This window comes from Actinomycetospora endophytica (assembly GCF_021026375.1).
GTDB lineage: Bacteria > Actinomycetota > Actinomycetes > Mycobacteriales > Pseudonocardiaceae > Actinomycetospora > Actinomycetospora endophytica.
This window is the reverse complement of the sequence record NZ_JAJNDB010000007.1, coordinates 112,944-168,252: the sequence shown is the minus strand read 5'-3', so window position 1 is coordinate 168,252 and position 55,309 is coordinate 112,944. Positions and strand designations below refer to the sequence as shown.

57 protein-coding genes (1 of these 57 running past the window's edge) are annotated in these 55,309 nt (G+C 74.1%); 22 read left to right on the top strand and 35 right to left on the bottom strand.

Annotated elements, in window-relative coordinates; genetic code table 11:
* Window positions 1–729: the 5' portion of a CaiB/BaiF CoA transferase family protein gene (locus tag LQ327_RS27100; protein WP_230738934.1), read on the bottom strand. 408 nt of this gene lie to the left of the window's left edge; 729 of the gene's 1,137 nt are visible here — the first part of the coding sequence; its start codon is at window positions 727–729; its stop codon lies off the left edge, out of view.
* A gap of 156 nt (window positions 730–885) precedes the next feature.
* Here LQ327_RS27100 and LQ327_RS27095 point away from each other — a divergent pair, with 156 nt between their 5' ends.
* From LQ327_RS27095 to LQ327_RS27075, 5 genes are all read left to right on the top strand, one after another.
* Window positions 886–3,216: a class F sortase gene (locus LQ327_RS27095; protein WP_230738933.1), complete on the top strand. Its 2,331-nt coding sequence runs from the start codon at window positions 886–888 to the stop codon at window positions 3,214–3,216.
* 25 nt (window positions 3,217–3,241) lie between these two features.
* Window positions 3,242–3,733 (top strand): GNAT family N-acetyltransferase, encoded by a 492-nt coding sequence (locus tag LQ327_RS27090; protein WP_230738932.1) that lies wholly within the window; start codon window positions 3,242–3,244, stop codon window positions 3,731–3,733.
* Between the two features lie 66 nt (window positions 3,734–3,799).
* Window positions 3,800–4,558: an AIM24 family protein gene (locus LQ327_RS27085; RefSeq protein ID WP_230738931.1), complete on the top strand. Its 759-nt coding sequence runs from the start codon at window positions 3,800–3,802 to the stop codon at window positions 4,556–4,558.
* A gap of 43 nt (window positions 4,559–4,601) precedes the next feature.
* Window positions 4,602–5,327, top strand: a complete 726-nt coding sequence (locus LQ327_RS27080) for a thiamine pyrophosphate-binding protein (RefSeq protein ID WP_230738930.1) — start codon at window positions 4,602–4,604, stop codon at window positions 5,325–5,327.
* Window positions 5,327–6,259: a transketolase family protein gene (locus tag LQ327_RS27075; RefSeq protein ID WP_230738929.1), complete on the top strand. Its 933-nt coding sequence runs from the start codon at window positions 5,327–5,329 to the stop codon at window positions 6,257–6,259. The genes LQ327_RS27080 and LQ327_RS27075 overlap by 1 nt, the downstream gene beginning before the upstream one ends.
* Window positions 6,260–6,272: 13 nt before the next feature.
* Here LQ327_RS27075 and lysS read toward each other — a convergent pair whose 3' ends face one another.
* The 8 genes from lysS to LQ327_RS27035 form a co-directional block, all read right to left on the bottom strand.
* The gene (gene lysS / locus LQ327_RS27070; RefSeq protein ID WP_230738928.1) at window positions 6,273–8,033 is read right to left on the bottom strand and encodes a lysine--tRNA ligase; all 1,761 of its coding nucleotides are present in this window, start codon (window positions 8,031–8,033) and stop codon (window positions 6,273–6,275) included.
* Window positions 8,030–8,827 (bottom strand): fumarylacetoacetate hydrolase family protein, encoded by a 798-nt coding sequence (locus LQ327_RS27065; protein WP_230738927.1) that lies wholly within the window; start codon window positions 8,825–8,827, stop codon window positions 8,030–8,032. Before LQ327_RS27065 ends, lysS begins: the two co-directional genes overlap by 4 nt.
* A 25-nt stretch (window positions 8,828–8,852) precedes the next feature.
* A complete protein-coding gene (locus LQ327_RS27060; RefSeq protein ID WP_230738926.1) occupies window positions 8,853–9,812 on the bottom strand; it encodes a hypothetical protein in 960 nt (319 codons plus the stop codon).
* Between the two features lie 29 nt (window positions 9,813–9,841).
* On the bottom strand, window positions 9,842–10,888 hold the full coding sequence (locus LQ327_RS27055) for a 3-isopropylmalate dehydrogenase (RefSeq protein ID WP_230738925.1): 1,047 nt from the start codon (window positions 10,886–10,888) through the stop codon (window positions 9,842–9,844).
* A 142-nt stretch (window positions 10,889–11,030) separates the two neighbouring features.
* On the bottom strand, window positions 11,031–12,593 hold the full coding sequence (serA, locus tag LQ327_RS27050; protein ID WP_230739261.1) for a phosphoglycerate dehydrogenase: 1,563 nt from the start codon (window positions 12,591–12,593) through the stop codon (window positions 11,031–11,033).
* Between the two features lie 267 nt (window positions 12,594–12,860).
* Complete coding sequence (gene ilvC, locus LQ327_RS27045; RefSeq protein ID WP_230738924.1) at window positions 12,861–13,865, bottom strand: ketol-acid reductoisomerase; 1,005 nt, start codon at window positions 13,863–13,865, stop codon at window positions 12,861–12,863.
* 36 nt (window positions 13,866–13,901) lie between these two features.
* Window positions 13,902–14,402 (bottom strand): acetolactate synthase small subunit, encoded by a 501-nt coding sequence (gene ilvN / locus LQ327_RS27040; RefSeq protein ID WP_230738923.1) that lies wholly within the window; start codon window positions 14,400–14,402, stop codon window positions 13,902–13,904.
* Window positions 14,399–16,297 carry an acetolactate synthase large subunit gene (locus LQ327_RS27035; protein ID WP_230738922.1) on the bottom strand — a complete coding sequence of 633 codons (1,899 nt, stop codon included), beginning with the start codon at window positions 16,295–16,297 and terminating at the stop codon, window positions 14,399–14,401. The genes ilvN and LQ327_RS27035 overlap by 4 nt, the downstream gene beginning before the upstream one ends.
* Before the next feature lie 389 nt (window positions 16,298–16,686).
* On the opposite strand from LQ327_RS27035, the gene LQ327_RS27030 reads away from it, so the two are divergent.
* The gene (locus LQ327_RS27030) at window positions 16,687–17,331 is read left to right on the top strand and encodes a PH domain-containing protein (RefSeq protein WP_230738921.1); all 645 of its coding nucleotides are present in this window, start codon (window positions 16,687–16,689) and stop codon (window positions 17,329–17,331) included.
* Window positions 17,332–17,539: 208 nt separating this feature from the next.
* Window positions 17,540–19,381, top strand: coding sequence for a dihydroxy-acid dehydratase (ilvD, locus tag LQ327_RS27025; protein WP_230738920.1), 1,842 nt, complete (start codon window positions 17,540–17,542; stop codon window positions 19,379–19,381).
* Here ilvD and LQ327_RS27020 read toward each other — a convergent pair.
* Complete coding sequence (locus LQ327_RS27020) at window positions 19,378–20,016, bottom strand: DoxX family membrane protein (protein WP_230738919.1); 639 nt, start codon at window positions 20,014–20,016, stop codon at window positions 19,378–19,380. The genes ilvD and LQ327_RS27020 overlap by 4 nt on opposite strands.
* 106 nt (window positions 20,017–20,122) lie before the next feature.
* Complete coding sequence (locus tag LQ327_RS27015; RefSeq protein ID WP_230738918.1) at window positions 20,123–21,061, bottom strand: 2-hydroxyacid dehydrogenase; 939 nt, start codon at window positions 21,059–21,061, stop codon at window positions 20,123–20,125.
* Between the two features lie 83 nt (window positions 21,062–21,144).
* Between LQ327_RS27015 and LQ327_RS27010 the strand changes: the two genes are divergently transcribed.
* Complete coding sequence (locus LQ327_RS27010) at window positions 21,145–22,359, top strand: PQQ-dependent sugar dehydrogenase (RefSeq protein WP_230738917.1); 1,215 nt, start codon at window positions 21,145–21,147, stop codon at window positions 22,357–22,359.
* Window positions 22,360–22,533: 174 nt separating this feature from the next.
* Here LQ327_RS27010 and LQ327_RS27005 read toward each other — a convergent pair whose 3' ends face one another.
* From LQ327_RS27005 to gatC, 4 genes are all read right to left on the bottom strand, one after another.
* Window positions 22,534–23,157, bottom strand: a complete 624-nt coding sequence (locus LQ327_RS27005; protein ID WP_230738916.1) for a hypothetical protein — start codon at window positions 23,155–23,157, stop codon at window positions 22,534–22,536.
* 285 nt (window positions 23,158–23,442) lie between these two features.
* The gene (gene gatB / locus LQ327_RS27000) at window positions 23,443–24,960 is read right to left on the bottom strand and encodes an Asp-tRNA(Asn)/Glu-tRNA(Gln) amidotransferase subunit GatB (RefSeq protein ID WP_230738915.1); all 1,518 of its coding nucleotides are present in this window, start codon (window positions 24,958–24,960) and stop codon (window positions 23,443–23,445) included.
* Entirely contained in the window at window positions 24,957–26,540 is a 1,584-nt protein-coding gene (gatA, locus tag LQ327_RS26995; protein ID WP_230738914.1) for an Asp-tRNA(Asn)/Glu-tRNA(Gln) amidotransferase subunit GatA, read from the bottom strand. Before gatA ends, gatB begins: the two co-directional genes overlap by 4 nt.
* Complete coding sequence (gene gatC / locus LQ327_RS26990; protein WP_230738913.1) at window positions 26,537–26,833, bottom strand: Asp-tRNA(Asn)/Glu-tRNA(Gln) amidotransferase subunit GatC; 297 nt, start codon at window positions 26,831–26,833, stop codon at window positions 26,537–26,539. Before gatC ends, gatA begins: the two co-directional genes overlap by 4 nt.
* Window positions 26,834–27,155: 322 nt before the next feature.
* Between gatC and LQ327_RS26985 the strand changes: the two genes are divergently transcribed.
* Window positions 27,156–27,833 carry an ACT domain-containing protein gene (locus LQ327_RS26985; RefSeq protein ID WP_230738912.1) on the top strand — a complete coding sequence of 226 codons (678 nt, stop codon included), beginning with the start codon at window positions 27,156–27,158 and terminating at the stop codon, window positions 27,831–27,833.
* Window positions 27,834–27,849: 16 nt separating this feature from the next.
* Here the strand turns inward: LQ327_RS26985 and LQ327_RS26980 are convergent, their stop codons facing one another.
* The 3 genes from LQ327_RS26980 to LQ327_RS26970 form a co-directional block, all read right to left on the bottom strand.
* Entirely contained in the window at window positions 27,850–28,656 is an 807-nt protein-coding gene (locus LQ327_RS26980; RefSeq protein WP_230738911.1) for a 3-keto-5-aminohexanoate cleavage protein, read from the bottom strand.
* Window positions 28,657–28,861: 205 nt separating this feature from the next.
* A complete protein-coding gene (ligA, locus tag LQ327_RS26975) occupies window positions 28,862–30,994 on the bottom strand; it encodes an NAD-dependent DNA ligase LigA (protein ID WP_230738910.1) in 2,133 nt (710 codons plus the stop codon).
* Between the two features lie 65 nt (window positions 30,995–31,059).
* Window positions 31,060–32,178 (bottom strand): uroporphyrinogen decarboxylase/cobalamine-independent methonine synthase family protein, encoded by a 1,119-nt coding sequence (locus LQ327_RS26970; protein ID WP_230738909.1) that lies wholly within the window; start codon window positions 32,176–32,178, stop codon window positions 31,060–31,062.
* A 92-nt stretch (window positions 32,179–32,270) separates the two neighbouring features.
* On the opposite strand from LQ327_RS26970, the gene LQ327_RS26965 reads away from it, so the two are divergent.
* Window positions 32,271–33,080, top strand: a complete 810-nt coding sequence (locus LQ327_RS26965; protein ID WP_230738908.1) for a sulfite exporter TauE/SafE family protein — start codon at window positions 32,271–32,273, stop codon at window positions 33,078–33,080.
* Between the two features lie 25 nt (window positions 33,081–33,105).
* Complete coding sequence (locus LQ327_RS26960; RefSeq protein WP_230738907.1) at window positions 33,106–33,930, top strand: 3-methyladenine DNA glycosylase; 825 nt, start codon at window positions 33,106–33,108, stop codon at window positions 33,928–33,930.
* Here the strand turns inward: LQ327_RS26960 and LQ327_RS26955 are convergent.
* From LQ327_RS26955 to mrf, 3 genes are read right to left on the bottom strand one after another with little or no spacing between them, the layout of a single operon-like run.
* Window positions 33,927–34,898: an LLM class flavin-dependent oxidoreductase gene (locus LQ327_RS26955; protein WP_230738906.1), complete on the bottom strand. Its 972-nt coding sequence runs from the start codon at window positions 34,896–34,898 to the stop codon at window positions 33,927–33,929. The genes LQ327_RS26960 and LQ327_RS26955 overlap by 4 nt on opposite strands.
* A gap of 25 nt (window positions 34,899–34,923) precedes the next feature.
* A complete protein-coding gene (locus tag LQ327_RS26950) occupies window positions 34,924–35,292 on the bottom strand; it encodes a hypothetical protein (protein WP_230738905.1) in 369 nt (122 codons plus the stop codon).
* Complete coding sequence (mrf, locus tag LQ327_RS26945; RefSeq protein ID WP_230738904.1) at window positions 35,289–36,536, bottom strand: ribosome hibernation factor-recruiting GTPase MRF; 1,248 nt, start codon at window positions 36,534–36,536, stop codon at window positions 35,289–35,291. The genes LQ327_RS26950 and mrf overlap by 4 nt, the downstream gene beginning before the upstream one ends.
* Window positions 36,537–36,595: 59 nt before the next feature.
* On the opposite strand from mrf, the gene rpmG reads away from it, so the two are divergent.
* From rpmG to ykgO, 4 genes are read left to right on the top strand one after another with little or no spacing between them, the layout of a single operon-like run.
* Window positions 36,596–36,760: a 50S ribosomal protein L33 gene (rpmG, locus tag LQ327_RS26940; protein ID WP_230738903.1), complete on the top strand. Its 165-nt coding sequence runs from the start codon at window positions 36,596–36,598 to the stop codon at window positions 36,758–36,760.
* Complete coding sequence (gene rpmB / locus LQ327_RS26935; RefSeq protein ID WP_230738902.1) at window positions 36,760–36,999, top strand: 50S ribosomal protein L28; 240 nt, start codon at window positions 36,760–36,762, stop codon at window positions 36,997–36,999. Before rpmG ends, rpmB begins: the two co-directional genes overlap by 1 nt.
* Window position 37,000: 1 nt before the next feature.
* Window positions 37,001–37,306, top strand: coding sequence for a 30S ribosomal protein S14 (rpsN, locus tag LQ327_RS26930; protein ID WP_230738901.1), 306 nt, complete (start codon window positions 37,001–37,003; stop codon window positions 37,304–37,306).
* 11 nt (window positions 37,307–37,317) lie between these two features.
* Entirely contained in the window at window positions 37,318–37,440 is a 123-nt protein-coding gene (gene ykgO / locus LQ327_RS26925; RefSeq protein ID WP_230738900.1) for a type B 50S ribosomal protein L36, read from the top strand.
* A gap of 3 nt (window positions 37,441–37,443) precedes the next feature.
* Here ykgO and LQ327_RS26920 read toward each other — a convergent pair whose 3' ends face one another.
* From LQ327_RS26920 to LQ327_RS26895, 6 genes are all read right to left on the bottom strand, one after another.
* A complete protein-coding gene (locus LQ327_RS26920; RefSeq protein WP_230738899.1) occupies window positions 37,444–37,722 on the bottom strand; it encodes a hypothetical protein in 279 nt (92 codons plus the stop codon).
* 4 nt (window positions 37,723–37,726) lie between these two features.
* Window positions 37,727–38,080 carry a PRC-barrel domain-containing protein gene (locus LQ327_RS26915; RefSeq protein WP_230738898.1) on the bottom strand — a complete coding sequence of 118 codons (354 nt, stop codon included), beginning with the start codon at window positions 38,078–38,080 and terminating at the stop codon, window positions 37,727–37,729.
* A 50-nt stretch (window positions 38,081–38,130) separates the two neighbouring features.
* Window positions 38,131–39,189, bottom strand: a complete 1,059-nt coding sequence (gene mnmA / locus LQ327_RS26910) for a tRNA 2-thiouridine(34) synthase MnmA (protein ID WP_230738897.1) — start codon at window positions 39,187–39,189, stop codon at window positions 38,131–38,133.
* Window positions 39,186–40,379 carry a cysteine desulfurase family protein gene (locus LQ327_RS26905; protein WP_230738896.1) on the bottom strand — a complete coding sequence of 398 codons (1,194 nt, stop codon included), beginning with the start codon at window positions 40,377–40,379 and terminating at the stop codon, window positions 39,186–39,188. The genes mnmA and LQ327_RS26905 overlap by 4 nt, the downstream gene beginning before the upstream one ends.
* A 138-nt stretch (window positions 40,380–40,517) precedes the next feature.
* Complete coding sequence (locus LQ327_RS26900) at window positions 40,518–41,474, bottom strand: electron transfer flavoprotein subunit alpha/FixB family protein (protein ID WP_230738895.1); 957 nt, start codon at window positions 41,472–41,474, stop codon at window positions 40,518–40,520.
* Window positions 41,475–41,507: 33 nt separating this feature from the next.
* Window positions 41,508–42,290: an electron transfer flavoprotein subunit beta/FixA family protein gene (locus LQ327_RS26895; protein WP_230738894.1), complete on the bottom strand. Its 783-nt coding sequence runs from the start codon at window positions 42,288–42,290 to the stop codon at window positions 41,508–41,510.
* A gap of 238 nt (window positions 42,291–42,528) precedes the next feature.
* On the opposite strand from LQ327_RS26895, the gene LQ327_RS26890 reads away from it, so the two are divergent.
* Window positions 42,529–42,687 carry a hypothetical protein gene (locus LQ327_RS26890; protein WP_230738893.1) on the top strand — a complete coding sequence of 53 codons (159 nt, stop codon included), beginning with the start codon at window positions 42,529–42,531 and terminating at the stop codon, window positions 42,685–42,687.
* Between the two features lie 14 nt (window positions 42,688–42,701).
* Here LQ327_RS26890 and LQ327_RS26885 read toward each other — a convergent pair whose 3' ends face one another.
* Window positions 42,702–43,154, bottom strand: coding sequence for a hypothetical protein (locus LQ327_RS26885; RefSeq protein WP_230738892.1), 453 nt, complete (start codon window positions 43,152–43,154; stop codon window positions 42,702–42,704).
* Window positions 43,155–43,613: 459 nt separating this feature from the next.
* On the opposite strand from LQ327_RS26885, the gene LQ327_RS26880 reads away from it, so the two are divergent.
* A complete protein-coding gene (locus LQ327_RS26880; protein ID WP_230738891.1) occupies window positions 43,614–44,396 on the top strand; it encodes a class I SAM-dependent methyltransferase in 783 nt (260 codons plus the stop codon).
* On the opposite strand, the gene LQ327_RS26875 is transcribed toward LQ327_RS26880, so the two are convergent.
* Window positions 44,374–44,772 carry a type II toxin-antitoxin system VapC family toxin gene (locus tag LQ327_RS26875; RefSeq protein WP_230738890.1) on the bottom strand — a complete coding sequence of 133 codons (399 nt, stop codon included), beginning with the start codon at window positions 44,770–44,772 and terminating at the stop codon, window positions 44,374–44,376. The two genes, LQ327_RS26880 and LQ327_RS26875, sit on opposite strands and share 23 nt — an antisense overlap.
* Window positions 44,769–45,038 (bottom strand): type II toxin-antitoxin system VapB family antitoxin, encoded by a 270-nt coding sequence (locus LQ327_RS26870; RefSeq protein WP_230738889.1) that lies wholly within the window; start codon window positions 45,036–45,038, stop codon window positions 44,769–44,771. The genes LQ327_RS26875 and LQ327_RS26870 overlap by 4 nt, the downstream gene beginning before the upstream one ends.
* Before the next feature lie 109 nt (window positions 45,039–45,147).
* Here LQ327_RS26870 and LQ327_RS26865 point away from each other — a divergent pair, with 109 nt between their 5' ends.
* Together LQ327_RS26865 and LQ327_RS26860 are read left to right on the top strand one after the other, a co-directional pair.
* A complete protein-coding gene (locus LQ327_RS26865) occupies window positions 45,148–46,665 on the top strand; it encodes a 1,4-alpha-glucan branching protein domain-containing protein (RefSeq protein WP_230738888.1) in 1,518 nt (505 codons plus the stop codon).
* Window positions 46,662–47,942 (top strand): glycosyltransferase family 4 protein, encoded by a 1,281-nt coding sequence (locus tag LQ327_RS26860; RefSeq protein ID WP_230738887.1) that lies wholly within the window; start codon window positions 46,662–46,664, stop codon window positions 47,940–47,942. The genes LQ327_RS26865 and LQ327_RS26860 overlap by 4 nt, the downstream gene beginning before the upstream one ends.
* Window positions 47,943–47,945: 3 nt before the next feature.
* Here LQ327_RS26860 and LQ327_RS26855 read toward each other — a convergent pair whose 3' ends face one another.
* Window positions 47,946–48,671: an acyltransferase gene (locus LQ327_RS26855; RefSeq protein WP_230738886.1), complete on the bottom strand. Its 726-nt coding sequence runs from the start codon at window positions 48,669–48,671 to the stop codon at window positions 47,946–47,948.
* A gap of 49 nt (window positions 48,672–48,720) precedes the next feature.
* Between LQ327_RS26855 and LQ327_RS26850 the strand changes: the two genes are divergently transcribed.
* The 3 genes from LQ327_RS26850 (at window position 48,721) to LQ327_RS26840 (ending at window position 51,487) form a co-directional block, all read left to right on the top strand.
* The gene (locus LQ327_RS26850) at window positions 48,721–49,587 is read left to right on the top strand and encodes a ribokinase (protein ID WP_230738885.1); all 867 of its coding nucleotides are present in this window, start codon (window positions 48,721–48,723) and stop codon (window positions 49,585–49,587) included.
* Window positions 49,584–50,534 (top strand): nucleoside hydrolase, encoded by a 951-nt coding sequence (locus LQ327_RS26845; protein WP_230738884.1) that lies wholly within the window; start codon window positions 49,584–49,586, stop codon window positions 50,532–50,534. Before LQ327_RS26850 ends, LQ327_RS26845 begins: the two co-directional genes overlap by 4 nt.
* A gap of 68 nt (window positions 50,535–50,602) precedes the next feature.
* A complete protein-coding gene (locus LQ327_RS26840; RefSeq protein WP_230738883.1) occupies window positions 50,603–51,487 on the top strand; it encodes an NAD-dependent epimerase/dehydratase family protein in 885 nt (294 codons plus the stop codon).
* Here the strand turns inward: LQ327_RS26840 and LQ327_RS26835 are convergent.
* From LQ327_RS26835 to LQ327_RS26820, 4 genes are all read right to left on the bottom strand, one after another.
* Window positions 51,466–52,671: a THUMP-like domain-containing protein gene (locus LQ327_RS26835; RefSeq protein ID WP_230738882.1), complete on the bottom strand. Its 1,206-nt coding sequence runs from the start codon at window positions 52,669–52,671 to the stop codon at window positions 51,466–51,468. The genes LQ327_RS26840 and LQ327_RS26835 overlap by 22 nt on opposite strands.
* Entirely contained in the window at window positions 52,672–53,634 is a 963-nt protein-coding gene (locus tag LQ327_RS26830; protein WP_230738881.1) for a class I SAM-dependent methyltransferase, read from the bottom strand.
* Between the two features lie 2 nt (window positions 53,635–53,636).
* The gene (locus LQ327_RS26825; protein ID WP_230738880.1) at window positions 53,637–54,416 is read right to left on the bottom strand and encodes an enoyl-CoA hydratase/isomerase family protein; all 780 of its coding nucleotides are present in this window, start codon (window positions 54,414–54,416) and stop codon (window positions 53,637–53,639) included.
* 75 nt (window positions 54,417–54,491) lie between these two features.
* Window positions 54,492–55,259, bottom strand: coding sequence for an ABC transporter ATP-binding protein (locus tag LQ327_RS26820; protein ID WP_230739260.1), 768 nt, complete (start codon window positions 55,257–55,259; stop codon window positions 54,492–54,494).
* Window positions 55,260–55,309: the final 50 nt, after the last annotated feature.

Genomic DNA, 55,309 nt, shown 5'->3' with positions numbered 1-55,309 from the left:
GAACGCCCCGTACGGCGCGATGGCCGGATGGCTCGTCCCGGCCCGGACGGGGGCGTGGCCGCTGCCGGCCGCGTACTGCAGCGGGAAGCCCATCCACTCGGAGAGCGCGTCGAACAGGCTGACCTCGAAGGTGGTCCCCTCGCCGGTGCGCTCCCGGTCGTAGAGCGCGGCGAGGATGCCGGAGAACGCGTACATCCCGGCCCCGATGTCCGCGGCGGGGATCCCCGCCTTGGCCGGGTGGTCCTCGGTGCCGGTCACCGAGACCAGTCCGGCCTCGGCCTGGATCAGCAGGTCGTAGGCCTTGGCGTCGCGGTACGGGCCGGTCGAGCCGTAGCCGGAGATGCTGCAGTGGATCAGGCCCGGATGGTCCCGACGGAGGTCGTCCGCGCCGAGCCCGAGCCGCTCGGCCGCGCCCGGCGCGAAGTTCTGGACGAAGACGTCGGCCCCCGCGATCAGGTCGCGGACGCGGGCGAGCTGGTCCGGGTCCTTGAGGTCGGCGCTGACCGATTCCTTAGACCGGTTCAGCCAGACGAAGTGGCTGGAGAGGCCGTGCACGACGGTGTCGTAGTCGCGCGCGAAGTCGCCGCGGCCCGTTCGCTCGACCTTGATCACCCGAGCGCCCAGGTCGGCGAGGTGACGGGTGGCGAGCGGCGCGGCGACCGCCTGCTCGCAGGCCACGACGAGGACACCCTCCAACGGCAGCGCCCGCCCGGGCGTGGGGTCGGTCATGCCCCTGATCGTGCCTGCCACCCGGAGCGTGCGCTCTCCGTCACGCTGCGATACTCGGCCGAACGGCGTCACGCGGACGAGTGAACGTCGTTCCACCGGTGAGTGGTGGGTCCCCGCCGGAGGGATCGACCCCATGCGAACGGGAGCGGCACCCGGATGAGACGCAGTGCGCGGGCGGCGACGGCAGTGGTGATCACCTCGGCTCTCGGACTCGTCGTGGCGGGGACGTCGACACCGGGCGGACCGCCGACCGTGCTCGCCGCGGGCGGGCACCTCCTGCTGGCAGATCACGACGACGGGTCCGGGGATGGCTCGGGGTCGTCCGGGTCGCAGTCGGGGTCGGGCAGCCCGGCGCTCGATCTGGGTGGGGCGCTCTCGGGCTCGACGTCCGGCTCGTCGGAGTCGGGGTCGTCGAAGTCGGGGGCGTCGAAGTCGTCCGGTTCCGGATCGTCGACGGCGGCCGGCTCGAAGTCCGGCTCCGGCGTCCTGCCGAAGGTGCTCGACGGGGTCTCGGGGTCGCCTTCGAAGGTGTCCTCCGGGTCCTCGTCGTCGGCGTCGCACGACTCCGGGTCCGGCGCGGCCCAGGCCCCGGCCGTGTCGGTGCCGGCCGTGAAGCTCCCGGCGGTGCAGACGCCCCAGGTGCAGCTCCCCGAGGTGAAGACGCCCGCGGTGAACCTGCCCTCGGTGCAGACGCCTCAGGTGCAGCTGCCGTCGGCGCAGACCCCGGCGGTGCAACTCCCCGGGGCCTCGGTGCCGTCGGTGTCCGTGCCGTCGGTGTCCGTGCCCTCGGTATCGGTCCCACCGGTGTCCGTGCCCTCGGTGTCCGTGCCGTCGGTGTCGGTCCCGCCGGTGTCGTTCCCGGCCGTGGCGCTGCCCGTCGTCACCCCCTCGACGCCGCTCGCGGCCACCGCTCCCCTGATCGCGCCCGCCGACGTCCTCGCCGGCCTCATCGACACCCCTGCCCTCCCGGCGTCGCTGCAGCTCTTCGGCCCGCCGACCGGTGACCAGGGTGTGCTCCGGGTCGCGCACCTCTCGCCGTCGACGGGCGCGGTCGACATGTACGTCTCCGGGCCGGGGCTCCCCCTGACACGCGTCGCCTCCGACGTCACCTACCGGACCGTGAGCTCCTACCTGACCGGGTCACCCGGCGTGTACACGCTCGAGGCCCGGCCGGCCGGCGCCGCCCCGACGACCCCGGCCGCGCTCACCGCCTCCGTCGCCGTCGGTCCGCGCACGGCGCAGACGGCGGCCTTCGTCGACGTCGGCCCGAACTCGACGCCCCAGGCCGAGGTGCTCAACGACGGCACGACCGCGGCCCCGCCGGGGAAGGGCTTCGTCCGGGTCGTCTCGGCGGCCGACGGAGTCGGGCCCCTCGACGTCATCGCCCGCGGCGGCGGGACCCTCGCCCAGGGCCTGTTCTACGGCTCGGGCTCCTCGTACGCGGAGGTCGACGCCAAGACCTGGACGATGGACGTCCGCACGACGAACGGGGAGAGCGCCGTCGCGACGGTGCCGGTCGCGAGCACGGCGGTCGCCACCGTCGTCGTCGGGCGGGACGCCAAGGGCGCGCTCGCCGTCACCGCGGTCGCCGATGCCGCCTCGGCCTTCCCCGCGAGCCCCGCGCCCGCGAGCCCCGCGCCCGCGAGCCCCGCGCCCGCGTCGAGCGCGCCCGCCCAGCGCCCCAGCCCCACCCCGCGGTCGGGCAAGCAGCCCCGGGGCGGGGTCCCGGCGGGCTTCGGCGGGATGGCCGCCCAGGAGAGCCGGCTGGTCCCGGTCAACGTGCACGCGGCCTCCCCCGCGCCCGCCACCTCGCCCGCGGCCATCGCCGCCCCGAGCTCGGCGCTCGTGTCGCTGACCGAGCGCCTGACCCGATCGACCACGTCGCCCCTCGTCGCCCTCGCCGCCCGCCCGGCGACCGCGCCGGCCGCACCCGCCCCGGCCGCAACCACCCAGGCCGCCTCCTCCCCGCTGGTCCCCCTGAGCGTCCGCGCGCCCGCCCGCGCCGTCCGCGGCCCGGTCGCCCTCGCCCCGGCGGCGCCGATCGCCGCTCACCCGTCCGGCCTCGTCGTGCCCGCCGCGGGGATCGACGCCCGCGACGTCGGGTCGCTCGGCCTCGACAGGACGGGCGCGCTCCAGGCGCCGGCCACCTCCCATGACGTCGGGTGGTACGGCGAGGGCGCGACCCCCGGCGACCCCGGTACGGCCGTCATGGTCGGCCACGTCGACTCCTGGCAGGGGCCGGGCGTCTTCTACCACCTGCGCGACCTGAAGCCGGGCGACACGATCGACGTGCCGCGCAGCGACGGCACCGTCGCCCACTTCGCGGTCGACGCGATCGAGACCGTCGACAAGGACGCGTTCCCGGCCGACAAGGTCTACGCGCCGACGGTCGGCCCGTCGCTGCGGCTGATCACCTGCGGCGGGGCGTTCGACCGGGCGGCGCGGTCCTACGAGGACAACGTCGTCGTCTACGCGTCGGCGCGCTGAGCCCGGGCGGGGCATGCTGGACGGCGTGGAGATCCGGGCCGCCACGGAGGACGACGTCGAGGCCGCCGCGGCGATCGCCGCCGTCGTCGCCGAGGAGGGGACGATCGGGGCGCAGCCACCGGTCGACGTCGCGGCCCGCGCCGCGGGGCTGCGCACCCTGATCGACGGCGACGGCCGCGGCGGGGTATGGGTGCTGCGCGACGGGGAGCGGGTCGTCGGTGTGACCACCGCCCTCGAGCGGATCTCCGGAGTGCTCTCGATCGGGATGATGCTGCTGCCCGACGCCCGCGGCCGGGGCGGCGGGCGCGGGCTGCTCGACGCCGTGCTCGAGCACGCCCGGACGACCGGGGCGCACAAGGTCGACCTCGAGGTGTGGCCCGACAACGGCCGCGCGATCGCGCTCTACGCGGGCGCCGGGTTCACCGTCGAGGGGCTGCGCGACCGGCACTACCGGCGTCACGACGGGTCGCTGCGCTCCTCGCTGATCATGGCCCGCCGCGTCGTTGACTCTTCGTGATCGCGAGACGGATGATCTGGGGCACACTTCCCTGATCCGAGCACCGTGAGTCACTAGGAGGCCTCGATGCGCAGCCATCTGTTCGCCCCGGAGAACCAGGAGCAGGAGTCCGCCCAGCCGGGACTGCGCCTGCAGAACTCGAAGATGCTCAAGATCGAGCTCGACGGCGAGGTCCTCGCGCGCCAGGGCTCGATGGTCGCCTACCAGGGTGACGTCCAGTTCGAGGCGAAGGGCGCGGGCGGGATCGGCGGGTTCGTCAAACAGAAGATCACCGGCGAGGGCGTGCCCCTCATGCGGCTGTCGGGGCGCGGCGACGTCTTCCTCGCCGACGCGGCCGCCGACGTGCACATCATCGACCTCGAGGGTCCCGACGACGCCCTCACGATCAACGGGAAGAACGTCCTCGCGTTCGAGCCGAGCCTGTCCTACGACATCCAGATGGTCTCCGGAGCGGGCTCGATCGGCGGGGCGGGCCTGTTCAACTGCGTCTTCCGCGGCCGGGGTCGGCTCGCGATCACCGCGAAGGGCTCGCCGGTGGTGCTCACCGTCGACGCCCCGACCTACGCCGACCCGCAGGCCGCGATCGCGTGGTCGGCCGAGCTGCAGGTCGGTGTGCACCGGGTGGAGCAGTTCGGGATCGGGATGTTCATCGGCCGGACCACGGGCGAGTCGTTCACGATGGCGTTCGCGGGGCGCGGGTTCGTCGTCGTGCAGGCCTCCGAGGAGGTGCCGCTCAGCGCGATCTCCGGTACCGGCGGTGGTCAGCAGAGCGGCGTCGGAGGCGTCAACGGCGTGGGTGGCGTGCTCGGCAGCTTCCTGAGGTAATCACGCTTGACCTGAACCGCGCTCCAGGTTGCACGGTCGTCCCATGACCACCGTGCGACCCCCCGTCACCACCGACGAGCTGCGCCGGCTGATGGCGCTGATGACCGGCGACGAGAAGCACTCGGCCGCCGCCACCTCCACGCTGGACGTCCTGCACGTCCTCTACGGCCGCGTGCTGCGGGTCGATGCGGCGGACCCCGCCGACCCGGCGCGCGACCGCTTCCTGCTCTCCAAGGGCCACGGCCCGATGGCGTACTACGCGGTCCTCGCCGCGCACGGGTTCCTCGACCCCACCGAGCTCGTGGACTGGGCCGGTCCCGGCTCGCGCCTCGGCCTCCACCCCGACCGGACGCTGATCCCCGGCGTCGAGATCGGCAGCGGGTCGCTCGGTCACGGCCTGCCGCTCGCCGTCGGGACCGCGATCGGCCTGCGGGCGCGACGGATCACGAGGCCGGACGGCGAGCCCCGGGTCGTCGTCCTGGTCGGCGACGCCGAGCTCGACGAGGGCTCCAACCACGAGGCGATCGCCTACGCCGGGCGACGCGGCCTCGCGAACCTCACCGCGGTCGTCGTCGACAACTCCTCCGCGACCCACGGCTGGCCGGGCACGTGGAGCGAGACCGGCCTCGCCGAGCGCTTCCTGGCCGAGGGCTGGCGGGCGATCACCGTCGACGGCCGCGACCACGACGCGATCGAGATCGCCCTGGACGCCGCGCACGACGACCGGCCCCTCGCCGTTGTCGCGCGCGTCGAGCGGAAGGACTCCTGATGACCGCCACCCTCACCGTCCCGGCCACCATGCGCGAGGCGTTCCTGCACGCCGCGGCGGACGCCGTCGACGGGGACGAACGCGTCGCCCTGGTGCTCGCGGACATCTCCGCCGCGGCCGACCCGGTCCCCGCGCTCGCCGCGCGGCACCCCGACCGCGTGATCAACGTGGGTATCCGGGAACAGCTGATGGTCGGGGTCGGCGGCGGGCTCGCGCTCGCCGGGCTGCGTCCGGTGATCCACTCGTACGCCCCGTTCGCGGTCGAGCGCCCCTTCGAGCAGCTCAAGCTCGACCTCGGGCACCAGGACAGCGGGGCGGTGCTCGTCTCGATCGGCGCGTCCTACGACGTCGGCGGGGGCGGACGGACGCACGAGGCCCCCGAGGACGTCGCGCTGATCGACACCCTGCCGGGCTGGACGGTCCACGTGCCCGGGCATCCCGAGGAGGCCGACCGTCTGGTGCGCGACGCGATCGCCGCGCAGGGCCGGATCTACGTGCGACTCTCCGACGCGACGAACGCCGCCCCGCACCACGGGCCCGGACTGGTCACGATCCGGCAGGGCAGCGAGGGCGTGGTCGTCGCGGTCGGGCCGATGCTCGATACCGTACTGACGGCGGTGGCCCGGTCGGGACGGGACCTGAGCGTGCTCTACACGACGACGCCGCGTCCGTTCGACGCCGCCGGGCTCCGGGCCGCCGTCGATGCGCTCGCCCCGGAGCACGCGGCGGCGCCGACCGTGACGATGGTCGAGCCCTACCTGGCCGGGACCTCGGCGCGGGTGGTGGCCGAGGCGCTGGCGGATCGTCCGCACCGGCAGGTCATGCTCGGCACCCGCCGCGAGGAGCTGCACCGCTACGGGACCCGGGCCGACCACGACGCGGCCCAAGGCCTCGACGCCTCCGGCGTATGTGAACGAATTTGGTCGTCATGACGACCAAATTCGTTCACATGCGGAGCTGGCGACGCACCGCGTCCGGACCGGCCGCCAGCAGCAGCGTCGGGAGCCGGGGGCCGGTGTCCGACCCGACCAGCAGCCGGTAGAGCAGCACGAAGAAGCGTCGCTGCGAAGCCTTGAGCTCGTCCGTGGGCTTGGTGTCCATCGGCAGCCCGGCCTGGATCTTGGGCACCCCGTAGACGAGCGAGGTCAGGCCGTCGAGCGACCAGTCCTGCTCCAGCCCGTCGAGCAGCAGCCGCAGCGACTCGCGGTCGGTGTCGTCCAGCGACTCAACCAGGGCCGTGTCGGGCGCCGCCAGGAGGCGCGTGTGCGACTCCTCCGGCATGTAGTGCTCGACCCAGTGCTCGGCGCAGCCCAGCCGCGGCTGCAGGTCGTCGAGCGTGACCGGCTCCTCCGGGTCGCCCGGCACCAGACCCGACAGCAGCCGACCGAGCTGCTCGGGGTCGCCGGTGGTCACGTCGACGACGGAGGTCAGCGTCCGGAACGACACCGGCTGCGGCGTCGTCGGCAGGGTCCGCTCGGCCGTCGCGACCGACCGGGCGTGCCCGAGGGTCTCGATGGCACCCGTCGTCCCGGCAGCCACCTTGCGCGAGAGCGCGTCCCATTCGTCGTAGAGCCGGTGCAGCTCGGCGTCGAACGCGACCTTGATCGCCTGGTTGGGACGGCGACGGGCGTAGAGCCAGCGCAGCAGCGGCGCCTCGAAGACCTCGAGCGCCGACGACGGCGTCGGGACGCCGCCCTTCGACGACGACATCTTCGCCTGCCCCGAGATGCCGACGAAGGCGTACATCGGGCCGATCGGCTGCCGCCCGCCGAAGATCTCGGAGACCAGCAGCCCGCCGACCTCGTACGACGAGCCCGGCGACGAGTGGTCCACCCCGGAGGGCTCGAAGTCGACGCCCTCGTAGGCCCACCGCATCGGCCAGTCGACCTTCCAGACCAGCTTGCCGCGGGTGAACTCCCGCAGCAGCACCGTCTGCGACGACCCGCACGCGCAGGTGAACGTCATCTCGGTGGTGGCGTCGTCGTAGGCGACGATCGCGGTCTCGTCGGTGCCGCACGCGCCACAGTACGGCTTGTAGGGGAAGTACTCCCCCGACGCCGAGCCAGCCAGATCCTCGTCGAAGGGGGCCTCGTCGGGATCGACGCCGTCGTCACCCTCGCCGTCGTCGTCGGAGTCGGCCGTCTCGGCGTTCTTCCTCGTCCGGAACCGGCCGAGCACGCCGTCGATGCGGGAGCGCTCGCGCATCGCCAGCAGCGTCTGCTCGACGTAGGCGCCGGAGGTGTACATCTCGGTCTGGCTGATCCCGCGGTACGGCACGCCGAGCCGCTCGAGCGCGTCGATCATCGGGGCCTTGAAGTGCTCGGCCCAGTTCGCGTACTCGCTGCCCCGGGGCGGCGGCACGGACGTGAGCGGCTTGCCGACGTGCTCGGCCCACGAGTCGTCGACGCCCTCGACGCCCTTCGGCACGCGGCGGTAGCGGTCGAAGTCGTCCCAGGAGATGAGGTGCTCGCAGGCGATGCCGCGGCGGCGGATCTCGTCGGCGACGAGGTGCGGGGTGAGGACCTCGCGCAGGTTGCCGAGGTGGATCGGGCCCGACGGCGAGAGCCCCGAGGCGCACACGATGGCACGGGCCCCGTCGGGATCCTCCTTCTCGTGAGCGGCGATCACCTCGTCGGCGAGCGTGGCCACCCAGTCCTGCGAGGTCGACTCCTGCTCGGCCCCACCGCCGCCCCGGCGCCTGCTCATGGGCGGTCCTTCACCGGGTTGGTCAGCGTCCCGATGCCCTCCACCGTCACCGACACCGTCTGGCCGTCGACCATCGGGCCGACGCCGGCCGGGGTGCCGGTGAGGATCGTGTCGCCGGGCAGCAGCGTCATCACGCGGCTGATGTAGGCGATCTGCTTCTCGATCCCGTGGATCAGCATCGACGTCCGGGACTTCTGCACGGTGGCCTCGTCCAGCGTGGTCTCGATCGCGAGGTCGGACGGGTCGAGCGAGGTCTCGATCCACGGGCCGAGCGGACAGAAGGTGTCGTAGCCCTTCGCGCGGGTCCACTGGCCGTCGGCCGACTGGAGGTCGCGGGCGGTGACGTCGTTGGCGACGGTGTAGCCGAGGACGACGTCCTTCGCGCGCGCCTCGGGCACGTCGCGGCACGGCTGGCCGATGACGACGGCGAGCTCGCCCTCGTAGTCGACGCGCTGCGAGTCGGCGGGCCGCAGGATCGGCAGGCCCGGCCCGATCACGCTCGTCGAGGGCTTCATGAAGATCAGCGGGTTCGCCGGGGCGTCGCCGCCGCCCATCTCGGCGACGTGCTCGGCGTAGTTCTTACCGATGCAGACGACCTTCGACGGCAGGATCGGCGCGAGCAGCCGGACGTCGGCGAGCGGCCAGGTCCGGCCGGTGAAGGTCGGGTCGCCGAACGGATGCTCGGCGATCTCCGCGCAGACGTCGCCTGCGGTGGGTTCACCACCCCCGGTCGTCGGGGACTGCAGAGCGGCGAAGGAGACACCGTCGTGATGGGCGATCCGAGCGAGACGCACGGTGATCCAGCGTAGTCCCCGGCGGCTACGGGCCCGGTCGGTCCCCGGCGGCCACCGGCTCCTGCTCGTCCACCCAGCACCACGGGTCCGCGATCGCCCGTCCGAGCTCGGCGTCGAGCGCCTCCACCGAGGTGCCGCGCAGCGCCGCGAGCCACACCCCCTGGTCCGACCACGTCCACGCGAGCCGGGGCCATCCCGACGACGACGGCGGGGTCGCGGCCCGGAGCGCGCCGGCCACCGCGACGTGCAGCTCGGTGCTCAGGTACGTCGCGGCGCCGCGGTAGTCGAGGGTCCGCCGGTGCCGCGGGCCGCCGACCGGTCCGAGCTCCAGCCCCAGCCGCGTCCGGCCGCCCGCGGTGAGGTCGACGTCGACGAGGCGCACCGTGAACACGTCCCCGACCAGCCGGGCGAGGTCCTCGACCTGGCCGCGGAGGGTCTCGGCGAGCTGCTCGGTGTGGGAGGCGTGGAACGCCAGCGCCGCGAGGTGGTCCTCGGCCCGGAACCCGGGGCGCCAGAAGTCGGCCTCCTCGACCGCCGCCAGCACGACGTCGAGGGTGACCGGCTCGCCGCCGTCCGCCACCGCCTCCACCAGGTCGACCGGCGCCGGGGCGCGCGGTGCGAACAGTCCGGCGTGGTCCGCGATCCCGACGATGCGCGCCAGCTCGGCCTTGCCGCGGTCCGAGAGCTGCGGGGGTGCCGCGGGGTCCCGGCCCCCGGCGACCCGGCCGCCGTCGTCGGGAACCCGTCGTCCGACCCAGCCGCCGACGGGGCCGGAGGACCGCTCGGCCCGGGTCTCGCGGTCGCGCCGGTGGTGGCGCCAGGCCACCGTCGAGAACCCGACGAGCGCGACGACGGCGAGGACGACCAGCGGCACCGGTGAACCGAGGGCGGGCGGGCCGAGGGCGAGGTAGCAGAAGTACCCGGCGACGACGACGCCGCCGAGCGCCCAGAGCACCGCGAGGACGGCGTCGATCCTCCAGCGCACGCCGGCCTCGCGGGGTTCCGGGCGGAGACCTACGCCAGGCTGCGGGTGCCGGTCGCGGACGAGACGAGCGCCGCGAGCCGGTCGCCGACGGCGTGGGTGCCGCCCGGGTTCTGGTGGTCGCGGGTCGCGAGGTCGAACGCGACGGCGGCCTCGACGCGGCGCGCGAGCTCCGGCTCACCGAGGTGGTCGAGCAGCAGCGCGACGCTCAGCACGGCGGCAGTCGGGTCGGCGATGCCCTTGCCGGCGATGTCCGGGGCCGAGCCGTGGACCGGCTCGAACATCGACGGGTTGGCGCGGCTGACGTCGAGGTTGCCGGACGCCGCGAGCCCGATCCCGCCGGTCACGGCGGCCGCGAGGTCGGTGAGGATGTCGCCGAAGAGGTTGTCGGTGACGATCACGTCGTAGCGCGACGGGTCGGTGACCAGGTGGATCGTCGTCGAGTCCACGTGCTGGTAGTCGACGGAGACCTCGGGGTGCTCCAGCGAGACCTCCTCCACGACGCGCGACCACAGCGAGCCGGCGTGGGTGAGGACGTTCGTCTTGTGCACCAGGGTGAGCTTGCGGCGCTCCCGCTTCGAGGCGCGGTCGAACGCGTCGCGCACCACCCGCTCGACGCCGAACGCGGTATTGACGCTGACCTCGGTCGCGATCTCCTGCGGGGTGTCCTTGCGCAGCAGGCCGCCGGTGCCGGCGTACGGGCCCTCGGTGCCCTCGCGGACGACGACGAGGTCGATCTCCGGCTGGGCGGACAACGGGCCGCGGACCCCGGGGTAGAGGCGCGCCGGGCGCAGGTTGACGTGGTGGTCGAGCTCGAAGCGCAGGCGCAGCAGCAGGCCGCGCTCCAGGATCCCGCTGGGCACCGACGGGTCGCCGACCGCGCCGAGCAGGATCGCGTCGTGCTCGCGCAGTTCGGTGAGCACCGACTCCGGGAGCAGCTCGCCGGTCGAGTGCCAGCGCGCCGCTCCGAGATCGTAGTGCGTCGACTCGATCTGCGGCGCGACCTCACCGAGAACCTTCAGTGCCTCACCGACGACCTCGGGTCCGATGCCGTCACCGGGAACCACCGCGAGTCGCATGTCCAGACTTCCTCCCCCGACGGGCCGACCTCGATGGTGCGACCGGGCTCACCTCCGGTGGAGGCTACCGCGCGTGTCGGCCGGACTCCGCACCGGATCACCCGGCCGACTCATCCGCGGACCCTCCGTCACTCTTTCGATATCAGCCGAAGGGGATCGACCGGGTGGTCCGGGCACTCAACGCCTGCCCGATCGGGGCCAGGACCTCGTCCGATACGGCCTGGTCAACCCGCAACAGGATGATCGACGTGCCCCGGTCGCGGTTCTGCGACATCTGGGCGGCCTCGATGTTGACCCCGCCTTCCCCCAACAGGGTGCCGACGGTGCCCATGGCGCCCGGCCGGTCGGTGTACTCGAAGAGCAGCACGTGGCCCTCGGCGCGGATGTCGAAGGACCGACCGTTGATCTCCACGAGCTTCTCGACCTGGTCCTGGCCGGTCAGCGTGCCGGACACCGTGACCGCCTCGCCGCTGTCCGGGATCGCCCGGAGGGTCACGACGCTGCGGTGGTTCGGGCTCTCGCTCGCGGTCTCCACCTCGACGGTGACCCCGCGCTCCTCGGCCAGCGCGGGCGCGTTCACGAAGGTGACCGCCTCGTCGACGACCTCGCCGAACACCCCGCGCAGCGCCGCCAGCTCCAGCACCCCGACGTCCTCGTGCGCGAGCTCGCCCCGGACCTCGACGATGACGCTCGACGGCTGGCCGACCAGCGTCGAGAGCAGCGTCCCGAGCTTCTGGGTGATGCCCAGCCAGGGGCGGACCTCCTCGCCGACGGCGCCGCCCTGGACGTTGACGGCGTCCGGGACGAAGTCGCCCTGCAGGGCCTTGAGCACGGAGTGCGCGACGTCGGTGCCCGCGCGGTCCTGCGCCTCGGCGGTCGACGCCCCGAGGTGCGGGGTGGCCGTGACCTCCTCGAGCTCGAACAGGGGGCTCGAGGTGGTCGGCTCGGTGACGTAGACGTCGACGCCGGCGCCGCCGACCTGGCCGGAGCGGATCGCCTCGGCGAGGGCCTCCTCGTCGACGAGCCCGCCGCGGGCGGCGTTGATGATGATCACGCCCGGCTTGGTCTTGGCCAGCGCCTCCTTGCCGATGAGGCCCTGGGTCTCCGGGGTCTTCGGCAGGTGGATGGTCATCATGTCGGCGCGGGTCAGCAGCTCCTCGAGCGGGACGAGCTCGATGCCGAGCTGGGCGGCGCGGCTCTGCGGCAGGTACGGGTCGTAGGCGATGACGTGGGTGTCGAACGACCTGATGCGGTTCGCGAACAGCTGGCCGATCTTGCCGAGGCCGACCACGCCGACCGTCTTGCCCTGGATCTCGACGCCCGAGTACCTGCTGCGGGCCCACTCGCCGCGGCGCAGGCTCGCGTCGGCGGCGGGAATGTGGCGGGCGGTGGCCAGGAGCAGCGCGAGGGCGTGCTCGGCGGCGGAGACGATGTTCGACGTGGGGGCGTTCACGACCATGACGCCGGCCGCCGTCGCGGCGGGGACGTCGACGTTGTCGAGCCCGACGCCCGCGCGGCCGACGACGGTGAGGTTCCGCTGCGCCGCGAACACCTCGGCGTCGACCTGGGTGGCGCTGCGGACGAGCAGCGCGTCGGCGTCCGTCACCGCCTCCAGGAGCGCGGCACGGTCGGTGCCGTCGACCTGCCGGATCTCGACCTCGTCGCCGAACACCTCCAGCGTCGACGGCGCGAGCTTCTCGGCCATCAGGACGACGGGCCTGGCGTTGGCGGTGGTCACGGTACTGGCGCTCCCCGGGTCGGCGGCCTGGTCCACGCCGGCGTCCGGTGTCAGGTCACCCCTCGCACGCCGGTGTGCCGTGGGTCATCGTGCCCACTGGCTCGACACGATATCGCCGCGCTGTGAACCGGCTCACGTGCGGCCCCACCCCCCGGAACGACGACGACGGGCGCACCTCAGGGGTACGCCCGCCGTCGGGAACTCACGCCGCGCGTGAGTGGTTCGGTCCGCTCGTCAGAGCTTGTTCTTCGGGATGAACGGCATGAGGTCGCGGAGCTTCTGGCCGACCTGCTCGATCTGGTGGGCCTTGCCCTCCTCCTCGAGCTTGGTGAAGTTCGGGCGGCCGTTGTCGTCCTCGGCGATCCACTCGCGGGCGAAGGACCCGTCCTGGATCTCCGAGAGCACGCGACGCATCTCGTCCTTGACCGCCGGGCTGATGATGCGCGGCCCGCGGGTGAGGTCGCCGTACTCGGCGGTGTCAGAGCAGGAGTAGCGCTGCCCGTAGATGCCCTTCTCCCACATGAGGTCCACGATCAGCTTGAGCTCGTGGAGGCACTCGAAGTAGGCGATCTCGGGCTGGTAGCCGGCCTCGACCAGCGTCTCGAACCCGGCCTGGACCAGCGCCGAGGTGCCGCCGCAGAGCACGGCCTGCTCACCGAACAGGTCGGTCTCGGTCTCCTCGGTGAACGTCGTCCTGATGACGCCGGCCCGGCCGCCGCCGATCGCGGTGGCGTAGGAGAGCGCGAGCGCCTGGGCGTGCCCCGACGCGTCCTGCTCGACCGCGATCAGGCACGGCACGCCCTTGCCGTCGACGAACTGGCGGCGGACCAGGTGGCCCGGGCCCTTCGGCGCGACCATGGCGACGTCGACGTCCGACGGCGGCTGGATCAGGTCGTAGCGGATGTTGAAGCCGTGGCCGAAGAAGATCGCGTCACCGGAGCGCAGATTCGGCGCGATGTCGTCGGCGTAGATCTGACGCTGCTTGGTGTCGGGCGCCAGGATCATGATCAGGTCGGCCTCGGCGGACGCCTCGGCCGGCGTGACGACCCGCAGCCCCTCCTCCTCGGCCTTGGCCCGCGACTTCGAGCCCTCGGGCAGGCCGATCCGCACGTCGACGCCGGAGTCGCGCAGCGACAGCGAGTGGGCGTGGCCCTGGCTGCCGTAGCCGATCACGGCCACCTTGCGGCCCTGGATGATCGACAGATCGGCGTCCGCGTCGTAGAAGATCTCGACACTCATGGGGACTGCGGTTTCCTTCCTCGAAGTACGTACTTCTCAACGATTCGCGGCGATGGCGCGCGGCCCGCGGGACAGCGCGACCATGCCGGACTGCACGATCTCCCGGATGCCGTACGGCTCGAGCATCCGCCGCAGCGCCGACAGCTTGTCGGCGGTGCCGGTGGCCTCGACGGTGACGGCGTCGGGCGCGACGTCGACCACCTTGGCGCGGAACATCTGCGTCACCTCGAGCACCTGGGAGCGCACCGTCGCGTCGGCGCGCACCTTGAGCATCACGAGCTCGCGCTGGACCGAGGTCGTCGGCTCCAGCTCGACGATCTTGATGACGTTCACCAGCTTGTTGAGCTGCTTGGTCACCTGCTCCAGGGGGAACTCGTCGACGCTCACGCAGATGGTCATCCGCGAGATGCCGACCTCCTCGGTCGGTCCGACCGCGAGCGACTGGATGTTGTAGCCGCGCCGGGAGAACAGGCCCGAGATCCGGGCCAGCACGCCGGGCTTGTCCTCGACGAGGACCGACAGGGTGTGGGTGCTCACCGGTCCTCCTCGACGGTCGTGACGACCTCGTCGGCCCCGCCGGCCTCCGGGTCGTCGAACAGCGGCCGGATGTCCCGGGCCGCCATGATCTGGTCGTTGCCGGTCCCGGCGGCCACCATCGGCCACACCTGGGCGTCGGCGCCGACGGTGAAGTCGATGACGACGGGGCGGTCGTCGATCGCCATGGCCTCGTTGATCACGCGGTCGACGTCGTCCTTCGACTCGCAGCGCAGGCCCTCACAGCCCAGCGCCTCGGCGAGCAGGACGAAGTCGGGCACGCGGTGCTTGTGGGTGCCGAGCTCGGTGTTGGAGTACCGCTCGCCGTAGAACAGCGTCTGCCACTGGCGGACCATGCCGAGGTTGCCGTTGTTGATGACGGCGACCTTGATCGGGATGCCCTCGATCGCGCAGGTGGCGAGCTCCTGGTTGGTCATCTGGAAGCAGCCGTCGCCGTCGATGCACCACACCGTGGTGTCGGGCTTGCCGACCTTCGCGCCCATCGCCGCGGGCACGCCGTAGCCCATCGTCCCGGCGCCGCCGGAGTTGAGCCAGGTGCGCGGGTGCTCGTAGCCGATGAACTGCGCCGCCCACATCTGGTGCTGGCCGACGCCGGCGGCGTAGATCGCCTCCGGCCCGGCGAGCTTCCCGATGCGCTCGATGACGTACTCCGGCGAGAGCGTGCCGTCGGCCGGCTCGTCGTAGCCGAGCGGGAAGGTCTCGCGCCACGACTCGAGCTGGTTCCACCAGGGGGTGAGGTCGGGCGTCGCGGCGTCGGAGGCCCGCAGCGCCGCGGTGAGCTCGCCGATGACCTCGCGGGCGTCGCCGACGATCGGCACGTCCGCGACCCGGTTCTTGCCGATCTCCGCCGGGTCGATGTCGGCGTGCACGATCTTCGCCCCGGTCGCGAAGGTCGACAGGTCGCCGGTGACGCGGTCGTCGAACCGGGCTCCGAGCGCGACCAGCAGGTCGGCCTTCTGCATCGCCGCGACCGCCGCGACGGTGCCGTGCATCCCCGGCATGCCCAGGTTCTGCGGGTGCGAGTCGGGGAAGACGCCACGCGCCATGAGGGTGGTGACGACGGGGGCGCCGGTCTGGCGGGCGAGCTCCATCAGCTCGGCGGACGCCTCGGCCTTGACCACGCCGCCGCCGACGTAGAGGACCGGCCGCGACGCCTGCGCGACCAGCCGGGCCGCCTCGCGGATCTGCTTGCCGTGGGGCTTCGTCGTCGGGCGGTAGCCCGGCAGTTCCATCTCGGCGGGCCAGGAGAACGTGGTCTGCGCCTGCAGCACGTCCTTCGGCAGGTCGACGAGCACCGGCCCCGGGCGCCCGGTCGAGGCGATGTGGAAGGCCTCGGTGATCGCCCGGGGGATGTCCGCCGGGTCGGTGACCAGCATGTTGTGCTTGGTGATCGGCAGCGTGATGCCGCAGATGTCGGCTTCCTGGAACGCGTCCGTGCCGATCATCTTGCGCCCGACCTGTCCGGTGATCGCGACGATCGGGACCGAGTCCAGCATCGCGTCGGCCAGCGGCGTGACGAGGTTCGTCGCGCCCGGACCGGACGTCGCGATGCACACGCCGACCCGCCCGGTGGCCTGCGCGTAGCCGGTGGCGGCGTGCCCGGCGCCCTGCTCGTGGCGGACCAGGATGTGGCGCACGAGCGTGGAGTCGTAGAGCGGGTCGTATGCCGGGAGGATCGCGCCCCCCGGGATACCGAAGACGACGTCGCAGCCCACGGACTCGAGTGAGCGGACGAGGGCCTGGGCGCCGGTCGCCGGGGTGGGGTCGACACGGGCCGGACGGGTTGCGGCCGGACGCGGCGCGGGTTGCGCCTCCGCGTCCTGCTGCTCGGTCGGCGCGCCGGATCGCGGCGCTGGACGCGGTCTGGCTGTGGTCATCGGTGATCAGCCTCTGGTGGGTACCGGGTGGATGAGGTGGATGGGCCGGGCGGTGGACGACGGGTCGTCGGGCTGGGCCCGCCGTCGGGCCCCGAACACGAAAAAACCCTCGCCGCCGGTGGCGGAGAGGGCAGGCGCGTCAGGGTCTCGGGCAGCGAGCACGAAGCTCGTCAGACGCTGACGCGCCCGGCGAGTACGAGAATTCGCTGCATGCGGATCACGGTAGCACGAGCACCGTGGGCCGCGGCCAGACCCTGACCGGAGAGAACCGGCCGGGGTCTTCCGTGGCGGGCGGTACCGCAGCCCCCGGGGAAGGCAGGGCGGTGACGTACTTCGCGACGACGGCGCCGTCGACGCCGGCCCGCCGCCCGGCTGGCACCATCGCGGACGTGAGCGAGGAGCGGGGGACCACCGCGGTGACCACGGACGAGCCGGACGACGCGTCGACGGAGCGTGAGCGGACGGGCAGCACCGAGCCCCGACCCGCCGCGCGCCCGGCCACGTTCCGCGCCGTCCACACCGTCGCGCTGGTCGCCGTCGGGTTCCTCGCGCTGTGCCTCTCCCCGATCGCGTTCCAGGGCGGACCCTGGTTCCTGCTGTTCCTGATCCCGCTCGCGGTGGCGGTGTGGGTGGTGCGCTCGCGGACCCGGGTCGACGAGGCCGGGCTCCACGTGCGCGGCGTGGTCGGTACGCGGTCGATGCCGTGGTCGGAGGTCTCCGGGCTGCGCCTGCCCGAGAAGGGCTGGGTGCGGGCCGTCCAGACGGACGGGGCCGAGCTCGAGCTGCGCGGCGTGCGCATCCGGGACCTCGGCCGGGTCGGCGAGGCCAGCGGCGGGCGGATCAGCGCGCCGACGCCGGCCGAGGCCGAGGCGGCCGCCGAGCACGCGCGGGAGCTGGAGGCCGCGAAGATGCGGATCGCGAAGCTCCGGGCGGACGGGGTGGCCGAGGACGAACCGGCTGAGGAGCACGCCGACGCCGACGCCCCGAGCCCGGAGGACGAGGGCACCGACGTCCGCGGTACCGAGCGCTCCTGATCGCGCGCGGTGTGCGCCCACCGGCACCGACCCGGCGTCGGGAACATCGCTCCCCCGACGACGGGCACAGCACGCAGGCTCGCGCGCGGGCTCCCCTGAACTCACCTGCTCTTGATCATTGATGCGCCCAGGACCGCGCGGCCCGACCGCTGATCACCCCGGGCGTAATGTCCGACGGAGAGTCGCACTCGCCCGAGGAGGATCTTCCGTGCCGCCGCTCCGTTCCCGCGTCACCACCCAGGGCCGCAACGCCGCAGGCGCCCGCGCCCTGTGGCGGGCCACCGGCATGACCGACGACGACTTCGGCAAGCCCCTCGTCGCGATCGCGAACTCCTACACCCAGTTCGTGCCCGGCCACGTCCACCTCAAGGAGATGGGCGAGCTGGTGGCGGGCGCGGTGCGCGAGGCGGGCGGCGTGGCGCGCGAGTTCCACACCATCGCCGTCGACGACGGCATCGCCATGGGCCACGGCGGGATGCTCCACTCGCTGCCGAGCCGCGAGGTCATCTCCGACTCCGTCGAGCACATGGTCCAGGGCCACGCCGCCGACGCGCTGGTCTGCATCTCGAACTGCGACAAGATCACCCCGGGGATGCTCAACGCCGCGATGCGGCTCAACATCCCGACGGTGTTCGTCTCCGGCGGACCGATGGAGGCCGGGAAGGCCGTCGTCGTCGAGGGCGTCGCGCAGGCCCCGACCGACCTGATCACCGCCATCTCGGCGAGCGCCTCTCCCGACGTCGACGACGAGGGCCTCACCGAGGTCGAGCGCTCCGCCTGCCCGACCTGCGGCTCCTGCTCGGGCATGTTCACCGCCAACTCGATGAACTGCCTGACCGAGGCGCTGGGGCTCTCCCTCCCCGGCAACGGCTCCACCCTCGCCACCCACGCCGCCCGCAAGGCGCTGTTCGAGAACGCCGGCCGCACCGTGGTCGACCTCGCGCGCCGCTGGTACGAGGGCGACGACGACTCGGTGCTGCCGCGCAACGTCGCGAACAAGCACGCCTTCGAGAACGCGATGGCCCTCGACGTCGCGATGGGTGGCTCCACGAACACCGTGCTGCACATCCTCGCCGCCGCGCACGAGGCCGGGCTCGACTTCACCCTCGCCGACATCGACGCGGTCAGCCGCCGCGTGCCGTGCGTCTCCAAGGTCGCGCCGAACTCGAACTTCCACATGGAGGACGTCCACCGGGCCGGCGGCATCGCCGCGATCCTCGGGGAGCTGGACCGCGGCGGGATGCTGCACCGCGACGTCCACGCGGTGCACGCGCCGAGCCTCGAGGAGTGGCTGGGGCGCTGGGACATCCGCGCCGAGCGCCCGTCCGCCGAGGCGGTCGAGCTGTTCCACGCCGCGCCCGGCGGGGTCCGGACCACGGAGCCGTTCTCCACGACCAACCGCTGGTCCTCGCTCGACACCGACGCCGCGGGCGGCTGCGTCCGCGACGTCGCCCACGCCTACTCGGCCGACGGCGGACTCGCGGTGCTCACCGGCAACCTCTCGACCGACGGCGCCGTCATCAAGAGCGCGGGACTGCCCGACGACGGCCGGCACTTCCAGGGCCCGGCCCGCGTCGTCGACTCCCAGGAGGAGGCCGTCTCGGTCATCCTCAACCGCGAGGTGCAGCCGGGCGATGTGATGGTCGTGCGCTACGAGGGGCCCTCGGGCGGGCCGGGCATGCAGGAGATGCTGCACCCGACCGCGTTCCTCAAGGGCGCGGGCCTCGGCGCCAGGTGCGCGCTGATCACCGACGGGCGCTTCTCCGGCGGGACGTCGGGCATCAGCGTCGGGCACATCTCGCCGGAGGCCGCCGCCGGAGGCGCGATCGGGCTGGTCCAGAACGGCGACCAGATCCTCATCGACGTCGACTTCCGGTGCATCCAGCTGCTCGTCGACGACGACGTGCTCGCCGAGCGGCGCGCCAAGATGGACGCCTCGGAGCGCCCGTGGCAGCCCGCCGAGGAGCGTCACCGCACGCTCACGAGCGCGCTGCGCGCCTACGCGAAGCTCGTGACCTCGGGGGCGACGGGCGCCGTCCGGAATCTCTAGCCGCGGAGAGCGAGCAGCACCGTCAACCCGGTGCCGATACCGATGATCATGCAGGCGACGCCGACCGGGGTCTGGGCGCGGAACCAGGCCCGGTCGGCGTCGCCGCTGATCCGGCCCGGCCCGACCAGCACGACCACGGCGGCGAGCACCAGCCCGAACAGCGGGCCCTCGACCGGCCCGACGGCGAGCGTCGGCACCGTCGCCGGGAGACTCACTCCGAGGGCCACCACGCCGACCGCCACCAGCGCGGACGCGGCGAACGACGCGAACACCCCGAGGCCGACGAGGACCCCGGCCACGAGCTGCGCCCATCCGTACGCGGTGACCAGGGCGCTCGCCGGCGCGAAGCCGTAGCCCGCCACCAGGGTCGCGACCGCGTCCGCGGCGCCGTGTCCGCGCGGCAGGTCGAACAGGGCGCGGGCACCGTCGAGCAGGGCGGTCAGGGCGAGCACGACGCGCGCGAGCAGCAGCCCGACGTCGGCACCCACCGGGCGGACGACCACGGTCCGCGTCGCGACCGGTTCGTCGGCCATCGAGCCGAGGGCGTCGTCGCCGGCCCGCCAGGGGAAGACCGCCGTGTCGTGGGGTGCGCCCTCGAAGCCGAGCACCGAGAAGTCCGGCGGGTCCTCGATCACGGGGCCGGTCGTCTCCGGCGACCCGCCTCGTCTCCACCGGCCCACGGCTGCGCACCCTAGGCGGCCACGATCAGGTGATCACGCCCGGCACGCGGAACCGGAGGATCTAGTACTGCCCGACGACGAGGTTCGGCGGCTCCTGCCCCGCGCGGACGGCCTCGAGCTGGGTCACCACGACGCGGTAGGCGCGGTCGAGATGCCCCGGGACGCTGCCTCCGACGTGCGGGGTGAGCAGCAGGTTCGGCGCCGACCAGAGCGGGTGGTCGGCGGGCAGCGGCTCGGGGTCGGTGACGTCGACGGCGGCCCGCAGCCGCCCGGACTGCAGCTCGGCGAGCAGCGCGTCGGTCCGGACGACGGGTCCGCGGGCCGCGTTGACCAGGAGCGCCCCGTCGGCCATGGCGGCGAGGAACGCGGCGTCGACGAGGCCGCGGGTGGCGTCGGTGAGGGGGACGAGGAGCACGACGACGTCGGCCTCCGGCAGCAGGTCCGGCAGTTCGTCGGTGCCGTGGACGCCGTCGCGGGCCCGGGACCCGACGAGGGTCACCGGCCCGACGTCGAACGGCGCGAGCCGCCGCGAGGTCTGCTCGGCGAGGTCGCCCGCGCCGACGAGCAGGATCCGCTTGCCGAGCAGGGTGTCGGTGACGTGCTGGTCCCAGCGGCCGGTCAGCTGGTTGCGCACGAACGCCGGGAGCTCGCGGACGACCGCGAGGATCGTCGCGAGCACCCACTCCGCGGTGACCCCGCCGTGCGCCCCCTTGCAGTCCGACAGGGCGACGCCGTCGGGGAGGTGGCCGACGAACTTCTCCGCGCCGGCCGAGAGCAGCTGGACGAGCCGCACCTTCGGGCAGGCCTGGATCATCGCCGCGGCGGCGTCCTGCGCGAGGAAGCCGGGGATGAGGATCTCGGCGTCGGCGGCCTCGGGCGGAAGGCCCTCCGGGCCGGCCGACTCGTCGTACCGGACCGCCCGGACCCCGTCGAGCGCCGCCAGGGCACGCTCGCCGACCTCGTCGGGCACCAGGACGATCAGCTCGCTGTTCTCGGCCATCGCGGCCAGGCTAATGCCGTCCGGGCCGGGTCGGCGGACCGGCTCACGGTGCGCTCAGTCCGGGACGCCTAGGCTGTCCGCCCGTGTCCGGTCCGTTGCCCCGTGCGTTGTCGCGACGACGCGCGGGCGGCGTGGTGCGCGTGGCCGCGGCCGCCCTCCTCGTCGTGCTGGCGCTGCTCGCGGGAGGGTGCGCGACCTTCCCGGACGCCTCGTCGCAGCCGTGGCGCGACAACCCCGAGCTCGGCCCGGAGAAGGCCCCGGCGCCCCAGTCGCCCGCCCCCTCGGAGCCGTCCCAGCCCGCGCCGCCGCCCAACGGCGGTGCCGCCGCCGCGCCGGGGCCGTGCGTCGACCCGGACCCGCAGGTGGTGGCCACGTGCCTCGCCCCGGTCTCGGCGGTGGTGACACTGCCCGGCGGGACGGCCGCGCTGGTCGCGGAGCGCACCACGGGGCGCATCCTGCGCGTCGCGCCGGACACGCCGCCCCAGGTGGTGGCGACGGTGCCGGTGGACGCCACGGGCGACGGCGGGCTCACCGGGCTCGCGCTGTCCCCGAGCTACGACGAGGACCAGCTCGTGTACGCCTACGCGACGACGCCGGGCGGGAACGCGGTGCTGCGCGTCGCCCAGGGCGACGTGCCGAAGCCGGTGATCTCCGGCATCCCGCGCGGGTCGACCGACAATCGCGGGGCCATCGGGGTCGAGCCCACGGGGACGCTGCTCGTGGCCACCGGCGACGCCGGGAACGCGGCGTCGGCGACCGCCGCCGGCTCGCTCGCCGGCAAGCTGCTGCGCATCGACCCGTTCGGCCGTCCCGCCCCCGGCAACCCGGATCCGACGTCGCCGGTGGTCGGCTCGGGGCTGCACGCGCCCGGTGACGTCTGCCCCGACACGTCGTCGAACACGACCTGGGTGAGCGACCGCGCCGGGACCCGCGACGTCCTGCTCGCCGTGCGGCCGGGATCCGTGCCGGGCGCGGCCGCCGCGGCGGCTCCGGCCTGGACCTGGCCGGACCGGCCCGGCGTCGACGGCTGCGCGGCGGGGGGCGGTTCGCTGTTCGTCGGGCTGAGCGACGCGAAGGCGATGTACGTGCTCAAGCCGACCGCGGAGGGCCGCTTCGTCGGCGCGCCCGAGGCCGTCCTGCAGAACACCTACGGCCGCATCTCCGGGGCCGACCTCGGCTCCGACGGCATGCTCTGGCTCGCCACCGTGAACAAGGACCCGGGCGGGACGCCGGGCGCCACGGACGACCGCGTCATCCGGATCAAGCCGCCCTCGGGTGGGGGTTCCGGCCCGGACTAGGTGCGCATGCCACGGCCCCGCCACCGGCACCGGGGCAGCGGTGCGGTGACGGGGCCGTGGTTCTGGGGAGCGGACGGGCCGGAACCCGAACGCCCGACCGTGTCGGAGTCGGTCGGACGCTCGGGCGGGAGCCGCCGCAGGTCCGGGACGGGGAAGGCCCGGACGATCGGAGGGTCAGCCGAAGGAGAGGACGCTCTTCCCCGGCAGCTCCGGCGCGTGCCCGGTCAGCGACGAGCTCCAGCTCGCCACGTCCTTCTGCCCGTTGGCGACGGCGTGGTTGACGTCCTGCGCGACCAGCTTGGCCTGCGTCGCGCCCTCGGCCGGGGTGAGCCCGCCCTTCGCCGCGGCGGACCAGTTGGTGGCCGCGTGCTGGATGTCGTTCACCGTGTTGGTCGCCCCGGCAGCGGTGTCGGCCTTCATGTCCGAGACCGGCAGCGAGGTCGGCGGCTTCGTCGGGAGCGACGACGGCGCCTTGCCCTGGAGGGCCGAGGTGGCGGCGCTCGCCTTGTCCTGCAGGTCCGTCCCGTGGCTCGAGACCGAGCTGGTCAGCGAGTGCGCGGAGACGTGCGAGGCGTCCGAGAGCGGGGATGCCTTGGCTGCGCTCTGCAGCTCGTGCGCCCCGTCGGTGGCGTGACCCGTGATGGCCTGCGTCGTGGGGACGCTGGGCGCCTCCGAAGCGAACGCCAGCGACGCGGTGCCGCCGGTGAGAGCCAGGGCCGCGGCAGCCGTGAGGGCGCCCCGCCCGGCGAGGCGTGCGGCGTGGGACGACGACGAGTGGGGAGCGTGATGAGCGCCCATGCGAAGGCCTCCTCCTATCGGTGTGTACGTGTACGACCGGACGGCGGATCAAGCGTGCCTCCGCCGGGAACTCAGCTACGAGCTGTTCTCCACCGACTCCAACGGGTGAGTCCGGATCGGGTTACGGAATGGTCACGGCACGTTGGCTGGAGCACACAGTGACCACGAGGCGTGACGGCTCACCGCGGTCAGTGATCAACCTCGGGGCGCCGTGAACGACCGGAGGGCCCCTCCGCCCACTGAGGTGGACGAAGAGGCCCTCCGGTCGAGATCGGGACTGGAGTGTCAGGACCCGGCGGCCACCCGCTCGAGCACCAGCGACTGCACCCGCGCGGCGTCCGCCTGCCCGCGAGTGGCCTTCATCACAGCGCCGACGATAGCCCCGGCGGCCTTCGTCTTGCCGTCACGGATCTTCTGCACGACGTCGGGCTGCGCGGCCAGCGCCTCGTCGACGGCGGCGGTGAGCGCCGAGTCGTCGGAGACGACGGCGAGCCCGCGCCCGGCGACGACGTCGTCCGGCGAGCCCTCCCCCGCGAGCACCCCGTCGACGACCTGGCGGGCCAGCTTGTTGGTCAGCGTGCCCTCGGAGACCAGCGTGATCACCCGCGCCACCTGCTCCGGCGTGATCGCCAGCTCGGTCAGGGCGACCCCGGAGGTGTTCGCCTCCTGCGCGAGGTAGGCGACCCACCAGGACCGGGCCGACTCCGGGGGCGCCCCGGCGTCCACGGTGTCGGCGACGAGGTCGAGCGCGTCCGCGTTGACCAGGTCCCGCAGCTCCTCGTCGGAGAGACCCCAATCGGTCTGGATGCGCGCGCGACGCTCCCACGGCCGCTCGGGCAGACCCGCGCGCAGCTGCTCCACCCAGTCGTCCGAGGGCTCGATCGGCACGAGGTCGGGCTCGGGGAAGAAGCGGTAGTCGGCGAAGGTCTCCTTGGGACGACCGGCCGAGGTGGTCCCGGACTGCTCGTCGAAGTGCCGGGTCTCCTGGGTGATCGTCCCGCCGGAGAGCAGCACCCCCGCGTGCCGGCCCATCTCGTAGCGCACCGCCCGCTCGACCGAGCGCAGCGAGTTCACGTTCTTCGTCTCGGTGCGGGTGCCGAACTCCGCCGTGCCCTTCGGCTTGAGCGAGACGTTCGCGTCGCAGCGCATCGAGCCCTGGTCCATGCGCACGTCGGAGACGCCGAGCCCCTTGATGACGTCGCGCAGCGCCGACACGTACGCGCGCGCCACCTCCGGCGCGCGGACCCCGGCGCCCTCGATCGGGCGCGTGACGATCTCGATCAGCGGGACGCCGGCCCGGTTGTAGTCGAGCAGCGAATAGTCGGCGCCGTGGATGCGACCGGTGGCCCCACCCATGTGCAGCGACTTCCCGGTGTCCTCCTCCATGTGCGCGCGCTCGATGTCGACGCGCCACGTCGTCCCGTCGTCGAGCGGGACGTCGAGGTAGCCGTCGAAGACGATCGGGTCCTCGTACTGGGAGATCTGGAAGTTCTTCGGCATGTCCGGGTAGAAGTAGTTCTTCCGGGCGAAGCCGCTGCGCTCGCGGACCGAGCAGTTCAGCGCCAGGCCGATCAGGACGGCGCTCTCCACCGCGCGGGCGTTGACCCGCGGCAGCGAGCCGGGCAGGCCGAGGCAGACCGGGCAGACGTTGGTGTTCGGCTCCGCGCCGAACTCGTTGCGGCAGCCGCAGAACATCTTGGTCGCGGTGTTGAGCTCGACGTGCACCTCGAGCCCCATCACCGGGTCGAAGCGCTCGACGACCTCCTCGACGGTGTAGGGCGCGGCCTCGACGATGCTGGTCATGACGCCCCCTGCAGCGTGGAGACGGAGCGGAGCGGAGCTCGACCATCGAGGTCCGCGGGATCGGGGATGGTCGACGCGAACGGCGCCCCGGCGGCGGAGTCCCGCGCGGTCTCGTACGCGGCGGCGACGCGGTACGCGCGGTCGTCGGCCAGCGCGGGCGTCATCACCTGCAGCCCGACCGGCATGCCGTCCTCGGGCGCCCGGCCGCACGGCACCGACAGCCCCGCGGTGCCCGCGAGGTTGGCCGGGATCGTGCAGAGGTCGGCGAGGTACATCGCGACCGGGTCGTCGACGCGGTCGCCGATCGGGAACGCCGTCGTCGGCACCGTCGGGGAGACCAGCACGTCGCACTGCTCGAACGCCGCCGCGAAGTCCCGGACGACGAGGGTGCGGGCCTTGAGGGCCTTGCCGTAGAGCGCGTCGTAGGACCCCGCCGACAGCGCGTGGGTCCCGATCATGATGCGGCGCTTCACCTCGGGGCCGAAGCCGGCCTCGCGGGTCAGCGACATGACCTCGTCGGTGGAGTGCGACCCGTCGTCGCCGACGCGCAGGCCGTAGCGCATCGCGTCGAAGCGGGCGAGGTTCGACGACGCCTCGCTCGGCGCGATGATGTAGTAGGCCGGCATGGCCGAGGTGAACGAGGGGCAGGAGACCTCGACGACCTCGGCACCGAGGTCGGTCAGCACCCGCACGGCGTCGGTGAACGCCGAGAGCACCCCGGTCTGGTACCCCTCGCCGGACAGTTCGGTGACGACGCCGACCCGGACCCCCGTCAGGTCCCCGCGCGCGCCGGCCAGGGCGGCCTCGACGACGGGCGGCAGCGGCGCGTCGATGGAGGTCTGGTCGCACGGGTCGTGCCCGCCGATGACCTCGTGCAGCATCGCGGCGTCCAGGACGGTCCGCCCGAACGGCCCGATCTGGTCGAGCGAGGACGAGAACGCGACGAGGCCGTAGCGCGAGACCGTGCCGTAGGTGGGCTTGCACCCGACGGTGCCGGTGAACGCGCCCGGCTGCCGGATCGACCCGCCGGTGTCGCTGCCGATCGCCAGCGGGGTCTCCCCCGCCGCCGTCGCGGCCGCCGACCCGCCACTGGATCCCCCGGGCACCCGCGACGGGTCCCACGGGTTGCGGACGATGCCGTACGCGGAGTTCTCGTTGGACCCGCCCATGGCGAACTCGTCGAGGTTGGTCTTGCCCAGCGGCACCAGGCCCGCCTCGCGCAGCCGGCGCACCGCGGTGGCGTCGTACGGCGGGCGCCAGCCCTCGAGGATCCGCGACGCGCACGTCGTCGGCATGTCGCGGGTCGCCATGTTGTCCTTGATCGCGACCGGCACCCCGGCCAGCGGACCGCGCACGGTGCCCGCCGCGATCTCGGCGTCGATCTCGGCCGCGGTCGCGAGGGCCTGCTCGGCCGCGACGTGCAGGAACGCGCCGAGTCCGCCCCCCTCGGCACCGTCGACGGCGTCGATGCGCGCCAGGTGCGCCCGGGTCACGTCGACCGAGGAGACCTCCCGGGCCTGGACGCGGCGGGCGATCTCGGCGGCGTCGAGGCGGGTGAGCTCGGCGTCGGGGCTGCTCACAGTTCCTCCCCCAGGATGCGCGGCACGCGGAAGCGGCCCTCCTCGGCGGCGGGGGCGCCCGCGAGGGCCGCCTCCCGGTCGAGGCTCGGGATGTGCTCGTCGGCGCGCAGGACGTTGGTGATCGGGGCGACGTGGCTGGTGGGCGGGACGTCGTCGTCGATCTCCGACACCCGGCCGACGGTGTCGAGGATCGCGTCGAGCTGGCCGGAGAACACGTCGAGCTCGTCGTCGGTGACGGCCAGCCGGGCCAGTCGGGCGAGATGGGCGACGTCCTCGCGCGTGATGTCGGACATGATCCTCCGGGTGGGGATCCAGCGGGATCCTCCGTGACGGGCCTGGACCGATCCATCCTAGGCTCCGCACCCCCGGTGACCTCGACGCGGTTTCGCCGCCGACCACCGTCGCCCGGCCGGGACACGACGTCCCCCGGCCGGGAGGTTTACGCCGGGCCCCGGTTGCCCACTTCCCCGCGGGCCGCCCTGGGCCTCGCCCCGCTCTCGCGTGACTGGCACACTCGCCGCGCCCGAGGGAGTGCGTGGTGCCGTCGGGCCCGTCGGTGTGCCCGGGGGGCGCACCGGGCCGTGACGTGATGGCGAACGGGAGGACGGAGGCGGCGTGACCTATCTGCTGCGGGTGGTGCTCCCCGATCGGCCGGGCACCCTCGGTGCGGTCGCGTCGGCCCTCGGCACCGAGGGCGCGGACATCCTGTCGGTGGACGTGGTGGAGCGGCACCAGGGCGTGGCCGTCGACGACCTCGTCGTGGACCTGCCCTCCGCGCGGCCCCCGGACGTGCTCATCACCGCCGCCGAGTCGGTGCGCGACGTGACCGTCGAGTCGGTGCGGCCGTTCTTCGGCCCCCTCGACACCGCCCGCGAGCTCGAGCTCGTCGAGGCGATCGCGGCGGACCCGGACGCCGGGATCGGGCTGCTCACCGACGCGGTGCCGCGCATCTTCCGCTCCGCCTGGGCGCTGGTGGTGGAGGCCTCGACCGGCGACGTCTGGGCCGACGGCGGCACCCACGTGCACCGGGTCGCGGCCAGTTCCGCGGCGCCGGAGACCGAGGCCGAGAGCCTGCCCTGGCTGCCGCTGACGAAGGCGACGGTCCTCGACCCGGCGGCCGGGCACACCGTCCCGTCGGCCTGGACCGACCTCGACACCGAGCTGGCGGCGGCCCCGCTGGGCCGTGCGGACCGGGCGCTGGTGCTGGGACGCCCGGGCGGGCCGGCGTTCCGGCCGTCGGAGCTCGCGCGGCTCTCCCACCTCGCCGGCATCGTCGCGACCATGACCGGCTGACGATCCCGGAACCGTCTCAGCGGCGGTGCTCGGAGCGGGCGCGGAAGCCGCTGAAGTTCGGGCCCCACCCCGGCCGGCGGCGTTCCGCGAGGCGCGGGGAGACGGCCTGCCCGAGGGCGTAGCGGACGAGCTCCTCGTTCCCGGTGGCCAGCCACGTGCCGTCCGGGCCCTTGAGGGTGTCCTCGAAGCCCATCCGGGTGTCGAGATTGTTGCGCCGCGCGTAGTCGAGGACCGGCCAGGCGCCGCCCTCCTCGCCGTGCAGCAGGATCGGCACCTGCATCGGCCCGAGCGCCTTGAGGATGCGGACCGCCTCGGCCACCGCGGTGTCCGGGTCGGTGACGGTGACCTCGGCGAGCACGCGGACGGTGCCGCGGGGGACGCCCGCCTGCTTGAGCTGCACCGCGTCGCCCGTGGTCCACACCCCGAGCTCGATGCCGATCCCGACCGAGTCGAGCGCCTCGCAGACGATCTCCCAGCCGCGCTCGTGCACGTTCACCGAGGCCACGTCGGGACGGGCGTGGTGCGGCAGGCGGGCCCACTGCTGCACCAGGTCGGTGCGCTTGAAGGGGTCCGGCTCGACCCAGCGCGCCGTGGTCACCCCGATCTCCAGCGACGGGGCGGCCTGCCGGATGGCCGACACCACGGCGCCGATCGGTCCGGGGTCCAGGCTCTCCTGGCCGTCGACGTCGCGCGGGTGCACGTGGAAGCTGGTCACCCCGAGGGCCGCGACCGCGCGGGCGTCGCGCGCCAGGTGACGTGGCGTCATCGGGACCGCGGGGTAGACGTCGGCGGGCCGGGCGCCGTTGGGGCAGCACTGGAGCATCTCTCCGCGCCACCTCCTGCTTCCGGTCCGGACCCCGAGTGGGACCAGCTTCAACCTTATGCGGGCCGACGGCAACGTCTGCACGTGCGTCTGCACACCTTTTCGGCGTATGCCACCCGTCCGCCCCAGGGGACATCGCTGAGTGACCAATCGCCAGTGTGCGCCGACGCGGGCCGTGATCAGAACGCCGCCGGGCGCTGCGGGACTACCCTTCGTCCCCTTCTGTGGCCGGGGCCACCTCGCGCGCGGCGTCCGGGCCCTGCTCGAGCAGGACGACGAAGCCGTCCTCGTCGAGGATCGGCACCTTCGCGGCGACCGCCTTGTCGTACTTCGACCCCGGCTCGTCCCCGACCACCACGAACGCCGTCTTCTTCGATACCGACGACGCGGCACGGCCGCCGCGGGCCAGGATCGCCTCCTTCGCCTCGTCCCGGGACCAGGTGGGCAGCGACCCGGTGACGACGATCGAGAGCCCCTCGAGCGTGCGCGGCACCGACTCGTCGGCCTCCTCGGCGAGCTCCACCCCGGCGGCCCGCCACTTCTCGACGACCTCCCGGTGCCAGTCGACCGAGAACCACTCGCGCACCGCCGCCGCGATCGTCGGGCCGACCCCGTCGACCCCGGCCAGCTCCTCCTCGCTCGCCTCGTCGATCGCGTCGACCGAGCGGAAGTGCCGCGCGAGGGCCTGCGCGGCGGTGGGTCCGACGTGGCGGATGGACAGCCCGACGAGCACCTTCCACAGCGGCCGGTGCCGCGCGGTCTCCAGGTTCGCGAGCAGCTTGCGGCCGTTCGCGGAGAGGTTGCCCGCCTTGGTGCGGAAGAGCGCGACGTCGGCCAGGTCGTCCTCGGTGAGCGCGAAGACGTCGCCCTCGTCCTGGACGGCCCCGGCGTTCAGCAGCGCCGTCGCCGCCTCGTAGCCGAGGACCTCGATGTCGAACGCGCCGCGCCCGGCGACGTGGAAGAGCCGCTCGCGCAGCTGCGCGGGACAGGAGCGCGCGTTGGGGCAGCGCAGGTCCTTGTCCCCCTCGCGCATCTGCCGCAGCTCGGTGCCGCACTCCGGACAGTGGGTCGGCATGACGAACGCGTACTCGTCCCCGGTGCGCGCCTCGACGACCGGCCCGAGCACCTCGGGGATCACGTCCCCCGCCTTCCGGATGATCACCCGGTCCCCGATGAGGACGCCTTTGCGCTCGACCTCGCCGGCGTTGTGCAGCGTCGCCATCGACACCGTCGAGCCCGCGATCAGCACGGGGTCCATCTCCGCGAACGGGGTGACCCGCCCCGTCCGGCCGACGTTGACGCTGACGTTCCGCAGCGTCGTCGTGGCCTGCTCCGGCGGGTACTTGTAGGCGATCGCCCACCGCGGCGCGCGGGCCGTGGAGCCGAGGCGGCGCTGCAGCGCGACGTCGTCGACCTTGACCACGACGCCGTCGATCTCGTGCTCGGCGTCGTGCCGGTGCTCGCCCCAGTAGCGGGTGTGCTCGATGACCGCGTCCACGCCGTGCAGCACCCGGGTGTGCGTGGAGACGGGCAGGCCCCACGCGGCGAGCGCGTCGTAGGCCTGGGACTGCCGCTCCGGGGTGAAGCCGCGCCGCTTGCCCAGGCCGTGGCAGATCAGGCGCAGCGGCCGGGTGGCCGTGATCCGCGGGTCCTTCTGGCGCAGGCTGCCCGCGGCGGAGTTCCGCGGGTTCGCGAACGGCTGCTTGCCCGCCGCGACGAGGCCCGCGTTGAGCTCCTCGAAGTCGGTGAGGCGGAAGAAGACCTCACCGCGGACCTCGATGAGCTCCGGGACCGGGAACTCGTCGGTGCCGGTGAGCTCGGTGGGCACGTCGGCCAGGGTGCGCATGTTCAGCGTGATGTCCTCCCCGGTGCGCCCGTCCCCGCGGGTGAGCGCGCGGGTGAGGTGGCCGTTCTCGTAGAGCAGGTTGCAGGCGAGGCCGTCGATCTTGAGCTCGCAGAGGTACCGCAGTTCCTCGGTGGGGTGGTCGAGCTCGCGCTGGACCCGCAGCACCCACTCGCGCAGCTCCTCGGGCTCGAACGCGTTGTCCAGCGAGAGCATCCGCTCGAGGTGGTCCACCGCCACGAAGTCGGTGGAGAAGCCGCCGCCGACCCGCTGCGTCGGGCTCGCGGGGGTGACCAGCGACGGGTACTCCTCCTCCAGGCGCTGCAGCTCGCCGAAGAGCTCGTCGAACTCGCCGTCGGTGACGATCGGCGCGTCGAGCACGTAGTAGCGGAACTGGTGATCGGCCAGGACGTCGGAGAGCTCCTTGTGCCGCGCCTGGGCGTCAGCCGGAACGTCGGGCGAGGCGAGCGCTGCCGCCGGGGTCTCGCTGGTCACGGCGCCGAGGATAATCGGGACGTCCGACAGTCACTGCCGACCGAGATCACCACGTCCGGCCGGGATCACCAGGACGACGGCGGGTCCGCGAACGCCCGGGCGAGCTCCACGCTGCGCGCCATCGCGGTGCGCGCCCACCCCGGGCTCGCCCCCGCCAGACCGCACGCCGGCGTGACGACGGCGCGGTCGGCCAGCCGCTCGCGGTCGAAGCCCAGCCGGTCGGCGAGGTCGAGCGGGCGGCGGGCGAGCGCCTCGATCGCGGGCGGCGCGCCGGCCGGGTCGGTGCTGGGCACCACGCCGAGCCACAGCTCCGTCGGCGCGTCCCAGAGCTCGCCGACCGCGTCGAGCACCGCGCTCGAGCGGTCCAGGGCGGTGAGATCCACGGCCACCGCGTCGGCGCCCGTCGCGCCCAGCAGCGCCAGCGGCGGCGTCGGGTGGCAGCAGTGCACGACGACGCCCGCGGCGCCCGCCTCCCGGGCGGCCCGCACCACCGTCTCGAGCGCGGCCCGGGCCTCGGCGCCGGGGACCGCCCGGACGGTGCCGTAGCCGCTGGGGGTCGGCAGCGAGCCGGCGAGCACGGCGGGCAGCGTGGGCTCGTCGAGCTGCACGACGACGTCGGCCCCGGTCCGGCGCGCGAGCTCGGTGACGTGGCCGCGCAGCCCCTCGGCGAGGCTCTCGGTGAACTCCGCGACCGCGCCCCGGTCGGTCAGCACCCGGTGCCCGCTGCGCAGCTCCACCCCCGCGGCCAGCGTCCACGGACCCGCGACCTGGGCCTTCACCCGCCGCGGCGCCGCCCCGGTCTCGCCGAGCATCTCGTCCAGCGCGTCGACGTCGCGGGCGAGCAGCTCGACGCCGCGGCGGTGGTGGGTGCCGGGCCGGGCGGTGACGCGGTAGCCCGACGGCCACACCTCGACGGCGAGATCGACCAGCAGCGCCGTGGCCCGGCCGATCATGTCGGCGCCGACCCCGCGCTCGGGCAGTTCGGCGACGTGCGGGAAGTCGGGCAGCTCCCCGACGACGGTGCGCGCGGCCTCGCGGTGGTCGGTGCCGGGCAGCGACCCCAGCCCGGTGGCGCGTTCCTCGGGCCGCCGCGGCTCGTCCGGCACCCCGGACGGCACGGGACCACCGACACCGTCGGGACCGTCGGGACCGGGCATCACCAGGGCGGACAGCGGGTCGCTCACGGCCCCAGGTGTACCAGTCACGCGGGCGAGCGCTCCGGGCCCCGGTCGGCGACGATGACTCGTCCGTTCCGTACGACGTCGTCGGGAGGCCCGTGGCGAGCCGGCCGGAGACCCTGCGCGTCGACCGCGGGCGGATGCTGTCGATCGGCGTCGTCGGCGGAGTCGTCGGCGGGCTGATCGGCGGCGGCAGCGGGGTGCTCTTCGTCCCCGCGCTCGACCGCTTCACCAACCTCACCCGGGCCCAGGTCCACGGCACCTCGACGATCGCCAACGTCACGGTCTGCGCGGCCGGCGCCGCGGTCTACGGACTGGTCGGCGGCTCGCTCGACCTGCGCGCGGGCGGCGGCATGATGGTCGGCGGAATCCTCGGCGGTGTCTTCGGCGCCCGCCTCCTCGCCCGCGCCTCGGAGCGGGTGCTGCGGGGCCTGCTCGTCGCGGTCCTGCTGCTCACCGCGGCCAAGCTCTACCTCGACGCCGCGGGCCTCGACCCCACCCGCGGCGCCCCGGTCGTGCCCGCCCACCTCCTCGACGACCCGTGGTTCGTCATCCCGGCCACCGTCGCCGCTGGGCTCGTGATCGGGGCGTGGGCCGGGGCGATGGGGCTCGGCGGCGGGCTGCTGGCGGTCCCCACACTCGTGCTGCTCTTCGGGGTCGACCTGCACACCGCGGCCGGGACGGCGCTGCTGGTGTTCGTGCCGAACGCCCTCGCCGGCGGGATCGTGCACCTGCGCCAGGGCACCGCGTCGCTGCGGATCGGCTCCCTGATGGGGGCTGCCGCCACCCCGGGCACCGTCGCCGGGGCGCTCCTGGGGCTCGCGCTGGGCGACGTCGTGCTCGGCGTCGTGTTCGGCACGTTCGCCCTGACCATGGCCGTCCGGGAGATCGTCCACCTGCGCCGCTGAGCCCGCTGGCATCCTGGGATCCGCGATGTCCCACCTCGACGAGTCCACCTGGCGCGCCCGCGCGCAGGCCCACGCCGAGCGGGCCGACGCGCTCACCGCCGCCCACCGCGCCCGTCGGGAACGGCACGAGTCCCACCCCGTCGAGGACTTCCTCTTCACCTACTACCCGACGCGGCCGAACCGGTTGCGCGTCTGGCACCCGGGCGCCGGGGTGTCCCTCGCCGGGTCCGACCGTGCCGGATGGCGCCACTACGTCCCCGACGGCTCCCGGGTCGACCCGGCGACGATCCGCCCGGCGACGGTCGCGTTCGTGCGCGGCCTCCTCGACGCGACCGCCGCACGCCCGGCCCAGCTGGGCTGCTTCGGGCTGCACGAGTGGGCCATGGTCTACCGCGCCGACGAGATGCGTCACCCGGTCCCGCTGCGGCTCGGGGCGGGCGGCACCGACGCCGTCGTCGAGAACCACCGCATCCGCTGCACCCACTACGACGCCTACCGGTTCTTCACCGACGACGCCGCGCCCCGGAACACCGAGCAGCCGACGCGGGAGCGCCAGGTCGAGCTGGAGCAGCCGGGCTGCCTGCACGCGACGATGGATCTCTACAAGTGGGCGACGAAGCTCGGCCCGGTCGTGCCGGGCGAGCTGCTGCTGGACACCTTCGAGCTCGCCCGCGACGTCCGGACGCTCGACATGCGCGCCTCGCCCTACGACCTCACCGCGCACGGGTACACCCCGGTCCGCGTCGAGACCGCCGCCGGGAAGGCCGAGTACGCCGAGGCTCAGCGGGGGTTCGCCGCCAGGGGCGCCGATCTGCGCGAACGACTCCTCGACGTCCTGCGCCCCCTCTAGACCGCGGCGAGGGCCGGCAGGTGCCCCGCGATCGCCCGCAGGGTGTGCTCGGCCGCCGCCGGCTCGCCCGTCGTCTGCATCATGAGCGCCACCTGCCCGACGCCGCTGCGCTGCGCCGTCTCCGCCAGCCGGGCCGCGCAGTCCGACGCGGTGCCGAGCGGGTGGAGGCGGGTGAGCAGGTCGGCGTAGTCGTCGGGGTCGCGCGGGCTGGTCGGGTGGCCGTCGGCGCGCACGTACCCCGCCAGGCCGGGACGCAGCCAGCGCGGGAGCGCGTCCCGGACGGCGGTCCGCGCCGCGCCGACCGACGACGCGACATGGGCGATCCCGACCGCGACGTGCTCCCCGGCCCACCCGGCCCGCCCGGTCCAGGCGTCCACCTGGGCCCGCTTCTCGGCGTCGTCGGCGTGCATCCCGAGCAGCAGCGGCAGGCCGCGGTCGGCCGCCGTCGTGACGGTGTCGGCGCTCGTCGCCGCCACCCGCACCGGGATCGCCGACGGCGGCGCGGGCACGAGCGGCGCGTCCCCGTGGGGCAGCGCCACCGGTACCCCACGCAGCGCGTCGAGCAGCACGTCGAGGTCGGCGCCGAAGCCCTCCGACCACCGCGCGATCCCGTCGCCTAGCACGTCCAGCTCGCGCCACGGCCCGCCGCGCCCGACGCCGAGCCGCAACCGCCCGGGCGCGACCGCGTCGAGCAGCGCCGCCTGCTCGGCGAGCGCGACCGGCCGCGTCGTGGGCAGCACGGACACCGCGGTCCCGACGCCGACCCGTGAGGTCACCCCGAGCACGTGCCCGGCGAGCACCACCGCCGACGGGCACACCCCGTAGGGCGAGAAGTGGTGCTCGGCCAGCCACACGTCGGCGTACCCGAGGTCGTCGGCGAGCCGGGCGAGCCGCATCGTCCCGGCGAGCGCCTGCGCGTCCGAGCGTCCCGGCCACCGCGGACTGATCAGGAACACGCCGACCCGCACGGCCGGTCAGCGTCCCACCGGGTGATCACCGGGCGCGGGGCGCCCCCACGGCACGCAGCATCCCGGCCACCAGGTGCGTCGGCGCGGGCAGCGGCGCACCGGAGCGCAGCCAGGCGCACAGCTCCGCGACGTCGGCGCGCTCGTGCAGCGGGCCGACGATCAGCGCGGGCCCGGTCGGCTGCCGCGCGGTGTCGCAGGGCTGGGCGATCAGCTGCGGGCCGGCCGAGGCCTCGCCCGCGGTGCACGTCCCGCCGCGGGGGCAGCCGGTGCGCACCAGCATCCCGTGCGGCGTCTCGCGGATCGCCGCCCGGAGCTCGTCGTCGCACCCGTCGGGGGCGACCGCGGCGTGCGGGCAGGCGTCCTCCCCGCACGCCACCACGGTGATCCCGTTCACGACTGTTCTCCTCGGGTCTGGTCGATGCGGGTGCCCGGGCCGTCGAGCTCGTCGCACGGGTCGGTGTGGGCGGTGCCGAACGGGTCGTCGAAGTGGCGCCAGGCCTCCTCGCCGAGGGCCAGCTCCTCCTCGGTGAGCAGCGCGAGGTCGAGCGCGGCGATCACCTCCGCGGGCTCGGCGTCGTGGACGAGGATCACGAGCTGCTGCTCCCGGTCGCCCCAGCGCTCGTCCCAGCGCAGCGAGGCGGCGGCGCGGCGCTCGGCGTCGACGGCCTCCCACGCCTCGTCGCCGGCCGAGACCAGCCAGCGGCCGGCCATGCCGACCTGCAGCCCACCGCCCGCGGACTCGATCCACAGCGCCTGGTCGGGTCGGCTCGCGACCCAGACCCGGCCGCGGGCCCGGACGGTGCCGGTGAGCAGGACGTCGAACGCCTCGTGCAGCCGCTGCGGGTGGAACGGCGTGCGCAGCCCGACGTGCAGCAACGACACCCCGACGTCGCGGGCCAGCGGCGGCTGACCGCGCAGCAGCGGGCCGTGCGGATCGTCGGGGACGCCGCGGCGGGCGTCGGGGTGGAGCTCGGCGAGCAGCGGGGTGGCGTCCGGCACCGCGGCGGCCGACGACGCGTCGAGCCGCCGCGCCTGCGGGGCGAGGCGGGCGAGGACCGCGTCGCGCCGGACCCGGTCCCAGGGGTCGGGGGTGCCCACGACGACGAGCACGTCGGCGAACTCCGCGTGCCCGACGACGATCTGGGCGACGGTGCGGTCGTCGTCCTCGGTGAGGGCGAGCTCGCGATCAGCCAGGGCATCGTCCGACCCGGCGTCGTCGAGCCAGGTCGCCCCGTCGAGGACGGCGACGACGCCCGCGATGTCCAGCACGTCGGTGACGGGACCCTGGGCGCCGTCCGGGACGAGGTGCGCGAGGGCCTCGCACACCGGCTCCGGCTCCATGCCCGGGTCGAGCAGCAGCCCGACGCGGCCGACCGTCTCGTCCGCCGCGAGCCGCAGCAGCAGCGGCAGCAGGTCCTCGCGCAGCGTGCAGGAGACGCAGCCGTGGGCGAGCTCGAGCGCCGTGGTGCGCCAGCGGTCCCCCGGCAGCCGCACCGAGCGCGTGACCACGCCCTCGCCGAGCCGTCGCAGGTCGTGCACCACGAGCGCGGTCGCCGGGTCCGTGGCGGTCATCGCCTCGCCGGTGGCGTGCACGGCGGCGCGGTCGACCCCGCAGACCAGCACGAGTGGGTCGGGCATCGGGAATCCTCCTCGGTCGGTTATCGTTAATGATAATCAGTACCGACAAGGGAGGGACCATGGCTCGCAACGAACTGCGACCGATCGTGAAGCTGCGCTCGACGGCGGGGACCGGCACGACCTACGTGACGCGCAAGAACCGTCGCAACCACCCCGACCGGCTGGTGCTGCGCAAGTTCGACCCGCGCGTGCGCCGGCACGTCGACTTCCGCGAGGAGCGCTGATGGCAGGGCGGAGCTGCCGGCTGACCGGCCGCGAGCCCGGCTCGGGCCGGAACGTCTCGCACTCGCACGTCCGCACCCCGCGCCGTTTCGCGGTCAACGTCCAGGACCGGCGCTACTGGCTGCCCTCGGAACGGCGCTGGGTGCGGCTGCGCCTGTCGACCAAGGGCATCCGGACGGTGGACCGGGACGGGATCGAGTCGGTGGTCGCGCGGCTGCGCGCGGCCGGGGAGAAGGTCTGACGTGGCCAAGCGCAGCAAGATCGTCGCCAACGACCGCCGTCGCGAGACGGTCGCCCGGTTCGCCGCCCGGCGGGCCGGGCTGAAGGAGATCGTGCGGCATCCGTCGTCGTCGGACACCGCACGCGCCGCCGCCGTCGCCGAGCTGGCGCGCCAGCCGCGCGACGCGAGCCCGACCCGGGTCCGCAACCGCGACGCCGTCGACGGCCGGCCGCGCGGGCACCTGCGGGCCTTCGGGCTCTCGCGGGTGCGGCTGCGGGAGTACGCCCACGCCGGCTACCTGCCCGGCGTCACGAAGTCGAGCTGGTGAGAGGAGAGACCATGAAGGTGCGTGCGTCGCTCAAGGCGCTGAAGCAGAAGCCGGGGTCGAGCGTGGTGCGCCGCCACGGCCGCGTCCTGGTGATCAACAAGCAGAACCCGAAGTGGAAGGCGCGCCAGGGCTGAGGATCAGTCCCGGTGGTCCGGGTCGGTGACGCGCAGGAGCAGGGCGACGAACGCGTCGGCCTGCAGCTGCCCGCCGTCCCGGGCCTCGGCGCCGCGGCGCTCGTCGTCGTCGCGCAGCTCCTGCACGACCCGCTCCAGGGCGCGCACCAGCGGCTCGGCGAGGTCCGGCGGGACCTCGCCGCTGATCTCGAGGTCGCCGTCGGAGCGCCGCTGGGTGTGGATGCTCGCGAGGGCCTCGCGCAGCACGCCACGCGGTTCGCCGGCGACGAGGTCCTCGGTCACGGGGCTACCGCCGCGCGAGGCGGCGTCCCGTCCGCGGCCCGTAGTCGATCCCGTAGTGCTCGAAGATCGCCGGCTCGTCCTCCACCGGCAGCTCGCCGTCGGTGTCGATCGACGGGGCGTGCTTGGCGAGGTCCTTCTCGACGGTCACCTTGACGTGATCGGGGTGCACGGTCGCGCCGTGCAGCGGGACGAAGACGAGACGCTTGCGGCCGATCATCCCGAGCTCGACGGTGACGAACGTCGGCTCGTCGGTCGCCGTGTCGTAGTAGACCGCCTCCATGTCGCCGATCTTCGAGCCGCCGGGGTCGACGATCTTCTTCCCCAGCCAGTCGCGGATGTTCTCGGCCTCGAACCCCATGCCGCCGATCATAGGCTCGGGGCCGACCCCGTGCTGTGACGTGCGGAAACTCAGCGCGTCGAGGTGATCGTCGCCGAGCCCAGCACGCGGTCCCCGGAGTAGACGACGACGGCCTGCCCGGGCGCGACACCCCGCAGCGGCTCGGCGAGCGCGGCCTCGAGGCCGTCGTCGGACACCGTGACCCGGGCGGGCGCCAGTCCGCCGTGCGCCCGGACCTGCACGACGACGTCCTCGGTCACCCCGTGCCCGCCGTGCCAGACCGGAGCCGACGCGGACAGCGCGTGCACGTCCAGCTCCTCGACCGGCCCGACGGTGACCTGGCGCGACACCGGCTCGATGCCCAGCACGTAGCGCGGGCGCCCGTCCGCGGCCGGAGCCTGGAGACCGAGGCCGTGACGCTGCCCGACGGTGAAGCCCGCGACCCCGGAGTGGCGACCCAGCACCGCCCCGGACACGGCGTCGACCAGCTCCCCGGGCGCCTCGGAGAGGCGGTCGGCCAGGAACCCGCGGGTGTCGCCGGAGGGGATGAAGCAGATGTCGTGGCTGTCGGGCTTCTCGGCGACGACGAGCCCGCGCCGCGCGGCCTCGGCCCGGACCTCGGACTTCGGCGACTCCCCGAGCGGGAACATCGCGTGCGCCAGCTGGTCGGCGGTCAGCACGCCGAGCACGTAGGACTGGTCCTTGTCGGGGTCGACGGCCCGGCGCAGCACGCCGTCGGTCAGCCGCGCGTAGTGCCCGGTGACGACGGCGTCGAAGCCCAGCGCGAGCGCCCGGTCCAGCACGGCGGAGAACTTGATCTTCTCGTTGCAGCGCAGGCAGGGGTTCGGGGTGCGGCCCGCCGCGTACTCGGCGACGAACGGCTCGACCACGTCCTCGGTGAACCGTGCCGCCATGTCCCAGACGTAGAACGGGATGTCGAGGACGTCGGCGCACCGCCGGGCGTCGTGGGAGTCCTCGACCGAGCAGCACCCGCGGGCGCCCTCGCGCATCGTCGCGGGCTTCGCCGAGAGGGCGAGGTGCACCCCGACGACGTCGTGCCCGGCGTCCCGGGCGCGGGCGGCGGCGACGGCCGAGTCGACGCCGCCGCTCATGGCGGCGAGGACCCTCATGACCGCGCCAGCGCCCCCCGGGCGCGCTCCACGACGGGGCCGATCGCCGCCACGGCCGCGTCGACGTCGGCGGCCGTCGAGCTGTGGCCCAGCGAGAACCGCAGCGAGCCGCGCGCGGCGGCCTCCTCGACCCCCATCGCCAGCAGCACGTGCGAGGGACGCGCCACCCCGGCGGTGCAGGCCGAGCCGGTCGAGCACTCGATCTCGTGGGCGTCGAGCAGCATGAGCAGGCTGTCGCCCTCACAGCCGGGGAACGACAGGTGGGCGTTGCCGGGCAGCCGCGCCGGGCCGCCCGCGACCGGCGCCGCGTCGAGCGGCACCCCGTTGAGCGTCGCGTCCGGGACCTCCGCGACGAGCCGGGCCACGAGGTCGTCGCGCAGGCCCGCGAGCTCCACGGTCCGCCGCGGGACGTCGTCGACGGCGGCGTGCACCGCCGCGGCCAGCGAGAGGGTCCCGGCGACGTCGAGCGTGCCCGACCGGACGTCGCGCTCCTGCCCACCGCCGTGCAGCAGCGGCATGCAGGAGGCGTCGCGGCGCAGCAGCAGCGCTCCGACCCCGACCGGCCCACCGAGCTTGTGCCCGGTCAGCGACAGGGCATCGGCCCCGGACGTCGCGAAGTCGACCGGCAGTGAGCCGACGGCCTGGACCGCGTCGGTGTGCAGCGGGACGTCGAACTCGTGCGCGACGTCGGCCAGGGCGCGGACGTCGTTGACGGAGCCGACCTCGTTGTTCGCCCACATCACGCTGACGACGGCGATCTCGTCGGCATGGGCGGCCAGGAGCTCCCGCAGCGCCGACGGGTGCACCCGGCCGGTCTCGTCGACGCCGAGCACGTGCAGCGTCGCGCCCTCGTGCTCGGCGAGCCACTCCGCGGCGTCGAGCACGGCGTGGTGCTCGACGGCGGACACCACGACCCCGGTGTGCCGCGGATCGGCCTCGCGCCGGGCCCAGTAGATGCCCTTGACCGCGAGGTTGTCGGCCTCGGTCCCGCCGGTGGCCAGGACGACCTCGGTCGGCAGCGCGCCGACGGCGCCGGCGATGCTCTCGCGGGCCTCCTCGACGTCCTTGCGCGCGCGCCGACCCGCGGTGTGCAGCGACGAGGGGTTGCCGACGCGGCCGAGCGCCTCGCTGTAGCGGGCGACGGCCACGGGCAGCATCGGCGTGGTGGCCGCGTGGTCGAGGTAGGTCATCGCCGATCGAGCGTAATCCTCTGGATGGTCGAGCGCTCCCATGACCTTTCAACGAAACCGGACCCGGAGCGAGCGAAGGGCCCCTCCGGTCGGGTAGATCGACCGGAGGGGCCCTCGCTGCGCACGGCCCGGCGGGTGTCAGGCCCGCTTGCCGACCTCCTCGGTCAGCTGCGGCGCGACCGAGAACAGGTCGCCCACGATGCCGAAGTCGGCGATCTCGAAGATCGGGGCCTCGGGGTCCTTGTTGACCGCGACGATCGTCTTCGAGGTCTGCATGCCGGCGCGGTGCTGGATCGCGCCGGAGATGCCGAGAGCGATGTAGAGCTGCGGCGACACCGTCTTGCCTGTCTGCCCGACCTGGAACTGGTTCGGGTAGTACCCGGAGTCGACCGCGGCGCGCGAGGCACCGACGGCGGCGTGCAGCGAGTCCGCGAGGGTCTCGACGACGTTGAAGTTGTCGGCCGAGCCGACACCGCGGCCACCGGCGACGACGACGGACGCCTCGGTGAGCTCGGGGCGGTCGCCACCGACGATCGGGGCACGGTTGGACACCTTGGCCGAGCGCGACGCGTCGATCGCCGGGACCTCGACGGTCTCCTGCGTGCCGGCCGCGGCGGTCTCCTCGGCCTCGATCGAGCCACCACGCCACGAGATGATCGCGGTGTCGGTCGTGGCCCGCGACTGCACCGTGAAGGCGCCACCGAAGATCGAGTGGGTGCCCTCGCGCTGGCCGTCGAGCTCGACGAGGTCGTTGAGCCAGCCGGAGTTGGTGCGCACGGCCAGGCGGCCCGCGACCTCACGGCCGTCGGCGCCGCCGGCGACGAGCACCGCGGGCGGCGAGACGCGCTCGACCAGGGCGGCCAGGACGTCGACCTGCGGGGTCGAGAGGTAGTTGACCGCGTCGTCGGACTCGGCGACGTAGACCTTCTCCGCACCGTGCGCGGCGAGGCCCTCGGACAGCTTGGTGGCCGTGCCCGGGGTCCCGACGACGACCGCGGACGGCTCGCCGAGGCGGCGGGCCGCGGTCAGCATCTCGTAGGTGTTCTTCTTGATCTCACCGTCGACGTGGTCGACGAGGACCAGTACTTCAGCCATCTGGGTTCTCCTCTATCGCTCGTTGACGGTGGCTCAGATGAGCTTCTGGCCGACGAGGAACTCGGCGATCTTCGCGCCGCCGTCGCCCTCGTCCTCGACCTTCTGACCGCCGGACTTCGGCGGGCGCGGGGCGAACGAGTCGACCTGCACGAGCGAGCCCGCGAGTCCGACCTCCGAGGCGTCGAGGCCGAGGTCGGAGATGCCGAGGGCGCTCACCGGCTTCTTCTTCGCCGCCATGATCCCCTTGAACGAGGGGTAGCGCGGCTCGTTGATCTTCTCGCCGACGCTGACGACGGCGGGCAGCGCGGCGGTGACGTCGCAGGTGCCCTCGTCGGTCGCGCGCTTGACGGAGGCGGTGCCGTCGGCCACGGACAGCTCGTTCGCGTGGGTGAGCGAGGGCCAGCCGAGGATCTCGCCGATCATCCCGGCCATGGCGCCGCTGCGACCGTCGGTGGCCTCGTTGCCGGCCAGGACCAGGTCGACGTCCCCGACGGTGCCGATCGCCTTGGCGAGCACCTTGGCGGTGGCGATGGCGTCCGAGCCGTGGATGGCCTCGTCGTTGACGTGGACGGCCTTGTCGGCGCCCATCGAGAGCGCCTTGCGCACGGCGTCGGTAGCGCGGTCGGAGCCGGCGGTCACGATGGTGACCTCGGCGTCCCCGGCCTCCTTGATCTTGAGCGCCTCCTCCACGGCGCGCTCGTTGATCTCGTCCAGCACCGCGTCCGAGGAGGCGCGGTCGAGGGTCTTGTCGCCGTCGGAGAGCGTGCGCTCCGACCAGGTGTCCGGCACCTGCTTGATGAGCACGACGATGTTCATGGGTCCTCTGTGACCTCCTGTGCCTGCGAATTCCCTGACCACCGACGCTTGGTTACCCGTCGGTAGCGATCCGCTCCGTGCCGACTGTCCCACGACTGGAGGCCGAGGGCGACGTGGCGTACCCCTCTCAAGTTACTCGCGAGTAGGTAGTAGGTGGCTACTGATCGGTAACAAAAGTGGCCCCCGGAGCCGCGTACTGTGAAACGGACACATCGGATTCGCGCCCCAGGAGTGCCCCGTGCCCGGTCTGTTCCAGAAGGTCCAGGATTTCCTCAGGAGCCCGCAGGGCCGCAAGTACGCCGACCAGGCGAAGCGCTACGCGCAGGACCCGAAGAACCGTGCGAAGGCCCAGGAGATGCTGGGGAAGTTCCGCGGGAAGGGTGGCGGCCACCGCTGAGGCGGCCACCGGTCTCAGTCGCGGCGGTGACGTCCGCCCGAGTCCCGGACCGGGTGCGGGGCGCGCAGCGGCGGCGACGTCCGCGGCCGCGGCGCGGGCACCGTCCGGTCGAGGGGGACCGGCGGAGCGGGAGGCGACGGCGAGGCCGGTAGCGCCAGGGGCGCGCGGAGCCCCGGACCGAGCGCCTTCTGGGCCGGGTGACGCAGCCCTCCCCGGAGGAGACGGACGAGCGCCTCGTACCACTGGACGAGGAACGCCCACGGCGCGCTCGGCACGCGTCGTTCCTCGCGCCCGCGCCGGGACACCGCCTCGCGGCACGGGCGGCAGACGTGCTTCGCGGTCGCACCGAGCGGGGCGAGGTCCACGACCGTGCCGCAGAGGCCCATCGGCGCCTGGCCGGTGCGGTTGGCCTGCTCGAGCTCGGTGGCCATGACGGCGTGCTCGGCGCCGTCGGCGCGGGACGTCATCGACAGCGGACGATCACCCGGAGTCGGCGGTGGCCAGGCACCCCATCCGGCACCGGACGACTGATCGACCGTCGGACGCGCTGAAGGAACCGTTCGGCGCGCGTCGGTCGACATGCGTCCATTCTGCGGCCACGCGGCGCGACCCGGACCGCGACGTGTGCCACCCGAGCGGGTGATTCTCACCGCGCGGACGGCCCATTCGCTCGTCGGACCACCCGGACAGCGGTCGACCATGCACTCCGTGCTCACGCGGTGACGGCTGATCGGCGGCACCTCGGCCGGCACCTCGGCGGGCCGCTCGGCTTGTCGCTCGGCTTGTCGCGGGCTCTCGCGGGTACCGCACCGGCTTGTCGCAGTGATTCACAACGACAAGGCGAGGGGGGTGCTGCGACAGGCCACGACAAGCGGACGCCGGCCCGGCGTCGGAGCACCTGTCCACCCCGGGAGCGGCCGCCAGGGATGATCGCCACCGTGAGCAGCTCCGACCTCGACGCGCTGCCCCTCACCGGGGAGCGCACCGTGCCCGGCATCAGCCACGAGAACTACTGGTTCCGGCGCCACGAGGCGGTGTACGAGGCCCTGGCCGACGACTGCCGCGACGCGACAGTGCTCGAGGCCGGGATCGGCGAGGGCTACGGGGCCGCGCTGCTGGCCGAGCGCGCGCACCGGGTGATCGGGCTCGAGCTGGACGGTCCGACCGCCACCCACGTCGCACGCCGCTACGGGGACACGGTCGCCGTGACCCGCGCCGACCTGCAGGCCCTCCCGCTGCGGGACGCCACGGTCGACGTCGTCGTGACCCTGCAGGTGATCGAGCACCTCTGGGACCAGGCCGGCTTCCTGAGCGAGTGCGCCCGCGTGCTCCGTCCCGGCGGGCGGCTGCACTGCGCCACGCCCAACCGGCTCACGTTCTCCCCCGGCAACGTCCTGGACGACCGCCCGCTCAACCCGTTCCACACCTACGAGCTCGCGGCGACCGATCTCTCCGGCCTCGTCACCGGCGCCGGCCTGGACGTCATCGCGATACGCGGCCTGCATCACGGAGCCCGGCTCGCCGAGCGCGACGCCCGGCACGGCGGATCGATCATCGACGCGCAGGTCGCGTTGGCGCTCTCGGGCGAGGACTGGCCGGCGACGCTGGCCGACGACGTCGCGGCGGTGACGACCGACGAGTTCGACCTGCACGCCGACGACGTCGACGCCTCGCTGGACCTCCTGGTCAGCGCGGTACGGCCGCGATGACGTCGGTGTGGACGAAGTCGTCGCCCTTGTAGAGCAGGGGTTCGTCGAGATCCTTGGCCAGCGCGTAGGCGAAGCAGTCGCCGAGGTTCAGTCTCGCCCGATGGCCGGAGCCTCGCCCGTAGTCACGGTGCGCAGCGCGCGCCAGCCGGGCCTGCTCCGGCGTCAGCGCGACGACCTCGACCCGCATCGTCGAGAGGTAGCGATCGAGCTCGTGGCTCATCACCGGGTCTCCACGTCCGTCCACCACGAGCGCGGTCTCGACGTAGTTCGCAGCCGAGATGCGTCCGCCCCCGGCCCGGAGCAGGGTGTCGTGATAGCTGTGCGCGTCGTCCTCCGTCCGGAGCACGGCGATGACCGCCGACGAGTCGACGATCACTGCGGCAACCCCGTCTCCTCGTCGTAGAGGAAGGCCGTGGGATCGACGTCGGGGTCGTAGCGCCCCCAGCGGGCAGCCATGTCTGTCGCGATTGCCCACCCCACGCGCCCGCGCTCCTCGACGTCGTCGGTGTCACGGAGCTTGAGCCGGGCGAGGCGCTCACGGACGGCCGTGGTCACGGCCTCGGTCAGGCTCTCACCCGTCTCGTCGGCCAGCTCGCGCGCGAGCGCGTAGGTCTCGTCGTTCTTGATGTTCAGGGCCGCCATCGGTTCCTCCATGGTGGAAACCCGGTGCCACCATGGTAGACGCCGCCGTCGCACCGTCGCCGACTACCAGCGAGTAACCTGCGGCGAACCGGACGAACGAGGAGGGCGAGTGCGGACCGAGGGCACGTTCTGCCTGGTGCTGCACTCCCACCTGCCCTGGCTGGCCCGCCACGGCGCCTGGCCGGTCGGCGAGGACTGGCTCTACCAGGCCTGGGCGCACTCCTACCTGCCCGTCGTCGACGTCCTGCAGCGCCTCGCGGACCGCAGCCACCGGGACCTGCTCACCCTTGGCGTCACCCCGGTCCTCGCCGCGCAGCTCGACCACCCGTACACGCTGCGCGCGATGCACGCCTGGCTCGCCGACTGGCAGTTGCGCGCCCACGCCACCCACCGCCGGCTGCCGGACGTCGCGGTCCGCGAGCACCGCGCGGCCGCCGCGGCGCTGCGGACCTTCGAGGACACCTGGCGGCACGGGGGCTCGCCGGTGTTCCGCTCGCTGGCCGACCGCGGCGCGGTGGAGCTGCTCGGCGGCCCGGCGACGCACCCGTTCGGGCCGCTGCTGCCCGGCAGGGTGCGCCGGTTCCTGCTCGACGGCGGGCTGCGGGACGCCCGGCGGCGGCTGGGTCGGGCGCCGGAGGGGATCTGGGCCCCGGAGTGCGGCTACTCGCCCGGCATGGAGCACGACTACGCGGCCGCCGGAGTGCGCCGCTTCCTCGTCGACGGGCCGGCGATGCGCGGCGACACCGCGGCGGCGCACCCGGTCGACGGCACCGACGTCGTCGCCTTCGGCCGCGACCTCGACGTCACCTACCGGGTCTGGTCGCCGCGGTCGGGCTACCCGGGCGGCGCCGACTACCGCGACTTCCACGCGTTCGACCACGACTCCGGGTTCAAGCCGTACCGGGTGACGGGACGGCGGGTCGCCGAGAAGGCTCCGTACGACGCGGATCGTTCTGCCGCCGCCGTCGACCGGGACGCCGACGACTTCGTCGCGACCGTCGTGAACCGGCTCCGGGGGCTGCGCGAGCGCCGCGGCCGGCCCGGGCTCGTCGTCGCCGCGTACGACACCGAGCTCTACGGGCACTGGTGGCACGAGGGCCCGGCCTGGCTCGAGGCGATCCTGACGCGGCTGCCGGAGGCCGGGGTGCGGGTGACGACGCTGCGTGGGGCGGTCGAGGCCGGCCACGTCGAGGAGCCGGTGGTGCTGCCGGCGTCGTCGTGGGGCTCGGGCAAGGACTGGCGGGTGTGGGAGGGCACCGCCGTCTCCGACATGGTCGCCGACAACGCCGACGTCGCCACCCGGCTGCTCGCCGCCGTGGACGGCGTGCCGCGCTCGTCCGGCCGCGACGCCACCCTCGACGCCCTCGCCGTCCAGGCCGCGCTGGCCCTCTCCTCGGACTGGGCGTTCATGGTCACCAAGGACTCCGCGGCGCACTACGCCCGCCGTCGGGCCGCCGAGCACCGCGATCGGGTCCGTGAGCTCACCGACCTGCTCCCGGCGGGCCGCCACGACGACGCCGCCCGGCGCGCGGCGCAGTTCACCGCGCAGGACGACCTGTTCGGCCACCTCGACGCGCGCGGACTGGCGCGGACGCGGGATCGTGCGCTGGTGGGAGCCCCGTCGTGACGCGCGTGCTGCTGGTCTCGTGGGAGTACCCGCCGGTGGTCGTGGGCGGGCTCGGGCGCCATGTCGGCGCCCTGGCGACGCACCTCGCGGAGGCCGGGCACGACGTCGTCGTGCTCACCCGCCAGCCCACCGGCACCGACGCGGCGACGCACCCGACGACGGACGCCGTCGTCGAGGGGGTGCGGGTGGTGCGCGTCGCCGAGGACCCGCCGCACCTGGAGTTCACGAGCGACCTCGTGGCGTGGACGCTCGCGCTCGGGCACGCGATGGTCCGCGCGGCGCTGCTGGTGCTGCGCGACTGGCGTCCGGACGTGATCCACGCGCACGACTGGCTCGTCGCCCACGCCGCGACGACGCTGCGCGAGATCACCGAGGTGCCCCTGGTCGCGACGATCCACGCGACCGAGGCGGGCCGGCACGGCGGCTGGCTCTCCGCGCCGCTCAACCGGCAGGTGCACTCGGTGGAGTGGTGGCTCGCGAACGCCGCCGACGCGCTCGTGACGTGCTCGCGGGCGATGCGCGACGAGGTCGCGGGCCTCTTCGACGTCGACCCGGACGGGATCACGGTGATCCACAACGGGATCGACGCGTCCGGGTGGTCGGGTGGTCCGGCGTCAGCGATGGCACCTTCGGGTCACCTGACGAGCGAGCGGCGCCACTCACCCACGGGCTCGCCGACCCTGGTCACGTTCGGCCGCCTGGAGTGGGAGAAGGGCGTGCAGGACGTGATCGCCGCGCTCCCCGCGATCCGGCGCGCCCACCCCGGCACGCGGCTGATGGTCGCGGGGACCGGCTCGCACGCGGGGTGGCTGGCCGACCGGGCGCGCGAGGCCCGGGTCCGGCGCGCGGTCACGATGCTCGGGCACGTGGACGACGCGGCGCTGATCGACCTGCTCGGTCGGGCCTCCGCCGTCGTGCTGCCGAGCCGGTACGAGCCGTTCGGGATCGTCGCGCTCGAGGCGGCCGCGGCGGGCGCGCCGCTGGTGGCCTCGCGGGCGGGTGGACTCGGCGAGGTGGTGCTCGACGGCGTCACCGGGCTCTCGTTCGACCCGGGTGACGTCGCCGGATGCGCGGCCGCGGTGATCGCGGCCCTGGACGCCCCCGGCGCGGCGCAGCGGCGTGCCGTCGCCGCCCGCGAGCGCCTGACCAGCGACTTCGCGTGGCCGGCGATCGCCGCCGACACCGCGGCGCTCTACCGACGCACCCGTCGTCGGGAGGACCGGGCCGTCCTCGGCCGGCCGAAGATCCCGACCGGCAACGTGTTCGGGCGGACCTAGGGCTCAGCCGTCCCGCGCCGTCTCGGCCGCGCGGGCGGTCTTCCGCGCGATGTCCGCGAGGGCGGCGCGCTCCGAGGCGGCGGCCTCGTAGTCGGCGATCCGGTCCCGGACGACCCGCGCGGGCGCGCCGACGGCGACCGCGTAGTCGGGGATGATCCCCCGCACGACCGCGTGGGCGCCGAGCACGCAGCCCCGCCCGACCGTGGCGCCGCGCAGGATCGACACCTTGGTCCCGACCCACGTCTCCGGCCCCACCCGCACCGGCGTCTTGACGATGCCCTGGTCCTTGATCGGGGTGTGGATGTCCTCGTAGCGGTGGTCGAAGTCGCAGACGTAGATCCAGTCGGCGAGCAGCGTCGAGGCGCCGAACTCGATGTCGAGGTAGCAGTTGACGGTGTTGTCGGCGCCGAACACCGCCTTGTCGCCGATGCGCAGCGAGCCCTCGTGGCAGCGGATGTTCGTGTGGTCGCCGATGTGCACGAACCGGCCGATCTCCATCCGCGCCAGCCCGGGCCGGCACTCCAGCGTCACGCCCTTGCCGAGGAACACCATCCCGCGCAGCACGATCTGCGGGTGGAGCAGGCGCAGGCGCAGCAGCCGCCAGTAGCGGATCAGGTAGAACGGCGTCCACGCCCGGTGCCGCACGATCCAGCGCACCGACGCCCACGACACCAGGCGCGCCTGCGCCGGGTCGTGCCGCGTCGCCCACCGAGCTCGTGTCCGACTCACCCGCCGGAGCGTACGGCGGACCGGCTCCGGCCACGGCAGGATGCCCCGCGTGAGTGGCCCCCGGCAGGTGCCGACCGTCGCCGTGGTGGGCAGCGTCAACCTCGACCTGGTCGCCCGGGTCGAGCGCCTGCCGCGACCCGGCGAGACGCTCCCCGCGCGCGGCGCCTCCCGCCACCCCGGCGGCAAGGGCGCCAACCAGGCGCTCGCCGCCGCTCGACTGGGCGCTCAGGTCTCACTCGTCGGCGCGGTCGGGGCGGACCCGTTCGCCGCCGAGGCGCTGGCGCTGCTGCGCGACGGTGGCGTCGACCTCGACCGGGTGATCACCGTCGACGACCGCCCGACCGGGACCGCCCTGATCCAGGTCGACGACGACGGCGAGACCACGATCGTCGTCGACGCCGGCGCCAACGCGGCCGTGACAGTGCCGGACGGGGTCACGGCCGACGTCGTGCTGACCGTGCTCGAGGTTCCCGACGACGCCGTGGCGGCCGCGATGGCGTTGCCCGGGTTCACGGCGCTCAACGCCGCCCCGGCGCGCGACGTCGCGGCGGAGGTCCTGCGCACCGTCGACCTGCTCTCGGTCAACGCCGACGAGTACGCGGCACTCGCCCGCACCGCCGACCTGGACGCGCAGCCCGCGGTCGTCGTGACCCGGGGCGCGTCCGGGGCGACGCTGCTGCGGTACGGCCGGGAGGCAGCGCGCGCGGTGCCGCCGCCGGTCGACGCCGTCGACGGGACCGCCGCCGGCGACGCGTTCACCGCCGCCCTCGCCGTCGGGCTGGCCGGGGGTCTCGACGACGGGTCCGCGCTGCGGCGGGCGTGTGCCGTGGGCGCGCTGACCGCCACCCGCGCGGGCGCCCAGCCCGCCCTCCCGACCCTCGCCGAACTCGACGCCCTCCTGGAGGCTCACGGATGATCCCGCTGATCGTCGACACCGACCCCGGCGTCGACGACGCGTTCGCCCTCGCCGTCGCCGCCCTCTCCCCCGAGGCCGACCTGCGGGCGGTCACCACGGTGCACGGCAACGTGGACGTCGAGCGGACCACCGACAACGCCCGCCGGTTGCTCGGCACGTTCGGCCGCCCGGACGTCCCGGTCGGGCGCGGCGCGGGCGTCCCGCTGGTGCACGCGATCGAGCAGCGCTCCGACGACATCCACGGCGGCGACGGGCTCGGCGGCCGGGCGGCTGATTTCGGCCCGCCGGTGGCCGAGTCGTCGCTGCGGGCGGTGGCGCTGATGGCGTCGGTGCTCGAGGCGTCGACCGAGCCGGTGACGATCGCGGCGATCGGGCCGTTCACCAACATCGCGACGCTGCTCTCCGCCCGCCCGGACCTCGAGGAGCGGATCGGGCGGTTCGTGCTGATGGGCGGGTCGATCGCGTTCGGCGGCAACGTGTCCGCGGCGGCCGAGTTCAACGTCTGGGGCGACCCGGAGGCCGCGCGGCGGGTGCTCGCCGCGTCGAACGTCCCGACGACGATGGTCCCGCTCGACCTCACGATGCGGATCACGCTCAGCGCCGACTGGCTCGACGACCTGGCGACCACCGGGCCGATCGGCGCCGCGCTGGCGTCGACCCGGGAGAGCTACCTCGCCGCGTACTCGGCGCGGTTCGGGCACGCCGCGATGGCCGTGCACGACGCCGTCGCGCTCCTCGAGGCACTCACCCCGGGCACCGTGACGACGACGCCGATGCCGGTCGACGTGGACACCTCCACCGGGCCGGGGCGCGGGTCGACGATCGCGGACATGCGCGGGGCCGAGGCGATCGCGGTGGCCCGGCCGGTCGACGTCGCGCTGGAGGCGGATGCGACGGCGGTGCGGGCCGAGCTGCGGCGCCGTCTCGCGAGCCCACCCTCATCATGAGAGTTGACTCGCAGGAATCCCGGTTCTAGCTTCTTCGTGACGGTTCACTCTCACGAAGGAGGCGCGCCATGCGTGTCCTGCTCACCGGCGCGACCGGCTTCCTCGGCTCCTCGGTCCTCTCCGCCCTCCTCGCCGGCGGCCACGACGTCGTCGCCCCCGTCCGTCGCCCCGAGGTCGCGGACGACCTCGCCCGGCGCGGGGTCACCGCCGTCGTCGGGGACCTGACCGACAGCGCGACCATCCGCCCGCTGCTCGAGGGCGTGGACGGCGTCATCCATGCCGCCTCGCCGAACGACGCGACCAGTGCCGCGCTCGACGGCGGGTTCCTCGACGTCGTGCTGCCCGCGCTGGCGGGCAGCGGCGCCGCGTACGTGCACACCGGCGGGACGTGGGTGTACGGCAGCGGGAAGGGGATCACCGAGGACGACCCGACGGCGCCGCCACTGGTCGTGGCGTGGCGGCCGGCGGTCAACGACCGGGTGCTCGGCGCCGCGGCGGACGGGATCCGCAGCGTGGTGATCGCCCCGGCCAACCTCTACGGGCAGGGCCGCGGTATCCCGGCGCTGCTCGCGGGCGGTCCAGTGCGCGACGGCCGGCTGCTGCACCCCGGGTCCGGCGACCAGCACGTGGCGGCGGTGGCGGCCGAGGACGTCGCGGCCCTCTACGTGCTGGCCCTGACCTCGGCGCCGGCCGGGAGCACGCTGCTCGCGGCCGAGGACGGGTCCCCGACGATGCGCGAGGTCGCGGAGGCGGCGGCGCGCGGCCGGGGTCTCGCCGGGGTGGCGGCGGAACCGGAGGACGAGACCCGCGGCCGGATCGGTCCGATGACCGACCCGCTGCTGCTCGACCAGCAGGTGGACGCCTCGGCGGCCCGCTCGCTGGGCTGGCGCCCGGGCGGACCGGGTCTGCTCGCGGACCTGGAGCGCGGGAGCTACGCGGGCTCGCACAGGTAAGCGCGGGCGCCCCGGCCGACGCGGGCGAGCACGACGGTGGCCGCCTGCGGGCCACTGAGCTTGAGGCGGGGCCGGAGGCGGTTCGGGTCGACGTCGAGGCCGCGCACGAGGATCTCGACGCGGCCGGCCTCCCGGCGGCGCAGCGTCTGCCGGAGCGCCTTCTCGGTGTAGGGGCCGTGCTCGACGACGCGGAAGGACCTGATGCCGGGAGGAGGTGCGTCTCCGGTCAGGTAGGCCAGCTGGGGATCGAGCTGGCCGAGGCCGTGGCGGGCGGCGTACTGGCGGACGAGCCCGGCGCGGACGACGGCACCGTCGGGGTCGACGAGGACGGTGCCGACCTCGCGGACCGGGCAGGTGTCGTCGTCGGCGTCGGTGACCTCGTAGCCGGCGCCGTCGGTGCGCAGGACGGTGGCCCGTCGGGCGGGGCCGTCACGGTCGACCAGCCCGGCGGACCACAGCGCCGCCTCGCGCACCCGGCCGTCGAGCGAGACGAGCTCGACCTCGCGGGCCCAGGGCGTGAGCGCGAAGTCGAGTCCGGGCGCGGTGGAGACGACCAGGTCCCCCGTGTCAGCGATGCGGCGTGGCTGACGTTGAGCGTCAGCGGTGCCGCATCGCTGACTTGTGGCCAGAGCGTCCAACGGCGGCGTCATCTCCTCCGGACGGCGTACCCGACGGCCGGCCGCCGTCCGCCGCGCCGGGTCCGCGACGAGCACCGCTCCCGGTCGGACCGCCGGCGCGAGCGCGTCGGCCCGCACCAGCCGAGCGTCCGGGACGTTGCACCGCGCCATCGCGAGGCGGACCGGGTCGAGGTCGGCGCCGACGACCCGGTCCAGCACCGACGACAGCACCGCCGTCTCCACCCCGACCGAGCAGGTCACGTCGGCCACCACGCGGTCGGCCGCCACCGCCGCGAGACGACGGGCCCGGTGCTCGGCGACCGGGAGCGCCGTCGCCTGCTCCAGCGCGTCGGCCGTCCACAGCCAGCCGTCGGGGAACCGCCCGACCGCCCGTGCGCGCAGCAGCGCCGTCTCGAGCAGCGCCCCCGCCCGCTCCTCGCCCACCAGCCGCCGCGCCGCCCCGACGTCGCGCAGTGGATCACCGCTCGGGACCAGCGACCCCAGCGCCTCGCGACCCGCACCCGACGTCAGGAACCCGACGTCGTCGGGCGTGAAGGCGTACGGCACCTACAACGACTCCGGCGGCGCCGGCGTCACCCCGGTGACCAGCGCGTTGTAGAAGAGCCCGCGCGGCACGACCCTCGAGAGCACCGTCTCGTCGAGCCACGAGAGCCGCTGCCAGGAGCGGTAGGCGAACATCGCCCACGGGAAGCCGAGCTTCTCCGGCGGCACCGCGGCCTCGAAGGTCCGCACCGGCCAGCCGAACAGTGCCGCGGCGAGTTCCTCGGTCACGCACCGCACGTCGACCGCCCCGGCGCCGAGCGCGAACCGCTCCAGGCGCGCCGGGTCGAAGACGTGCTGGTCCACGACCGCCTCGAGCGCCGCCGCCCGTGACGACTCGTCGAGCTCGGCCTGCGGACGCCGCCACCCCTGCAGGGGCCGCAGCTTCGTGAGCGTCGTCGTCGCCCACCACGTGGCCTGGCCGAGCTTGCGCGCATAGAGGTCGCCGATCCTCGTCGGCTCCCCCGCGAACACGAACCGCCCGCCCGGCCTGAGCACCCGGAGGATCTCGCGGAACGCCTGGTCGAGGTCGGGGATGTGGTGCAGGACGGCGTGCCCGACGACGAGGTCGACCGACGAGTCGGGCATCGGGATCGTCTCGGCGTCGGCGACGCGGCCCTCGACGTCGAGGCCGAGCCCCTCGGCGTTGCGCACGGCGACCTCGACCATGCCCGGCGACAGGTCGGTGACCGTGCCACGCTTCGCGATCCCGCCCTGCATGAGGTTGAGCAGGAAGAACCCGGTGCCGCAGCCGAGCTCCAGGGCGTGCTCGTAGACCTCGTCGCCCGGGGAGACCGCCCGGAAGCGGTCGACCGCGAAGGTGATGCAGCGCTCGTCGTACGAGATCGACCACTTCTCGTCGTACGAGCCCGCCTCCCAGTCGTGGTAGAGCACGTTGGCGAGCTTGGGGTCGTCGCGGGCGGCGTCGACCTCGGCCTGGGACGCGTGCGGGTTGGGTGCTGCGGCCATGCTCAGCGTCCCAGGAACTGGGCCTTGCCGGGCCCGTTCTCGACGAAGCTGCGCATGCCGATGACCTGGTCCTCGGTGCCGAACAGCGCCGCGAAGACCTCGGACTCGAAGTCCAGCCCGTCGCGCAGGTCCATGCCGAGCCCGCGGTCGACGGCCTTCTTGGCCGCGGCGAGCGCGCGCGTCGGGCCGTTCGCGAACTGCGACGCCCACGCGTGCGCCCGGGTGTAGACCTCGTCCGGCGGCACGATCTCGTCGACGATCCCCAGCTCGAGCGCCTCGGGGGCCTTGACGAAGCGACCGCTGAAGATCAGGTCCTTGGCCCTGGCGGGGCCGATCAGCCGCGAGAGCCGCTGGGTGCCGCCGCCGCCCGGGATGATCCCGAGCAGGATCTCGGGCAGCCCGACGGTGGCGTTGTCGCCGGCGATGCGACGGTCGCAGGAGAGCGCGATCTCGAACCCGCCGCCGAGCGCGTAGCCGGTCAGCGCGCACACCACCGGCTTCGGGATCTCCGAGACGGCACCGAAGCCGTGCGAGAGCTCGTGGGCGCGGCCGGCCATCTCCGAGTAGGAGAGGTCGGCCATCTCCTTCACGTCGGCGCCCGCGGCGAGCACCTTCTCGCCGCCGTAGACGACGACCGCGCGCACGTCGTCGCGGTCGGTCGCCTCCTGCGCGACCTGCGCCAGCTCGACGTTCACCTGCCGGTTCACCGCGTTCATCGGCGGGCGGTCCAGGCGGATGGTGCCGACGCCGCCGTCGACCTCGAGGCGCACGAACTCCGTCACAGCTTTGTCTCCTTCGTCGACGTGTGCGTGCGTTTCCGTGTCAGGACACGGAAACGCACGCACATGGCCTGCGGCCTAATCCTTGCGGTATGCGGTGAACCGGCCACGGCGACTCAGCAGCTCGAGCGGCTGGTCGAACGCCGTGGAGAGGTTCTCCGAGGTCATGACGTCGTCGAGCAGGCCCTGCGCGACGATCCGACCCTCGCGCAACAGCATCGCGTGGGTGAAGCCCGGTGGGATCTCCTCGACGTGATGGGTGACCATCACCATCGTCGGACCGTCCGGGTCGGCGGCGAGCGCGGTCAGCCCCGCCACCAGGTCCTCCCGGCCGCCGAGGTCGAGGCCCGCGGCGGGCTCGTCGAGCAGCAGCAGCTCCGGGTCGGTCATCAGCGCGCGGGCGAGCAGGGTGCGCTGGCGCTCGCCCGAGGAGAGCGTGCCGTACTCGCGGTCGGCCAGCGGTGCCGCGCCGAGCACCTCGAGCATCGCCTCGGCGCGGCCGTCGTCGATCGCCTCGTAGGTCTCGTGCCAGGTCCCGAGGACGCCGTAGCCGGCGCTGCGCACGACGTCGAGCACGACCTCGTCGGACGGCACCCGCCCCGCGAGGCTCGACGACGCCAGCCCGATCCGCTCGCGCAGCTCGAAGACGTTGACGCGGCCCATGCGTTCGCCGAGCAGGTCGACCGTGCCGATGGTCGCGTGCATCTCGGCGGCGGCCAGGCGCAGCAGTGTCGTCTTGCCCGCGCCGTTCGGGCCGATCACGACCCAGCGCTCGTCGAGCTCCACCGTCCAGCCGACCTCGCCGAGCAACGTGTTGCCGCTGCGGCGCACGGACACGTCACGCATCCGGACGATCTCGTCGGCGTGCGGACGGTCGTCCGTCCTGCCGTCGACGG

Bases quoted from the DNA above. Each gene is read 5' to 3' on its own strand.
- LQ327_RS26870 (WP_230738889.1), bottom strand. From the start codon at position 45,038: ATGGCGGCCCTGAACATCAAGAACGACGAGACCTACGCGCTCGCGCGC.
- LQ327_RS27095 (WP_230738933.1), top strand. From the start codon at position 886: ATGAGACGCAGTGCGCGGGCGGCGACGGCAGTGGTGATCACCTCGGCT.
- LQ327_RS26885 (WP_230738892.1), bottom strand. From the start codon at position 43,154: ATGACGTCCCGCGCCGACGGCGCCGAGCACGCCGTCATGGCCACCGAG.
- LQ327_RS27055 (WP_230738925.1), bottom strand. From the start codon at position 10,888: ATGCGACTCGCGGTGGTTCCCGGTGACGGCATCGGACCCGAGGTCGTC.
- LQ327_RS27005 (WP_230738916.1), bottom strand. From the start codon at position 23,157: ATGGGCGCTCATCACGCTCCCCACTCGTCGTCGTCCCACGCCGCACGC.
- ykgO (WP_230738900.1), top strand. From the start codon at position 37,318: ATGAAGGTGCGTGCGTCGCTCAAGGCGCTGAAGCAGAAGCCGGGGTCG.
- LQ327_RS26895 (WP_230738894.1), bottom strand. From the start codon at position 42,290: ATGAACATCGTCGTGCTCATCAAGCAGGTGCCGGACACCTGGTCGGAG.
- LQ327_RS27080 (WP_230738930.1), top strand. From the start codon at position 4,602: ATGACCACCGTGCGACCCCCCGTCACCACCGACGAGCTGCGCCGGCTG.
- serA (WP_230739261.1), bottom strand. From the start codon at position 12,593: ATGGCCGAGAAGCTCGCGCCGTCGACGCTGGAGGTGTTCGGCGACGAG.
- lysS (WP_230738928.1), bottom strand. From the start codon at position 8,033: ATGAGCAGGCGCCGGGGCGGCGGTGGGGCCGAGCAGGAGTCGACCTCG.
- rpmG (WP_230738903.1), top strand. From the start codon at position 36,596: ATGGCTCGCAACGAACTGCGACCGATCGTGAAGCTGCGCTCGACGGCG.
- LQ327_RS26900 (WP_230738895.1), bottom strand. From the start codon at position 41,474: ATGGCTGAAGTACTGGTCCTCGTCGACCACGTCGACGGTGAGATCAAG.
- LQ327_RS27035 (WP_230738922.1), bottom strand. From the start codon at position 16,297: ATGACCACAGCCAGACCGCGTCCAGCGCCGCGATCCGGCGCGCCGACC.
- gatC (WP_230738913.1), bottom strand. From the start codon at position 26,833: ATGTCCGACATCACGCGCGAGGACGTCGCCCATCTCGCCCGACTGGCC.
- LQ327_RS27015 (WP_230738918.1), bottom strand. From the start codon at position 21,061: ATGGCCGAGAACAGCGAGCTGATCGTCCTGGTGCCCGACGAGGTCGGC.
- LQ327_RS26880 (WP_230738891.1), top strand. From the start codon at position 43,614: ATGATCGCCACCGTGAGCAGCTCCGACCTCGACGCGCTGCCCCTCACC.
- LQ327_RS26830 (WP_230738881.1), bottom strand. From the start codon at position 53,634: ATGGCCGCAGCACCCAACCCGCACGCGTCCCAGGCCGAGGTCGACGCC.
- mnmA (WP_230738897.1), bottom strand. From the start codon at position 39,189: ATGAGGGTCCTCGCCGCCATGAGCGGCGGCGTCGACTCGGCCGTCGCC.
- mrf (WP_230738904.1), bottom strand. From the start codon at position 36,536: ATGCCCGACCCACTCGTGCTGGTCTGCGGGGTCGACCGCGCCGCCGTG.
- LQ327_RS26980 (WP_230738911.1), bottom strand. From the start codon at position 28,656: ATGCTCCAGTGCTGCCCCAACGGCGCCCGGCCCGCCGACGTCTACCCC.
- LQ327_RS27085 (WP_230738931.1), top strand. From the start codon at position 3,800: ATGCGCAGCCATCTGTTCGCCCCGGAGAACCAGGAGCAGGAGTCCGCC.
- LQ327_RS26840 (WP_230738883.1), top strand. From the start codon at position 50,603: ATGCGTGTCCTGCTCACCGGCGCGACCGGCTTCCTCGGCTCCTCGGTC.
- gatB (WP_230738915.1), bottom strand. From the start codon at position 24,960: ATGACCAGCATCGTCGAGGCCGCGCCCTACACCGTCGAGGAGGTCGTC.
- LQ327_RS26845 (WP_230738884.1), top strand. From the start codon at position 49,584: ATGATCCCGCTGATCGTCGACACCGACCCCGGCGTCGACGACGCGTTC.
- LQ327_RS26960 (WP_230738907.1), top strand. From the start codon at position 33,106: ATGTCCCACCTCGACGAGTCCACCTGGCGCGCCCGCGCGCAGGCCCAC.
- LQ327_RS26905 (WP_230738896.1), bottom strand. From the start codon at position 40,379: ATGACCTACCTCGACCACGCGGCCACCACGCCGATGCTGCCCGTGGCC.
- LQ327_RS27075 (WP_230738929.1), top strand. From the start codon at position 5,327: ATGACCGCCACCCTCACCGTCCCGGCCACCATGCGCGAGGCGTTCCTG.
- LQ327_RS26915 (WP_230738898.1), bottom strand. From the start codon at position 38,080: ATGGGGTTCGAGGCCGAGAACATCCGCGACTGGCTGGGGAAGAAGATC.
- LQ327_RS26820 (WP_230739260.1), bottom strand. From the start codon at position 55,259: ATGCGTGACGTGTCCGTGCGCCGCAGCGGCAACACGTTGCTCGGCGAG.
- rpmB (WP_230738902.1), top strand. From the start codon at position 36,760: ATGGCAGGGCGGAGCTGCCGGCTGACCGGCCGCGAGCCCGGCTCGGGC.
- ilvC (WP_230738924.1), bottom strand. From the start codon at position 13,865: ATGAGTGTCGAGATCTTCTACGACGCGGACGCCGATCTGTCGATCATC.